This is a genomic window from Ruegeria sp. E5 (assembly GCF_056534105.1).
On record NZ_JBQFPA010000005.1, the window covers coordinates 168192 to 225406 of the forward strand.

The 57215-nt window shown below is 54.8% G+C and carries 55 protein-coding genes and 1 pseudogene (1 of these 56 only partly in view); 22 read left to right on the plus strand and 34 right to left on the minus strand.

Annotation, left to right across the window (positions count from 1 at the left end; genetic code table 11):
- Positions 1 to 790 carry the 3' portion of an alpha/beta hydrolase gene (locus tag ACR0BI_RS17980; protein ID WP_170818985.1) on the plus strand. The gene continues 191 nt to the left of window position 1, outside the view, so 790 of the gene's 981 nt are visible here — the last part of the coding sequence; the start codon falls outside the window, past its left edge; the stop codon is at positions 788 to 790.
- A gap of 107 nt (positions 791 to 897) precedes the next feature.
- The gene (locus ACR0BI_RS17985) at positions 898 to 1776 is read left to right on the plus strand and encodes a hypothetical protein (RefSeq protein ID WP_170392840.1); all 879 of its coding nucleotides are present in this window, start codon (positions 898 to 900) and stop codon (positions 1774 to 1776) included.
- Positions 1777 to 2035: 259 nt separating this feature from the next.
- Here the strand turns inward: ACR0BI_RS17985 and ACR0BI_RS17990 are convergent, their stop codons facing one another.
- Positions 2036 to 2629: a TetR family transcriptional regulator C-terminal domain-containing protein gene (locus ACR0BI_RS17990; protein ID WP_170392839.1), complete on the minus strand. Its 594-nt coding sequence runs from the start codon at positions 2627 to 2629 to the stop codon at positions 2036 to 2038.
- Between the two features lie 118 nt (positions 2630 to 2747).
- Between ACR0BI_RS17990 and ACR0BI_RS17995 the strand changes: the two genes are divergently transcribed.
- From ACR0BI_RS17995 to ACR0BI_RS18020, 6 genes are all read left to right on the plus strand, one after another.
- Positions 2748 to 3125: a hypothetical protein gene (locus ACR0BI_RS17995; RefSeq protein WP_480562595.1), complete on the plus strand. Its 378-nt coding sequence runs from the start codon at positions 2748 to 2750 to the stop codon at positions 3123 to 3125.
- Between the two features lie 9 nt (positions 3126 to 3134).
- Complete coding sequence (locus ACR0BI_RS18000; protein ID WP_480562594.1) at positions 3135 to 3560, plus strand: GFA family protein; 426 nt, start codon at positions 3135 to 3137, stop codon at positions 3558 to 3560.
- On the plus strand, positions 3557 to 4447 hold the full coding sequence (locus tag ACR0BI_RS18005) for a haloalkane dehalogenase (RefSeq protein WP_480562593.1): 891 nt from the start codon (positions 3557 to 3559) through the stop codon (positions 4445 to 4447). The genes ACR0BI_RS18000 and ACR0BI_RS18005 overlap by 4 nt, the downstream gene beginning before the upstream one ends.
- A 113-nt stretch (positions 4448 to 4560) precedes the next feature.
- Positions 4561 to 5520, plus strand: a complete 960-nt coding sequence (locus ACR0BI_RS18010; RefSeq protein WP_480503697.1) for an HlyD family secretion protein — start codon at positions 4561 to 4563, stop codon at positions 5518 to 5520.
- The gene (locus tag ACR0BI_RS18015) at positions 5517 to 6443 is read left to right on the plus strand and encodes an ABC transporter ATP-binding protein (RefSeq protein ID WP_170567369.1); all 927 of its coding nucleotides are present in this window, start codon (positions 5517 to 5519) and stop codon (positions 6441 to 6443) included. Before ACR0BI_RS18010 ends, ACR0BI_RS18015 begins: the two co-directional genes overlap by 4 nt.
- Positions 6440 to 7585 carry an ABC transporter permease gene (locus ACR0BI_RS18020; protein ID WP_170567367.1) on the plus strand — a complete coding sequence of 382 codons (1146 nt, stop codon included), beginning with the start codon at positions 6440 to 6442 and terminating at the stop codon, positions 7583 to 7585. Before ACR0BI_RS18015 ends, ACR0BI_RS18020 begins: the two co-directional genes overlap by 4 nt.
- Positions 7586 to 7700: 115 nt before the next feature.
- Here ACR0BI_RS18020 and ACR0BI_RS18025 read toward each other — a convergent pair whose 3' ends face one another.
- From ACR0BI_RS18025 to ACR0BI_RS18040, 4 genes are read right to left on the minus strand one after another with little or no spacing between them, the layout of a single operon-like run.
- Complete coding sequence (locus tag ACR0BI_RS18025; RefSeq protein WP_480562592.1) at positions 7701 to 8381, minus strand: NAD-dependent epimerase/dehydratase family protein; 681 nt, start codon at positions 8379 to 8381, stop codon at positions 7701 to 7703.
- Entirely contained in the window at positions 8365 to 8844 is a 480-nt protein-coding gene (locus ACR0BI_RS18030; RefSeq protein ID WP_480562591.1) for an SRPBCC domain-containing protein, read from the minus strand. Before ACR0BI_RS18030 ends, ACR0BI_RS18025 begins: the two co-directional genes overlap by 17 nt.
- A gap of 21 nt (positions 8845 to 8865) precedes the next feature.
- On the minus strand, positions 8866 to 9321 hold the full coding sequence (locus tag ACR0BI_RS18035; RefSeq protein ID WP_480562590.1) for a hypothetical protein: 456 nt from the start codon (positions 9319 to 9321) through the stop codon (positions 8866 to 8868).
- A gap of 9 nt (positions 9322 to 9330) precedes the next feature.
- A complete protein-coding gene (locus ACR0BI_RS18040) occupies positions 9331 to 10212 on the minus strand; it encodes an oxidoreductase (protein WP_480562589.1) in 882 nt (293 codons plus the stop codon).
- A gap of 78 nt (positions 10213 to 10290) precedes the next feature.
- Between ACR0BI_RS18040 and ACR0BI_RS18045 the strand changes: the two genes are divergently transcribed.
- Complete coding sequence (locus ACR0BI_RS18045) at positions 10291 to 10854, plus strand: TetR/AcrR family transcriptional regulator (protein WP_170818978.1); 564 nt, start codon at positions 10291 to 10293, stop codon at positions 10852 to 10854.
- A gap of 108 nt (positions 10855 to 10962) precedes the next feature.
- On the opposite strand, the pseudogene ACR0BI_RS18050 reads toward ACR0BI_RS18045, so the two are convergent.
- A pseudogene (locus tag ACR0BI_RS18050) lies at positions 10963 to 11757 on the minus strand (aldo/keto reductase); the annotation flags it as partial.
- 12 nt (positions 11758 to 11769) lie between these two features.
- Positions 11770 to 11949: a hypothetical protein gene (locus tag ACR0BI_RS18055; RefSeq protein ID WP_480562588.1), complete on the minus strand. Its 180-nt coding sequence runs from the start codon at positions 11947 to 11949 to the stop codon at positions 11770 to 11772.
- Between the two features lie 81 nt (positions 11950 to 12030).
- On the opposite strand from ACR0BI_RS18055, the gene ACR0BI_RS18060 reads away from it, so the two are divergent.
- Positions 12031 to 12858 (plus strand): LysR family transcriptional regulator, encoded by an 828-nt coding sequence (locus ACR0BI_RS18060; RefSeq protein WP_480562587.1) that lies wholly within the window; start codon positions 12031 to 12033, stop codon positions 12856 to 12858.
- Positions 12859 to 12878: 20 nt separating this feature from the next.
- Here the strand turns inward: ACR0BI_RS18060 and ACR0BI_RS18065 are convergent, their stop codons facing one another.
- From ACR0BI_RS18065 to ACR0BI_RS18120, 12 genes are all read right to left on the minus strand, one after another.
- A complete protein-coding gene (locus ACR0BI_RS18065) occupies positions 12879 to 14246 on the minus strand; it encodes a dipeptidase (protein ID WP_170392826.1) in 1368 nt (455 codons plus the stop codon).
- Between the two features lie 370 nt (positions 14247 to 14616).
- Positions 14617 to 15654, minus strand: a complete 1038-nt coding sequence (locus ACR0BI_RS18070) for a glutathione S-transferase C-terminal domain-containing protein (protein ID WP_170392825.1) — start codon at positions 15652 to 15654, stop codon at positions 14617 to 14619.
- A 10-nt stretch (positions 15655 to 15664) separates the two neighbouring features.
- A complete protein-coding gene (locus ACR0BI_RS18075) occupies positions 15665 to 16231 on the minus strand; it encodes a hemerythrin domain-containing protein (RefSeq protein ID WP_170392824.1) in 567 nt (188 codons plus the stop codon).
- A 913-nt stretch (positions 16232 to 17144) separates the two neighbouring features.
- The gene (locus ACR0BI_RS18080; RefSeq protein WP_480562586.1) at positions 17145 to 19805 is read right to left on the minus strand and encodes a molybdopterin-dependent oxidoreductase; all 2661 of its coding nucleotides are present in this window, start codon (positions 19803 to 19805) and stop codon (positions 17145 to 17147) included.
- Positions 19805 to 20137, minus strand: coding sequence for a nitrite reductase small subunit NirD (gene nirD / locus ACR0BI_RS18085; protein ID WP_170392822.1), 333 nt, complete (start codon positions 20135 to 20137; stop codon positions 19805 to 19807). The genes ACR0BI_RS18080 and nirD overlap by 1 nt, the downstream gene beginning before the upstream one ends.
- Positions 20134 to 22569 carry a nitrite reductase large subunit NirB gene (gene nirB / locus ACR0BI_RS18090; protein ID WP_480562585.1) on the minus strand — a complete coding sequence of 812 codons (2436 nt, stop codon included), beginning with the start codon at positions 22567 to 22569 and terminating at the stop codon, positions 20134 to 20136. The genes nirD and nirB overlap by 4 nt, the downstream gene beginning before the upstream one ends.
- Before the next feature lie 4 nt (positions 22570 to 22573).
- Positions 22574 to 24253 carry an ABC transporter ATP-binding protein gene (locus tag ACR0BI_RS18095; RefSeq protein ID WP_480562584.1) on the minus strand — a complete coding sequence of 560 codons (1680 nt, stop codon included), beginning with the start codon at positions 24251 to 24253 and terminating at the stop codon, positions 22574 to 22576.
- Positions 24254 to 24258: 5 nt separating this feature from the next.
- Positions 24259 to 25341 (minus strand): ABC transporter permease, encoded by a 1083-nt coding sequence (locus tag ACR0BI_RS18100; RefSeq protein WP_170424685.1) that lies wholly within the window; start codon positions 25339 to 25341, stop codon positions 24259 to 24261.
- Between the two features lie 73 nt (positions 25342 to 25414).
- Positions 25415 to 26779 carry a CmpA/NrtA family ABC transporter substrate-binding protein gene (locus ACR0BI_RS18105; protein WP_480562583.1) on the minus strand — a complete coding sequence of 455 codons (1365 nt, stop codon included), beginning with the start codon at positions 26777 to 26779 and terminating at the stop codon, positions 25415 to 25417.
- Between the two features lie 271 nt (positions 26780 to 27050).
- The gene (locus ACR0BI_RS18110; RefSeq protein WP_480562582.1) at positions 27051 to 28220 is read right to left on the minus strand and encodes an ABC transporter substrate-binding protein; all 1170 of its coding nucleotides are present in this window, start codon (positions 28218 to 28220) and stop codon (positions 27051 to 27053) included.
- Complete coding sequence (locus ACR0BI_RS18115) at positions 28217 to 28801, minus strand: ANTAR domain-containing response regulator (RefSeq protein WP_480562683.1); 585 nt, start codon at positions 28799 to 28801, stop codon at positions 28217 to 28219. Before ACR0BI_RS18115 ends, ACR0BI_RS18110 begins: the two co-directional genes overlap by 4 nt.
- Before the next feature lie 877 nt (positions 28802 to 29678).
- Positions 29679 to 30629 carry a LysR family transcriptional regulator gene (locus tag ACR0BI_RS18120; RefSeq protein WP_480562581.1) on the minus strand — a complete coding sequence of 317 codons (951 nt, stop codon included), beginning with the start codon at positions 30627 to 30629 and terminating at the stop codon, positions 29679 to 29681.
- A gap of 111 nt (positions 30630 to 30740) precedes the next feature.
- On the opposite strand from ACR0BI_RS18120, the gene ACR0BI_RS18125 reads away from it, so the two are divergent.
- The 4 genes from ACR0BI_RS18125 (at position 30741) to ACR0BI_RS18140 (ending at position 33029) form a co-directional block, all read left to right on the plus strand.
- Positions 30741 to 31664, plus strand: coding sequence for an SDR family NAD(P)-dependent oxidoreductase (locus tag ACR0BI_RS18125; protein WP_170392814.1), 924 nt, complete (start codon positions 30741 to 30743; stop codon positions 31662 to 31664).
- Positions 31665 to 31681: 17 nt separating this feature from the next.
- Positions 31682 to 32056 (plus strand): DUF4345 family protein, encoded by a 375-nt coding sequence (locus ACR0BI_RS18130; RefSeq protein WP_170392813.1) that lies wholly within the window; start codon positions 31682 to 31684, stop codon positions 32054 to 32056.
- A gap of 272 nt (positions 32057 to 32328) precedes the next feature.
- Positions 32329 to 32643, plus strand: a complete 315-nt coding sequence (locus ACR0BI_RS18135) for a winged helix-turn-helix domain-containing protein (protein WP_170567335.1) — start codon at positions 32329 to 32331, stop codon at positions 32641 to 32643.
- Positions 32640 to 33029 (plus strand): VOC family protein, encoded by a 390-nt coding sequence (locus ACR0BI_RS18140; protein WP_480562580.1) that lies wholly within the window; start codon positions 32640 to 32642, stop codon positions 33027 to 33029. The genes ACR0BI_RS18135 and ACR0BI_RS18140 overlap by 4 nt, the downstream gene beginning before the upstream one ends.
- Before the next feature lie 103 nt (positions 33030 to 33132).
- Here ACR0BI_RS18140 and ACR0BI_RS18145 read toward each other — a convergent pair whose 3' ends face one another.
- Positions 33133 to 34086 carry an SDR family oxidoreductase gene (locus ACR0BI_RS18145; RefSeq protein WP_480562579.1) on the minus strand — a complete coding sequence of 318 codons (954 nt, stop codon included), beginning with the start codon at positions 34084 to 34086 and terminating at the stop codon, positions 33133 to 33135.
- A gap of 168 nt (positions 34087 to 34254) precedes the next feature.
- Here ACR0BI_RS18145 and ACR0BI_RS18150 point away from each other — a divergent pair, with 168 nt between their 5' ends.
- Positions 34255 to 35154: an AraC family transcriptional regulator gene (locus tag ACR0BI_RS18150; RefSeq protein ID WP_480562578.1), complete on the plus strand. Its 900-nt coding sequence runs from the start codon at positions 34255 to 34257 to the stop codon at positions 35152 to 35154.
- A gap of 242 nt (positions 35155 to 35396) precedes the next feature.
- Here ACR0BI_RS18150 and ACR0BI_RS18155 read toward each other — a convergent pair whose 3' ends face one another.
- From ACR0BI_RS18155 to ACR0BI_RS18170, 4 genes are all read right to left on the minus strand, one after another.
- Positions 35397 to 36407 carry a DUF2955 domain-containing protein gene (locus ACR0BI_RS18155; protein ID WP_170424669.1) on the minus strand — a complete coding sequence of 337 codons (1011 nt, stop codon included), beginning with the start codon at positions 36405 to 36407 and terminating at the stop codon, positions 35397 to 35399.
- Entirely contained in the window at positions 36397 to 37461 is a 1065-nt protein-coding gene (locus ACR0BI_RS18160; RefSeq protein ID WP_170597638.1) for an HlyD family secretion protein, read from the minus strand. The genes ACR0BI_RS18155 and ACR0BI_RS18160 overlap by 11 nt, the downstream gene beginning before the upstream one ends.
- Positions 37458 to 38537 carry an AI-2E family transporter gene (locus ACR0BI_RS18165; RefSeq protein WP_170597636.1) on the minus strand — a complete coding sequence of 360 codons (1080 nt, stop codon included), beginning with the start codon at positions 38535 to 38537 and terminating at the stop codon, positions 37458 to 37460. The genes ACR0BI_RS18160 and ACR0BI_RS18165 overlap by 4 nt, the downstream gene beginning before the upstream one ends.
- 180 nt (positions 38538 to 38717) lie before the next feature.
- Entirely contained in the window at positions 38718 to 38987 is a 270-nt protein-coding gene (locus ACR0BI_RS18170) for a potassium channel family protein (RefSeq protein ID WP_480439390.1), read from the minus strand.
- A 423-nt stretch (positions 38988 to 39410) separates the two neighbouring features.
- On the opposite strand from ACR0BI_RS18170, the gene ACR0BI_RS18175 reads away from it, so the two are divergent.
- Both ACR0BI_RS18175 and ACR0BI_RS18180 read left to right on the plus strand, forming a co-directional pair.
- Positions 39411 to 42059 carry an AsmA family protein gene (locus ACR0BI_RS18175; RefSeq protein WP_480562577.1) on the plus strand — a complete coding sequence of 883 codons (2649 nt, stop codon included), beginning with the start codon at positions 39411 to 39413 and terminating at the stop codon, positions 42057 to 42059.
- 545 nt (positions 42060 to 42604) lie between these two features.
- Positions 42605 to 43567 carry a cytochrome-c peroxidase gene (locus ACR0BI_RS18180; RefSeq protein WP_480888641.1) on the plus strand — a complete coding sequence of 321 codons (963 nt, stop codon included), beginning with the start codon at positions 42605 to 42607 and terminating at the stop codon, positions 43565 to 43567.
- A gap of 70 nt (positions 43568 to 43637) precedes the next feature.
- Here the strand turns inward: ACR0BI_RS18180 and ureG are convergent, their stop codons facing one another.
- The 9 genes from ureG to ACR0BI_RS18225 form a co-directional block, all read right to left on the minus strand.
- Positions 43638 to 44267 (minus strand): urease accessory protein UreG, encoded by a 630-nt coding sequence (gene ureG / locus ACR0BI_RS18185; RefSeq protein ID WP_170636300.1) that lies wholly within the window; start codon positions 44265 to 44267, stop codon positions 43638 to 43640.
- Positions 44264 to 44917: an urease accessory protein UreF gene (locus ACR0BI_RS18190; RefSeq protein ID WP_480562576.1), complete on the minus strand. Its 654-nt coding sequence runs from the start codon at positions 44915 to 44917 to the stop codon at positions 44264 to 44266. The genes ureG and ACR0BI_RS18190 overlap by 4 nt, the downstream gene beginning before the upstream one ends.
- The gene (gene ureE, locus ACR0BI_RS18195) at positions 44901 to 45353 is read right to left on the minus strand and encodes an urease accessory protein UreE (RefSeq protein ID WP_170424891.1); all 453 of its coding nucleotides are present in this window, start codon (positions 45351 to 45353) and stop codon (positions 44901 to 44903) included. The genes ACR0BI_RS18190 and ureE overlap by 17 nt, the downstream gene beginning before the upstream one ends.
- A gap of 28 nt (positions 45354 to 45381) precedes the next feature.
- Complete coding sequence (locus ACR0BI_RS18200) at positions 45382 to 45606, minus strand: DUF1127 domain-containing protein (RefSeq protein ID WP_170392788.1); 225 nt, start codon at positions 45604 to 45606, stop codon at positions 45382 to 45384.
- Positions 45607 to 45727: 121 nt separating this feature from the next.
- Positions 45728 to 47437, minus strand: coding sequence for an urease subunit alpha (gene ureC, locus ACR0BI_RS18205; protein WP_480562575.1), 1710 nt, complete (start codon positions 47435 to 47437; stop codon positions 45728 to 45730).
- Positions 47437 to 47742 (minus strand): urease subunit beta, encoded by a 306-nt coding sequence (locus ACR0BI_RS18210; protein ID WP_223117017.1) that lies wholly within the window; start codon positions 47740 to 47742, stop codon positions 47437 to 47439. Before ACR0BI_RS18210 ends, ureC begins: the two co-directional genes overlap by 1 nt.
- The gene (locus ACR0BI_RS18215) at positions 47739 to 47900 is read right to left on the minus strand and encodes a peptidase M23 (RefSeq protein ID WP_170392785.1); all 162 of its coding nucleotides are present in this window, start codon (positions 47898 to 47900) and stop codon (positions 47739 to 47741) included. The genes ACR0BI_RS18210 and ACR0BI_RS18215 overlap by 4 nt, the downstream gene beginning before the upstream one ends.
- A gap of 13 nt (positions 47901 to 47913) precedes the next feature.
- Entirely contained in the window at positions 47914 to 48216 is a 303-nt protein-coding gene (locus ACR0BI_RS18220; RefSeq protein WP_223117016.1) for an urease subunit gamma, read from the minus strand.
- Between the two features lies 1 nt (position 48217).
- Positions 48218 to 49027 carry an urease accessory protein UreD gene (locus ACR0BI_RS18225; protein WP_480878969.1) on the minus strand — a complete coding sequence of 270 codons (810 nt, stop codon included), beginning with the start codon at positions 49025 to 49027 and terminating at the stop codon, positions 48218 to 48220.
- A 401-nt stretch (positions 49028 to 49428) separates the two neighbouring features.
- On the opposite strand from ACR0BI_RS18225, the gene urtA reads away from it, so the two are divergent.
- From urtA to urtE, 5 genes are all read left to right on the plus strand, one after another.
- Positions 49429 to 50709, plus strand: a complete 1281-nt coding sequence (gene urtA / locus ACR0BI_RS18230) for an urea ABC transporter substrate-binding protein (RefSeq protein WP_170392782.1) — start codon at positions 49429 to 49431, stop codon at positions 50707 to 50709.
- A 62-nt stretch (positions 50710 to 50771) separates the two neighbouring features.
- Positions 50772 to 52724 (plus strand): urea ABC transporter permease subunit UrtB, encoded by a 1953-nt coding sequence (gene urtB / locus ACR0BI_RS18235; protein WP_480562573.1) that lies wholly within the window; start codon positions 50772 to 50774, stop codon positions 52722 to 52724.
- A 3-nt stretch (positions 52725 to 52727) separates the two neighbouring features.
- Positions 52728 to 53957, plus strand: a complete 1230-nt coding sequence (gene urtC, locus ACR0BI_RS18240) for an urea ABC transporter permease subunit UrtC (RefSeq protein WP_170424908.1) — start codon at positions 52728 to 52730, stop codon at positions 53955 to 53957.
- Positions 53954 to 54694, plus strand: coding sequence for an urea ABC transporter ATP-binding protein UrtD (gene urtD, locus ACR0BI_RS18245; RefSeq protein ID WP_170392779.1), 741 nt, complete (start codon positions 53954 to 53956; stop codon positions 54692 to 54694). Before urtC ends, urtD begins: the two co-directional genes overlap by 4 nt.
- A 3-nt stretch (positions 54695 to 54697) precedes the next feature.
- Positions 54698 to 55393 carry an urea ABC transporter ATP-binding subunit UrtE gene (gene urtE, locus ACR0BI_RS18250; RefSeq protein WP_170392778.1) on the plus strand — a complete coding sequence of 232 codons (696 nt, stop codon included), beginning with the start codon at positions 54698 to 54700 and terminating at the stop codon, positions 55391 to 55393.
- Between the two features lie 834 nt (positions 55394 to 56227).
- Here the strand turns inward: urtE and ACR0BI_RS18255 are convergent.
- Positions 56228 to 57181 carry a prephenate dehydrogenase/arogenate dehydrogenase family protein gene (locus ACR0BI_RS18255; RefSeq protein WP_480537050.1) on the minus strand — a complete coding sequence of 318 codons (954 nt, stop codon included), beginning with the start codon at positions 57179 to 57181 and terminating at the stop codon, positions 56228 to 56230.
- Between the last annotated feature and the right edge of the window lie 34 nt (positions 57182 to 57215).

A 57215-nucleotide genomic window follows, 5' to 3' on the forward strand; every position in this document is an offset into this window, starting at 1 on the left:
CGTCAAGGAACAGTCACCGGTGCAATATGCAACCCGCCTGGCATCGCGCGGGCTGGCCGTTCTGATATTCGATCCACGCTATCACGGAGAAAGCTCGGGCACACCCCGACGCTACGAGTCTGGTGAAGCCAAGGTTGAAGACTGCCAAGCCGCCCTTGGTTTTCTCGCAAACCAAGAAGGCATCGACGCAAACCGGCTTCATCTTCTCGGGATTTGTCAGGGCGTCAACTGGGCGATTGAAACAGCGGTGACAGACGGTCGCGTGGCCTCTCTCGGGGTTGTCGCGGGCCACTATCTAACTGAGGAAACTGCCAGAATGTACCTTGGCAGTGATGCCGAGGTTGAAGCACGCATAGATCGCGCGGCCAAAGCAGCCACCGAATTCGAAAAAACGGGGGAAGCAAGCTACATCCCGATCGTCGGCTCTGAGGATGCCCTTCTGACCGCAACTGCCATCGCAGACTGGTACCTACCATGGGATAACAGGGCCCCTTGGCTGACTTTCAAAGGGGGTTGGGAAAACCGCATCACCGCGATGAGCGAAGCTGGCATTTGGGGCTGGCGGATCGACGAAACAGCCCCTCAACTGAACCTGCCTGTATTGATGATCCATGGCGACAGAGCTGCAAGCGGTCAGGTCATTCCCCGCCGCATTTTTGAAGAAATCGCGTCAGAAAAGAAGACGCTGTATTGGATCGACGGCGCCAACCAGCTTCAGTTTTACGAAGACCCGTTGATCATTGATGCCGCCGTCAATGCTCTGGCTCCGCACTTTCTTGCCTCCAATTGAACCCTTTGATGCAAACCGCTCGGTTCATTGACGCCGCCCCGGAACAATCATTGCCGGAAAAACGGGCGGCAACATCAAAGCATAGATACACCGGAGAATTATTTGAGATGAAAGTTCTTTCGTTATTGGTCACTTGCACCACGGCCTTCCCTGTTGTCGCCGAACAGGAGCTGCCGCCCTTTACCGAAGCCGTTTTGCCGATGGGAAATGATGTCTATGCCGTATCGATTGGACCGGGTGGGCCAGATGAAGAGTTCAGCTCAGACGCCACTAACGGCGGGCTCTACAAGCTCACTCCTGATGGCGTGTCCGAAGAAATCAAACTCTCAGATGGGCAAGGTCTTCGTAACCCAACAGGAATGGTGCGTTCCGGCAACCAGATTGTCATTGTGGATGGCAATGAGGTCATTTCTACCGCTTCGGATGGCACGGTAAACTGGCGTCAGGCTCTCGATGACGATGGTGTTTTTCTCTACGATATCGAAGCCCTCGACGACGACACCCTTCTTGTGAGTGATTTTGGGCGCGGCGCATTCCTATCGGTCGCAGCCCAAACCGGACAAATTCAACCTCACCTCGGCGATTTGCGCATCAGTGGTCTCGCCCGCTTTGCAATCGCAGAGACAGGTATTTACGCTGTGTCCTGGGGTAGCGACGACGCCTGGGACAGCGCTTTGTATTGGGTTCCGCATTCAGGCAACGGAGATACTGCGGTAGCTGTTTCAACCGGCTTTGGTAGCTTGGAATCCGTTGAAGTCGTGCACGGCACAGTTGTTGTCGGGGGTTACCGAGGCCACGAGAAATACCCGAATGCGAGGCTCTTGCGCGTTGAAACTGATGGGTCCGTAGATCCACTGAGCGTCGGGTCTCATTCGCGTGGGATTTCCGATATACTCTTCGATGGGTGGTCGATTTGGCTGAGCTATTTCTATGACGCATCCTATGCGGAGTTGCCGTCTCAGACGGTGAAAAGTCTCGACCAATAGACGCACGCACTCCGGTTTTCATGGCGCCTGGCTTCCGCAGTAGCATATGGTCGGGGAGCTAACTAGCGGTCCAAAGCGGCCACTGGACATGCTGCAATGGCAGCGCACTTCCAGACATTCGCTACAGACGCGTAATGCTCACGCTGCAGGTGGTCACGTTAATTGTTTCCCATTGCGTGCTTTAGATATCACGTTCGTTCGAGTGTTAGTCTTTTGATGTCAGATTATGGCAGCCGATCACGCCTGCATATTTCATCGCTTACAAATTTCTCCACCCATTGATCAACCCAACCGCCGCGTCTGCATAGCTCCTTGGGAACTGGTCGGATGTCCGGGCTTTCATGATCGTATGAAGTCCCAGCAACAGGCCGATCAGCAGCTTTGCCGCCTCATCCGGGTCAACATCGATGTGCACGGTCCCTTCAATTTTGGCGCGGCTGAGGATCGCAGCAAACCTTCTTTCCAAGGCGGTGAGGTATCTCTCGATTCGGGCATTCACCTCGGGGTCAGTGCGGTGAAACGAACTGATCGAATTGAAGGCAAGGCACCCCGCATCCTCGATCTTCGGCATACGTTCTGCCGAGGCGATACCCTGGAACCAATCGCTGAGGTCATTCAGCGAATAGGTGTCGGGGTCGGGGAAGTGCCGAGCCTCGGCATTGTCCAGATAAGTATCAAGTGTCTTTAGGAAGAACTTCTCTTTTCCGCCATAGGTGGTTTGCAGTGTGAACCGAGTTAGCCCGGTCTCCTGCTCCAGTTCCCGCGTGCTGGCACCATGGTATCCCCGCCGCCAAAACAGGTCCAAAGCGCCTGCCACAGCACTGTCGTGATCCGTCTTGCGTTTGCGCGCCACAGATTTCTCCTTGCTTTTTCTATCCGCATGGATAGTAATAAATTCCTATCCACTTGGATAGCATTGCGGGCGCGCGGCTGCAAATGCCGCGTGGCCCCACGTCAAACGGAGACCTGACATGATCGCCATCGACCCGACAACCGGGGCCTCAAAGCCCGTAACACTGCGCGCCATCTTCATTCTGAACGCGCTGAAAATCCTGCTGGCCCTTGGCTTCTTCGCCGCGTTCAAATTCTACGGGCTGCAGGTCGGAGAACTGGCAGGCCCCCAAGCCGCCAACCTGAGGCTCTATACGATGCTGGGATATATGGTGACTTTGGCCTGCATCATCGCATCCATCCTCAGGCGCAGCCTGGTCGGTATCCGCGCAGCGATTGCCGTTGATTTTCTGGTCTCGATCCCGGCAACGGCGGTCATCGGCTTTATCATCGCGATCATCAGCATGGGCCTGACGTTTACGGCCTCTGTCCGCTCCTATTTCGCCTATCGCGGCTGAGGTGTTCAGATGAGTCACCCAAACACGATCGACGGCCAATGTATCTGTGGCGCGGTGCGCTATCGGGTGCGGGACAACATGGCCGCCTTCAAACTCTGCTATTGCAGCTTCTGCCAAAAGGCCTCGGGCTCGGCCCATGTTGCGAATGCGTTCACCACGCCCGATCAGATCGAATGGCTGGAAGGCAAAAACATGCTGACCACCTTCGACGTGCCCAATTCCCAAGTACGCCGGGTGTTCTGCCGGAACTGCGGGACGACGCTGCCATTCGAGACTCAAAACGGCAAGATTCTGATTGTCCCCGTTGGCAGCTTGTCCTGCCCGCCGTCCCAACCCGTCAAAGCGATCGTTGGCTGGTCGTCCCGACCTGCGTGGTATGGTGAGGCGCTGGGCCTGATCGAAGAGACTTGCAATGCAGAAAGAGTGGCTCATTGAGTACCGAACAAGAGATCTCACCAGACTTCCCGTTTGACTCGAAATATGTCGAGGTGAATGGGCAGCGCATTCACTATGTCGAGGAAGGAGACGGCTCGCCGGTTCTGTTTCTGCACGGCAATCCCACCTCGTCTTATCTGTGGCGCAACATCATTCCCTATGCCGCCGGGCAGGGCCGCGCTATCGCGATGGATCTGATCGGTATGGGCAAATCGGATAAGCCGGATATTCCCTACCGCTTTGTCGACCATGTTCCCTACGTTGACGGATTCATCGAGGCGCTGGGGTTAAAGGACCTAACGCTCGTCATTCATGACTGGGGCTCGGCATTGGGGTTTCACTATGCGCACCGACATCCCGAGAACATCCGCGGCATCGTGTTCATGGAGGGCGTGGTCCGCCCGATGAGTTGGGCGGGATTTCCGCCCGATTTCCGCACCGGGTTTCGCTTGATGCGGACGCCGGGTCTGGGATGGATGATGATCTCGGGCCTGAATATGTTCGTCGAGAAAATCCTGCAAAGCGCCATAGTACGTGATCTGGCACCGCAAGAAATGTCGCAGTACCGTGCGCCCTTTCCCACAGCACGAAGTCGCAAGCCGGTTCGTGTGTGGCCTTGCGAGATTCCGATCGATGGCACGCCTTCTGACGTTCATGAGATCGTCAGCGCCTACAGCCGTTGGTTGGGAGAAACGCAAACCCCGATGCTGATGTTCCACGCCACGCCCGGAGGCACCATCGGGACAAAAGAGGTCGCCTGGTGCCATCAGACCATCCAGAACCTCGAAGCGGTGGATATCGGCAAAGGCATTCATTTCCTACAGGAAGATAACCCCCATCTGATCGGAGAAAAGCTGGAGGAGTGGTTGGCGCGATTGCCCGCATGACCCCGTGCTGCCACGTGTAGCGGCTGAGCCGTATACATAAATCAGATTTCCTGATTTTATGCTTTAACTATCACCCAATACGTTCAAAGGCCAAACACCGGAGGGAAACCCTGTTGAATCTGACGACCCCCATCCCTTTGATTCTGGCGGCTGTACTGCCCGCCTTTCTGGACCGGTGCTCCGGGTCTGATACCAGCGTCGCTTTGGGCGTATTGGCGCGCGACCGGGTGGCCTTGACCGCGACAGCCAGTGAAATCGTCGTCGATTTGCCTATTGCCGAAGGTGCCGTGGTCAAGGCAGGCGACACGCTGGTTCAGCTTGATCCAACATTGCAAAGCTCAAAACTGGCACTGGCGCAGGCTGAACTGGAAAAGGCGCAGGCCACGCTTCTGAAGCTGCAGGTGGGGCCGCGAGAGGAGGAGATTGCGATAGCCGAGGCCAAAGTCGCGGGCGCTGTTGCACGCCTTGCCGATGCCGAAGCCATCTATGACCGAAACGCCAGACTGGTCGAAAACTCGGTCGTGACCGAAGCGCAGGTAGCAAATGATCTGGCCCTGCGCGATTCCGCGCGAGCTGAACTGGCCAGCGCTCAGGAATCGCTTAAAGAGTTGCAGAACGGGACCAGACCCGAAGACCTGGCGGTTGCCGAAGCCAACGTACGGGCCGCCGAAGCGTTGGTTTCCGCCGAGCAAACAGTTCTAGACGACTTGACGGTTACGGCCACCCGCGACGGCGTGCTGGATTCCCTGCCGTGGAATTTGGGCGAGCGGGTAACATCCGGCAGCCCGGTTGCCGTGATGGTTACGGGCCAGACGCCTTACGCGCGCGTCTATGTGCCCGAGCCGCATCGCGTCAATCTGAAACCCGGCGACACGCTGGAAGTTCGCATTGACGGGCTGGCCGATCCGCTGGACGGCGTGATCCGCTGGATCAGCGACGACGCGTCCTTCACCCCCTATTACGGATTGAACAAGGACGACCGCACGCGCCTTGTCTATTTGGCCGAGATTGACTTGCCCACTGCAACACCCGACCTGCCCGCCGGAGTGCCAGTGCAGGTCCCCATGCCATGAGTGATATCGTCGTCTCGACGCAGGGTCTGACCCGTCGGTTTGGGGAAAACACCGCAGTCAACAATCTGGACCTCGAAATCCGAACGGGCCAGATATACGGGTTTCTCGGCCCCAACGGCTGCGGCAAGACAACTACCATGCGCATGCTGACCGGCCTACTGACCCCCAGCAGCGGGGCAATTTCGGTTTTGGGCCGATCAATGCCCGAAGCGGCTGAGCCGTTAAAAAATGAGATCGGGTACATGACCCAGATCTTCTCGTATTACCGCGACCTGACAGTGCTGGAGAACCTTCGGTTCGCGGCAGAAGTTTATGGCATTCCAGTGAAGTCGGCCAAGGACCGAATTGAAGAACTGCTGCACACCTATGACCTGACAACCAACATTGATCAGCTCAGCGGCAGCATGAGCGGCGGGCAAAGACAAAAACTCGCCCTTGCAGCGACCGTCATGCACCGACCAAAACTGTTGTTTCTGGATGAACCGACCTCGGCCGTTGACCCAGAAACCCGACGCACTTTCTGGGAACAGCTGTTCGATCTGGTCGATCAGGGCGCGACGATGATCGTCTCGACCCATTTCATGGACGAGGCCGAACGCTGCCACCGGTTGGCGATCTTGCAACACGGGGTGAAGAAGGCGGACGGCTCTCCGCGTGAGTTGATGGATGATCTGCAGGCCGATGTTGTCGAAGTTGAAGGCCCGGACCTGCGCAAGGTCAAACACGCGTTGGACGTCCAGCCCATGATCCTGTCGACCGCGCAAGTCGGATCGCGGCTGCGTGTGCTGGTGGACAAATCCGAACCTCAGCCGGTGGACATGTTGCGCGGCCAACTTGCTGCGTTTCCCGACCTGTCCCTGACCCCGCAGCGACCAAATCTGGAAGACGTGTTCGTCAGCGCCACACGGGGGCCAAAACAGTGATCTCGCCACGCCGCATCGCTGCTGTATTGAAGAAAGAGCTGCTACAACTTCGGCGGGATCGGATGACCTTTGCCATGGTGATTATGATCCCCCTGATCCAACTGCTGCTGTTTGGCTATGCGATCAACACCAACCTGCGCCATGTGCCTGTCGCACTGGTGGACAAGTCCGGAACCGAGTTGTCCCGAACATTGGCGCAGATCGTTCAGGCCACGCAGGTCGTAACCATCACCGAACATCTAACAACCCCACAAGAAGCCGAGCGCGCGATCACTGAATCCCGCGTGCGCGCCGCGCTTATCATCCCATCAGACGTCAGCCAACGCCTTGCCCGAAGCCCGTCTGTCGGGCTGGGCCTGCCCAACGCAACGGACAAGACCAGCAGCCGACCGGTTGCCCATTGGATCGTCGATGGCTCGGACACGATGGTGGCCAGCGCAATCAAATCCCTGCGCACGATGCCTTTGACAGAACTGCTGAAACAACCACCAAACCGGCAGGTGCCTACCTTCGAGGTGACGCTTTACTTCAACCCTGAACAGCGATCAGCAGTCAATATCGTGCCAGGTCTTGTCGGCGTGATCCTGACCATGACGATGATCCTGTTCACTTCAGCCGCCATCGTCCGCGAACGCGAACGGGGCAATATGGAGATGCTGATCAACACCCCGATCAAATCGATCGAACTGATGATCGGGAAGATCATCCCCTATATCTTTCTGGGCCTGATACAGGTCGCAATCATCCTCGGCCTCGGGCATGTCCTTTTCGATGTCCCGATAAACGGCGGATTGGGCACTTTGCTTGTGGTGACTTTGTTGTTCATCATCGCCAGCCTGTCGCTTGGGCTGGTGATTTCCACGCTTGCGCAGAACCAATTGCAATCAATGCAGATGACTATCTTTGTTCTGCTGCCATCGATCCTGATGTCGGGCTTTATGTTCCCCTTCGACGGCATGCCGCGACCAGTCCAGATGATTGCTCAGGTTCTGCCCGCCACTCATTTTATGGACATGATCCGCGGCGTGGTCCTGCGTGACGCGTCGCTATACGAGTTGCGCTGGGGAATTCTCTGGATGATTGGATTTGCGGCATTCGGATTGTTGGCGGCCACTTTAAGGTTCAAGAAACGGTTGGGTTGAAGGCGGCCCAGAGCCGCCGTCCGTGCGGGATTTGAATGCTGCATTGAGGCTTCCCAGAATCGGGAATTGAAAGACCTCTGTTGAAAACTAAACAACTCGAGGCGCAACCGCAGCCTCATCCGAGCAACGTACGCATCTCACCGTTTTCAAGAACAGCAGTACGACGAGGATCGTGCATCGCAGTTTGAAGCATGGCATGAGCCAATTCATCGGAAGTTACACCGATGGACGGCATCAGCCTTTGGAGCGGTTTGAGAAGATAATCACCCTTCTTCCACGTGTTCCTCGGCCCCGACGGCGCAATATAGCCTGGACGAAAGGCGAATTTCCTTTCGAGGTCAGATGCAAATAGCTTGCTCTCCGCTTCGCCCTTAATCTTCAAAGCAAAGGACATGCCGCCGCCAACAGACCCAGCGCCTTGAGCGGAAAACAAGCAGAACGTCGCATTGGGCGCTGACCTCTCGCAAGCCGCCAGCAAAGCGCGCAACCAATCGACTGTGATCTCCTCATATTCCACTCGGCTGACTCGCGCGGAATAGGTGGCAAGGCAATGGAAAACAGTGTTGATACCATCGAGGTGGGGCTCAATGGATTGAGTTTCGTCGAATGCTACAAACTTCACATCGATCAGCATTGGGTGATCTAAACCGGACGGCCTGCGCCCAAGCGACACGACCTCACACACAGTTTCTTCGCTCAGCAATGCCGCAAGTACCGATGAACCCACCATCCCCGTCGCACCGGTCAGCAGGACACGTCCAAGTGGTCGAGATGTCTTGTCAGGCAGACTGGGCACGGCGCTCTGCCTCGGCTTTCAAGCCGCGATTGAAAGCTTGGTAACCTTCGACATACATTTTTGCCAAGCGCCCGCCCATCAGGAATGTGATGCCCCCCATGATTTCATCGGATTGTACGAAGCGGGTTTTGCCACCCTCCAACGGCTCAACACAAAAGTGGTGGTTATCGCGAATGCCACCCGGCCCCTTTTCAGCCCAGAAAAACTCCGTCCCCTCCACGACTGAAATCGTGTGATCCAAGGTGGTCAGTTTCTCCTTTGATGAATCAAGCTGAAAGTCGACAGTAATTGTCGATCCATCCTTGATTTCTCCCTTGATACCCACAAGGAACACAGCCCAGTCCTTGTAGTTTGCCGTGTCGGTCAGAACCGACCAGACCAAGTCCGCCGACGCATCGATCAAAATGTCTGTGTGGATTTTGTGATGTGAGAGGTTCACTTTTTCCGATGATCCGGTTTCCATGACTGTCCTTCCGTTGCGGTCTCAAGCGTTCTGTGGCGAGACGCGATCCCCGCCCTGAATTGTGATCCGCCCAAAACGATCCCGCATGCGCTTGGATCGAAAAAGGTAGGTCGAGATGATGATGTAATTGACGCATTCCTGGGCGAAGTTCCGGTAGCGATCCGGATTTTCCAGCATGTCGAAGGTTTGCACAGCACACATCGTGGCAAGCGCGGTGAACATGACCAGCATGGCAATCGGAGTGACGCTCCAGCGCAGGACGTATCCTGCCAGAAACGTGGCACCCGATGCGGTGACCAGTATCCAATGGAGAGTTTGCATGCCCGGCGGAAAGGTCGCGTTTTGCAAAGGCATGAGCGGCGCCAGCCCGGTGAAGTATTCAAGAAACCCGAGCAGTCCCCAGCCCAACATGATAGCCGAGGCGAGCACGATCAGATACTCGAACCCCTGCGAGAGACGCTCTATGAACCGGTTCATCCCCGTCCCTCAGATCGCGAATGTCTGGTCGGTCATCTCTTCCGAGAGACGCCACAGACGTTTGGCCAAATCGGGGTCTTCGCAAATCGGATTGCGGGTCGCGACCCCGGTCTTGCCACTCATCTCTTCGGGGCCTGTCGGGCCGTAGTATTCGCCACCTTTAACATGATCCGACAAAGCGGCGAACAGAGACGGCTTCGCGGCGTCTTCATTGGAGTGCAGAAGCTGTTCGACTTGTGCCTTCATGTTAGCGCGCGATTCTTCGTCCAATTCGTTGAACAGACCGGAGTCCGACCCGCCCGGATGTACAGTCAGCGATTTCAGCGAATTTCCCGAAGCCTTGAGGCGGCGGTTCAGTTCGTCACCGAAGAGCAGACAGGCAAGCTTGGATTGACCGTAAGCAACGCCGCCATCCTGGCCGCATGTCAGATCGTCAAAGTGAATGTTCGCATTCTTGTGGGCGATACTGGAGAGTGAGACGATCCGCGATGCAGGGTTGTCAGGGAACATGTCGATCAGACGCGCAGTCAGCAGGAAATGTCCTAGGTGGTTGGTTGCAAACTGCAGCTCTACGCTAACTGCATTCGTTTGAGCGGAGTACAGCAAGATACCCGCGTTGTTTATCAGCACATCCAGCGTGGAGTACCGGGCTCGGAAAACCTCAGCGAACGCGCGAACCGAGGTAAAATCGCTGAGGTTCAGCACTAGAATCTCAAGTGATGCGGACGGGATCCGCGCAAGAACGTTTGCTTTGGCGGCTTCGGCTTTTTCGAGGCTGCGGCACGCCATGACGACGTGAAAATCTGCTTCGGCCATACCGACTGTTGTTTCAAATCCTATGCCATTGTTCGCACCGGTGACGATTGCGACTTTTCCAGATTGTCTAGACATCTCGCATCCTGACAAGTTGACATATTGTGAGTGACTGTCAACATTGACACTAAGCGCTCATTTGTCAATATGTAAATCATGGAAGATCGCCACGACTATATCCTCGAAGCCGCGAAACGACTTTTTCTTCGCTACGGCGTGAAGCGAACGGGTATGAGCGACATCGCCCAAGAGGCGGGTATCTCGCGTCAAACTCTTTACAAGGCATTCGCGAACAAAGACGAGGTGTTGCGGGCCACGATCCGGTCGCTGGCAGACAGAGTCGTTCTGGATATCGAGGCCGGTCTTAAAAAAGCTGACGGACTTGGAGCACAACTTGATATCGTCTTCAAATATGCCGTCATTGAGCACTATGATTTCTTGCAGTCTTCGCCCAATGCCGAGGACATCATCGCTGGCGTAACTTCGACAAGTCAGAATGAGCTGGAGGCCGGCGCAAAGCGAAACACCGAGATCATCGCGCGTGTCCTGGAGCCGTATTCGAGTGCGATTGAAAGCTGTGACCTGACTGTTGATCAGTACGCGGATTTTATCCAGCGCTCTTCAACAGCGGCCAAGTACAGCGCAAAGAACAAGAAACACTTGATCGGATTGCTGTCCGCTTTGCGAATGTCGGCGTTGAAAGTCACCAGCAGCGTTTAGACGGGTTAGGCCCATAGCAGACCTTGAACAGAAAATTGAAATGCTGCGTTGGCAGCCCGCGTTGCCGACATTGGCGGCAAGCGCACAGTATCGATACAGTTCTGAAAGCTACCTAGGGCGGTCTGGGGCGTGGGGGTTACGCGTTATCAAGCTTTCTATTTCGTTTATTGCTGCAACCGGCAAGGCACCGAAGGTCAATGCCGCTGAAATACCCTCAATTTGTTCTTCTGTCCGAGCGCCTGGAATCGGTATGTATGTTTCAGATTGGCCCCAAATCCACCCGAGAGCCCCCTGCACAAGCGTTCGGCCATTTGTAGTCAGTAAATCGCGAACCGCATCGAGTTGTCGCATGAAGTCTGGATTTGCCCTGCCATCCGTATAGTACTCCATCCAGCTTTCGCCGGATGCGCGCACATCATCCGATGCGATAACGGTATTCTGATGGTACTTCCCTGAAAGCAGCCCCATCGCAAGTGGTGAGCGGATAAGGGACAACAGTCCTTCCTCTTGGACAACCTGTTGCATGCGAGGCGCATCGAAAAAGACGTTCATCACGTATTCGACCGCCTTGAAACCATCCCTGGACGAGGCCGTCCTGGCGTTTTGGGAATAGTCAGTGCTCCAATCATAGGCGCGCAACTTCCCCGCCTCTTTTAAACGGTCCAGTTCGTCAAACACGGCCTCGGCCTGGTCTATTGGCATATCGTTCACATGCAACAGCAAGAGATCAATCCGATCCCGTTCCAGCCGCGACAGACACCCATCTAGGGCAGGGCCAACCTGAGCTGGGGTGAAGGGGTCAAATGAAATCTGCCTGCTCGCTTCATCGATCCCAACCCCAATCTTTGTGACAATCAGGGTGTCGGGTCGATGCTTGAGCGCTTTGCCTAACAAACGTTCCGAATGCCCCGCGCCTTAGGCGGCAGCGGTGTCAAAAAGTGTGATTCCACCATCCAATGCGGCGTGGATTGTACGAATGGAGACACCGTCGTCCGATCGGGTGTAACCCAACGACTGCTCGCCACAATACATTTTGCCACCAATCGGCCAGCACCCCATGCCAAGGGGTGAGATTTCGGTTTCGAGAAAGTTCATGTGTGAGTCTCCTGACTGATACTTCAGAAGAAACGCCATCACAGTCTTTTCATCAACAATATAAAATGTAAGTTTCATTTCATGTATGAAAGCTACTTTGACTGGGACAACCTGCGGCTTTTTCTTGCGGTTGCCAGAGAGGGCGGGCTTGGGCCAGCAGCTGAACAGACCGGCAAGAGCGCACCCACACTGGGTCGGCGCATGATCGAGTTGGAACGCAATCTGGGAACTGAGTTGTTTCACCGTAAACCGCGTGGGTACGATCTGACTGAGGACGGACAAGCGCTGTTGAAAAAAGTCGAACGCATCGAAGCGCGTGTCCTACCTGTCACGGAAAGCGGCCTTGCCACCTCACCACCGTTGGTTAAAATTTCGGCCGGGACCTGGGTGACAAGGATTTTGATCAGCGCTGTCGGAAGACTTACGGGATCAATGTCAGTTCGGCTGCGTTTCATCTCGTCAGAAGACCTACTGAACATCGGGCACAGGGAAGCCGCGATTGGTATTCGAAATCACCGGCCAGAAGAGATAGGCTTGGCCGGTCGCAAGATCGGGCGAGTTCGGTTTGGAGTCTATGCTGCGGATGAAAGCATTTCGACCTGGGTTCGCGTGATGTCCAAAACACCCTCGGCCAGATGGGTGAGAGAGCATTCGCAAGAGGACGACGCCATCGAAGTTACGGCGCCACAAAATGCGCTTGAGCTTGCAAATGCAGGTCTTGCCCGAGCGGTTCTGCCAACTTTCATTGGAAACACGCAGCCGGGCCTGATACCAGTGTCACCTTTGATTGACGATCTGGAACATGATCAATGGCTCGTCACGCATCATGAAGATCGGTTTCTTGCTGAGGTGCGGCATGTCATAGATCGCGCTCATGCAGTGATGTCGGAAGCTTGTGAAAACGGTTGAACCGATGTTGACTGTTAGCACTATTCGCCCAACAGTTCCATCAACCGCGCGTAAGCTGTTTGGCCGCGTCTGAAGGTTGGCAGACGGAAAAACTCGTCCGGTGCATGTTGGTTTTCATCCTCATGTCCAAAGGCAAACATGACAGCGTGCAAACCCAGTTCGTCCAGTAAGGTCGACATCACAGGGATCGAGCCACCAACGCGGGTTTTATAAGCGGGTTTGCCGTAAACCTCTTCGAGAACCTGACCCGCGATGGCAGTTGCGTTGTGGCCAGCAGGTACAAGAAATGGGTCCGCGCGCCCAGGGTTGCGCGATACCTGAGCGGTGACACCCGGCGGGCATTCGGCCTCGACATGGGCGGAGATCAGATCAAAGATCTTTTCAGGACTCTGATTAGCGACCAAGCGACACGTGATCTTAGCCGAAGCAACCGCGGGCAAAACGGTCTTTGTGCCTTCCCCTTGCCAACCGCTGGTCAGCCCATTGACCTCAAGCGTCGGACGTGCCCACAGATTTTCACGTGTGGAATATCCTGGCTCGCCCAAGGTCTCTGGTGCTCCAGTCTGGGCAAGATAGGCCGCTTCATCCCAAGGCACCCGCGCAATTGCCGTGCGATCTTCATCGGTCAGCTCGATGACATCGTCGTAGAAGCCATTCACCGTGATCCGACCATTGGTCGATTTCATACTGGCCAGCAACTGGGCAAGCGCCATCGCGGGATTTGCGACGCCGCCGCCATGCATGCCAGAATGCAGATCGGATTTCGCGCTCTGAACCGAGATCTCAAGTGAGGTGAGCCCTTTCAGACCCAGAACCAGTTGCGGCGTCTCGGTATCCCACTGACTTCCATCGGCTGAAAAGATCATATCGGCCTGAAGTCGGTCGAGATTCGCCTCGATAAAGGGCGGAAGGTCGGGCGATCCGATCTCTTCTTGGCCCTCAAAGAAAAACCGCACGTTCACAGGCAGCTTCCCAGTCTTCGCCAGCAATGCCTCAGCCGCGAGGATCGGTATTAACATTGCACCCTTGTCGTCGGTCGCCCCACGCCCGTAAATCCGATCGCCGCGGATCGTCGGCTCGAACGGAGGCGAGGACCAGAGCTCAAATGGTTCGGCTGGTTGCACGTCAAAATGGCCATAGATCAGGATTGTAGGCGCATCCGGCCCGGCATGCAGCCAATCGGCACAGACCACCGGATGACCTGCTGTCTCCATCATCTGAACGTTTTCCATTCCCGCCATAACCAACCGATCAACCACCCACTGCCCGGCCTTTCGAACATCGCCCGCGTTTTCGGGTTTGGCTGATACCGATGGAATACGAATGAAGTCGCACAGCTCTTCAACAAAGCGCGATTGGTGTGTGTCGAGATATTCGGTCCAGCTCATTCCATACCCTCTCTGATGCTGGCGCTCAACTTACGAAACTGGCCGTAGCCCGCAAGCCTGCGGAAGATAAATTGGGGTCAGGATCATAGCCAGCGCTCTTGCTCAACACCCGTTTGATATCAACCCGAGGCTTGCCGTGCGACTTAGTGGAGAAGGGGGCGAGCTTCGCCATCTACTCGTCGGTTAGCTGATAGAGGTCTCTTATGTCACCGCACCGCTTTAGGAGCCGTGAACCATACAGCAAGCGAAAATCAAGGCATCCTGACCCTAAAATAGTAACATTTGAAGACGGTCGCGCTTCGTCTGCGTTTGCAAAACAAGTCTGCTGCATTTGCAGCAATGTCAGTTTCAAGGTCGAGATTATGAAAAACTAAACTGACGATGCCTTCAGCACTGCGAGATCAGGGCGTAGATAGGCCTCAGGGTAAGACATTGGTTTAGATGGCCCTCGGGGAACAACGCCATTCCAACTGCGCCCGAAATATCCCTGGCGGCAATGCACAAGGGATCCGGAGTTTGCAACGCCAGGCAGTGCATACACACGGCATAGCCAACGCCATAAGTATGGGTAGTCCAATATCCGCGCTCCGTTAAGCTTCATCCGCACATAGTAGACGGGATCATGGCGATAAAGCGTAGGGAACAGGCGCAGATCGGCCTCTGTGAAGTGAATGCCGGTTAAAAAAGGCCTGCCATCAGAAAGGAGCTGCTCCAATTGTTCAAGTGCCTCGAAATAGGCGTCAAATGCTGCCGTATAGATCGTTTGATCGGACGAAAATCCGGCCTTGTAGGCGCCGTTGTTGATCGCAGTGTAGATCAAGTCATTCAAGTTATGGATGTGTTGGCGCAGTGCTTCGTCGTCCGGGTAAAGCCTCACGCGCCTCTTTGCTGGGATGGTGCCGCCAAGGGACTCTGCAGAGGCATCCAACATGCGGATAATTTCGGCGCTTTCGTTGCTCACGATTTGGCCTGATTTCTTATCATAAAGGATCGGCAGGGATTGTTCTTCGGAGCCTTCGGCACGGTAAATATCTTTGGCAAGGCGCAGTCCTCTGCCAGTTCCGGTCTCTCCGGTGCACTCTGGCAAGGTCTCGCTTGTGAGCGAAGCAATGCGGTTGGGTGCGAACTCCCACAGGTTCGGTCCTTCTGGATCGTCTTTGCCAGTGCGGTTGGGAAATGCCACATCCATCGTGACGCCGTCCTGCAACCCCAGAACACTGCGCGCCAAGGTCACGCGATGACACCACGGGCAATTCAGCGCCACAAACAGGTGATATCGGTTGGGTTCTGCAGGAAAATCCGGATCGCCAACGGAGTGGCGAAAGCCGCTGACGCCGCGCACAAATTCACCCCGTGCGCGGCGCTCAGTGATGGCAGTCTGGTCTTCTTCAGTAGATGTGTCGGTCATGACGTCAGCATCATCCTCTGAGTCTGTGATGCAAGATAATTGGTACGGCCAATTCTTCTTCATCACTCAAGTGGCGTTCCAGAAACGCTTTGATCGCTTCGCTTGTCGCATGGAGCTGCCCGGTCTCATCATAGGCTTGGGCCTCATCCAGAGCAGACAGTTTGATCACACGGTTCGCTGCGCGGGTGAAATCATCCAACACCTTGTTCAGATCGGCGTGATCCTGTTCCAGAAGCTCAAGCCCCGCATCAAATCGCGGGTCTGCAGTCGACAATTCAGGGAAATAGCTACGATCTTCCCAGCCGTGATGACCATGCAGGCTCCCGACCAGGTTGCCGCCATAGTGGGACAGCCGCCCAGCATAATCGTCCAACCCCAAATCGTTGTTCAACACATTTTCCGTGTCCAATCGAATACGTTCCGCCAAGTGGTGGAACATCAGGTGTGCGCCGAGCCAATGCTTGGTTTTTTCTTTGAACCCAGGGTGCGCATCCCAGCTGTCGCGCGGGTATTTTTCCAAGAGAAACCGCATCTCTTTCGGCATATCGTCTTGGCGGATAGTGTATTTATCGAGCATCGGTCGTCTCCTTTCGTGACATAGGTGGGAAATCGGATCAGTCTCACCAGTAGCGCAAAACGCACAGTGACTATGCGTCAGCGAACCCCCGCAAAGTGCATGCCGCCTTGATCAGCGATCGCGTATTTAAGTTGGTGATGTCACGTTGCGTGAAGTCAGACAGGCTGTCTTGGCCGCAAACGCCAGCGTAGCACTGCATAAATTGAGCGGTTATACCAGAGTTTCGCGCGAACCGTTCCGCACCGACCTTCAATTCAAACACTGGGTTGTAATGCACGCTCTAGTGCGCGCTTCTCCGTTGGCCATTCAGATTAGAAGTGCGGGGCAAAAAAAACGCACCCCGCACCAGCTTCTAACGACCGCCCGCTTTCCCGGGCATGTTCATCCTCTTGGCCGTTCGTCGTGGCATTTTCATGCGCAGGTCACGCGGCGGTTTGGCTTTGGTCTTCACACGATTCGCAGATTTCGATGTGTCCTCCGCAGCAGGAAGGGTTCGCACAAGGGCGATTTTTGGTGGCTTAAAGGGCATATTGCACCTCATGACAAAAAGAAGGTTAAGTCGCGCAGATGCACGACTACGAATGCCCACAAGGGGCTAGCGTCGTGTGTCCATTGTCAGAGTCCTCCGCAGGAGTGTTTCGGTGCGCATTCTGCCATTTAGGTCAGCGCGCGGCGGGATCAGAAAGTATGCTGGTCCATTGTCAGAATATCCTTTGCGAGTGTTGGGAGCGTCTCAGACAACCGAGTATCTGTCAAACCTGTTCAACGAACAGCGACATTTGTCGCCTCGCTTCCGAGCGCGGCCCTGAACTGCGGTTGGTCGATCGGTATCATTGCAATTGCGCGTGGCGTCAGAGAAGAAAATTTCTGCTCAACCAAAACAGACTGCAGTCCTGCATCAAGAACCTTGAGACTACCCCAATTGTTCATGCGGGCATTTCTTAGGCTTATTGCTGATCAATTTCGAATGCTCGGCGATCAAGTCAGCCAACTCTGGCCGGCATGAACCGCAGTTCGTTCCCGCATTAAGGGCGTCTCCGATATCGTCCATATTGATCAAACGCTTGTCGTGAATGGCGCGGATAAGGGTTTTTAATCCGACCTCGAAACACGAACAGACGATTGGCCCGCAGTCCTCAGAACCAACAGATGACTGGCCAGACAGAATCTGCAGAGGCGTTACCTCAGGCAAAGTTGCCAAATAGTCTCGCATCAGGGTGATAGGTCGGCGCGAGACGAAGAGCACTGCCAGAATGCGCTGACCGTCTGACAGCGCAATTCTATAAGAGCCGCGTTTGGGATCTTCTACCGAAGTCGCCATCGCATCCGGTAGACCAAACCAAACGCGAGCAGTCCTTTCCCAGTCTTCAATAATCTGGTTCCCTGCCAACTCCATCCTATAGCCGTTGTTTGTTCTGGCTGTCGCCGAATATTCTGCTTCAGGGAACGCTGCATCGGCTGAAACGGCGAAACCGTACCATGCTGCTCTCATACGTCGAACAGATACCGCTGTTGATTTGCTTTCCGGCTGACCAGAAATCGGGTCAGTTACACTAGGAATTATCTCGTTTACACGGGCCGACGGTGCCGTTTCTCCGGTCCAATGAATGGGCGCAAACACATTGCCACGCGCAATAGATTCCGTAATGCGAAGCCGAAATATGCCGCTGCCGACTGAACTGCTAACTTCGACCAAATCGGCAGGACCAAGCCCCAGTTGATCAACGTCCTTCGGGTTCATTTCCAAATAGGGCTCGGCAAGGTGGGCCGATAAACGAGGCGACAATCCGGATCGGGTCATGGTGTGCCACTGATCCCGATTTCTCCCTGTGTTCAACAGGAAAGGGTAGCGTTCTGATGGCTCTGCCTTGGGCGCTCGAAGGGTGACCGGCACAAACCGCGCCTTGCCATCGGGATGAAAAAACTGCCCGTCTCCGAAGAAACGACCGTCAGTTTTCCGCGATGCCGTGGGCCATCGTGTCGGGCACATCGCATCATAATCTTCGTCGTTGATGTCCGAAAAGCCAGCAATCTCAAAGTCTTTGCCAAATGAGACGGCAAGCGAGGACATGTTCGCATATTCCCTAAAAATCTGCGCCGCAGACTCATAGCTGAAGGCCTCGGCCCAACCCATGCGGCGGCCAACCTCGGCCAAGATATCCCAATCCGCGCGTGCCTGTCCCGGAGGGGTCAGAACGGCGCGTTGCCTGCTGATCATGCGGTCGGAATTGGTTATTGTGCCGCTTTTTTCGCCCCATCCTGCTGCTGGAAGCAATACGTCTGCGAGACGCGCGGTGTCTGTTTGGGCAGTCAGGTCGCTTACAACGGTGAATGGGCAGTTTTTGATCGCCGTCTTGACTCGATCGGCGTCCGGCATCGTGGCCGCTGGATTGGTGTGGATGATCCAAAGTGCTTTGATCTGTCCATCTTTAACGGCGCGAAACATGTCGACAGCTTTGAGCCCCTGCTTTTCTGGCAGGATGGGCGCTTTCCAAAAGTCCCGGACGGCTGCTCTGTGGGCCTCGTTTTCGATATCCAGGTGACACGCAAGCATGTTGGCCAGACCGCCGACCTCTCGACCACCCATGGCGTTTGGTTGACCGGTAACCGAGAACGGGCCCATCCCTGCGCGTCCGATGCGCCCCGTAGCCAGATGGCAGTTCAGGATCGCGTTGACTTTGTCTGTTCCGCTGGAGGATTGGTTTACGCCTTGACTGAAAATCGTAACAACCCGCTCGGTTCCAATCCACAGATCGCAAAACGCTTCGATTTCACCTGGGGTAAGTCCGGTCTCATCCGGATCATCAAGCTGTGCGAGTTCGAGGGCTTCAGTGTACCCTACGCTGCGATCCAGAAAATCCGGTGCCACATGCCCCGATTGGTGAATTCTGGTCAGCAGACGATTGAACAGCGCCACGTCGCTGCCGGGTTGCAACGCCAGGTGAAGATCTGCTTGATCGCAGCTTGCTGTTCGACGTGGATCGACAACCACAATCTTCGTACCGCGCGCCTGACGCGCAGCTATGACGCGTTGATAGAGAACGGGATGGCACCATGCGAGGTTTGAGCCAACCAAGACAACCAAATCAGCCTCATCCAGATCCTCATAAGTCCCAGGCACGGTATCTGTGCCAAAGGCGCGTTTGTGTCCCGCCACAGTTGACGCCATACACAGTCGAGAATTGGTGTCGATGTTGGCCGACCCCATAAAACCCTTCATCAGCTTGTTGGCGACGTAATAATCCTCTGTCAGCAACTGCCCCGAGACGTAAAATGCCACGCTGTCCGGTCCATGGTTCTTGATTGCGGCAGAAAACCGATCTGCGACCAGTTGCAGCGCGTTGTCCCAGTTTGTGTCTCGGCCGAAGGCGCGAGGAGCCAGCAAGCGATGTTCCAGCCCAACTGTTTCGCCCAAAGCAAATCCTTTCGAGCACAAACGCCCAAAATTCGCTGGATGATCCGGATCGCCGCGAACGGTCAAGCCTCCGGCCCCATCGGGCCGCAAAAGCACACCGCAGCCGACCCCGCAATAGGCGCAAGTCGAGCGAACTTCAGGCAGACCACTTCCGTCCATCAGGCGGCGCTCCGCCGGGTAACTGCGCTGTCGTCTAACAGGATACGGTCGTCTTCAATACGCACGGGATAGATGGTGATGCGGCCATCATCCGCGCCTTGCGCCTCGCCCGTATTCAGGTCAAATACCCAATTGTGCAAAGGACAGGTCACCGACTGCCCGTGCACGATACCCTCAGACAAAGGACCGCCCTTGTGCGGACAGCTGTTGGTCGCGGCATAGACCTCCACCTCGGCAGTACGGAAGACAGCGATGCAGCCGATATGCGTCTTGACCAGACGCGCCCCACGCAAGGGAACCTCGTCGATATGTCCGATGTCGATCCAGCTCATTCTGCGGCCTCCAGTGTGAAATCTGCAATTGGCGCGTAGGTTTGCGCTTTTTCTTTGACATGTTCGGCCCACGGGTCTTTGCGGTAGATGTTTTGCGACAGTTCAAACCGCGCGACGAGGGCCGCGCGATTTTCAAGGTCGTCCACGACCTGCACCTTGACCCAGTCCATGCCCACCTTACCCAGCCATTTATATAAACGGTCCAGATACTTGCCGCCTTCTCGATAGGCCTGCGTGACGGCCATCACGATCTCGATCGCTTCTTCTTCGGTAGGAATCTGACAGAGTAGCTCGGTCTCTTTGACATCCATCCCTGCGGCCCCACCGATGCTGATCTGATAGCCAGATTCGACGCAGACTACGCCGATGTCCTTGCAGGTCGCCTCGGCACAGTTTCGAGGGCAGCCAGATACGGCCAGCTTCAGCTTGTGCGGCGTCCACGACCCCCACAGGATTCTTTCAAGCTTTATGCCAAGCCCGGTGCTGTCCTGAGTACCAAACCGGCAATGATCGGTGCCGACGCAGGTTTTGACCGTGCGCAAACCTTTGGAATAGGCGTGGCCAGAGACCAGCCCGGCTTTGTTCAGGTCTGACCACATGGCGGGCAGATCTTCGCCTTTGACGCCCAGCAGATCGATCCGCTGACCGCCCGTGACCTTGACGGTGGGAACATCGTATTTATCCGCCGCATCTGCAATGGCGCGCAGTTCGTCGGGCGTGGTGATCCCACCCCACATACGCGGTACAACGCTGAACGTGCCATCCTTCTGGATGTTGGCGTGTTTGCGTTCATTGACGAAACGGCTTTGTGGGTCGTCTTGGTATTCCAGCGGCCAGTCGGCCAGCAGGTAGTAGTTGATCGCGGGCCGACAGACATGGCAGCCATTGGGCGTCGTCCAACCCAGTTCCTGCCAGACGGCAGCCTGACTTTTTAACTCCTGCCCTTTGATCAGGCGTCGCACATCCTCATGAGTCAGGTCGGTGCATCCGCAGACCGACTGCGCGGCAGGCATCTGGAACGCGTCGCCCAGAGTGACCCGCAACACTTGCTCAACCAATCCTGTGCAAGTTCCGCAGGATGCACTAGCCTTGGTGGTCGTGCGCACCGCGCCCAGATCACCCGCCCCCGCATTGATCGCCTCGACGATGTCACCTTTGCATACGCCGTTGCAGCCGCAAATCTCCGCCTCATGCGGCAATGCTGCAACGGCTGAGAGAGGGTCCGCAGTGTCGCCCCCCTGATATGCGGGTCCGAAGATCAGCGTCTCGCGCATTTCTTCTACGCTGGTGCCGTCTTTGATGAGGCCAAAGAACCAGCTGCCATCAGTAGTGTCACCATACATGACCGCGCCGACCAGCCGATCCTCTTCAATCACAAGCCGTTTGTAGACCCCGCGCGAGGGGTCGCGGAACACGATATCCTCACGCCCCGGCCCATCCGCAAAATCCCCCGCACTGAACAGATCGCAGCCGGTGACCTTCAACTTGGTCGAGAGGGTTTTCTGAGCAAACGCAGCCTCTTCACCCAACAAAGCCTGCGCAGCCACTTTCGCCTGATCGTAAAGCGGCGCGACAAGACCGAAGACCGCCCCGTCATGTTCGACGCATTCACCTACCGCAAAGACATCCGGATCCGAAGTCAGCATCTGGTCATCCACATGGATACCGCGCCCGGTGGCCAGCCCAGCCTCTTGCGCCAGAGCTGTGTTGGGGCGGATACCCACGGCCATGACAAGCAGATCACAGGGCAATTCGGTCCCGTCGTCCAGAAGCAGCGCGCGGACCTTTCCGTCCTGTCCGAGGATTTCTTTAGAGTTCGCCTGCAGGCAAATCCTGATGCCTTTGTCTTCCAGCGATTTCTTCAGCAGGTAGCCTGCGGCCTCATCTAGCTGTCGCTCCATCAGGTGGCCCATGATATGCACCACCGTCACGTCAACGCCATGGGCAGCCATACCCGCGGCGGCCTCGAGCCCCAGCAAGCCGCCGCCGATCACGACCACCTTGTTGTCAGGGCCCATGCCTATCATCTGCTCGGTGTCTTCCAGATCGCGGTAGGCAATCACACCCTCAAGATCATGCCCTGGCAGAGGGATCATGAACGGGTTAGATCCGGTCGCAATCACCAGCTTGTCATAGGGAACGTGGCCGTTCTGACCTTCGACCACCTTCATCTCGCGGTCGATCTTCGCGACCTTTTCACCAAAGCGGCAGGCAATGCCCCGCGCGGCATACCACGCGTCGTCATGGGTGACGATCTCGTCATAGGTTTTCTCGCCCGACAGTACCGGGCTGAGCATGATGCGGTTGTAGTTCCCGCGCGGCTCGGCGTTGAACAGGGTGATTTCGAACGTATCCGGCGCGGCGTCGGTCAGGTGTTCCAACACCCGGCCTGAGGCCATACCCGCGCCTATGACAACAAGTCTTTGCTTCATGATTTCACTCCGCTGCAATCGCCTTGGGGGCGGGTGTTTTTGGCTTGGCGCCATGTTCATATTCTTCGAGGAAATCGAGGACTTCCTGCCGGTAAGCATAGTAATCCGGGTGCTCCAGCAGCGCTTTGCGCATGCGCGGACGCGGCAGCTCAACCTTGGTGATCTTGCCGATTGTTGCCTGCGGACCGTTGGTCATCATCACCACGCGATCAGCCAGTAAGATCGCCTCATCCACGTCGTGGGTAACGCAGATCGCAGTGACCTTGGTGCGGGACCAGACCTCCATCAGGACTTCCTGTAATTCCCATCGGGTCAGGCTGTCGAGCATCCCAAAGGGCTCATCCAGCAACAGCAGCTTGGGGGACAGGGCAAAGGCGCGGGCGATGCCGACGCGTTGCTTCATGCCGTTCGACAAGTCGGAGGCGGATTTGTCCATAGCATCGGCCAGTCCGACCCGTTCCAGATAGTATTCGACCACATCCTGACGCTCGGCCATGCTGGCCTTTGGATAGACCTTGTCCACCCCAATCGCGACGTTCTCCTTGGCGGTTAACCATGGGAACAGGTTGGGGGATTGGAACACCACCGCGCGTTCGGGATCGGCCCCTTCGACGTGACGGCCATCCAGCTTGATCGCACCCTTCGAGATGTCGTTCAGCCCCGCCGCCATGGTCAAAACCGTGGACTTGCCACAACCCGAATGGCCGATCAGCGAGATGAACTCGCCCTTGTCGATCTTCAGTTCGAAATCCTCGACCACGGTCAGAGGGCCTTTGGGCGTCGGATACACCTTGTGAAGCTGCGAGAAGTCGAGGAAGCGGTTCTCGATCAGCCCCTTTTGCGCCTCGGCCACCGCCGTTGGAACACCGTGGATTGGGGTGACATCCGGGAGGATACGCGAGCCTTCGACCTTGGCCTCGATCCCCACATCCATCAGGTATTTGGTGACGTCCGCGCGCAGGCGTTTGAAAGTCTCGTCATTGTTCATGGCTCCACGATCCCGAGGGCGCGGGATTGAGACAGGGAATTCCTGCCCCAGCGTGCCATCCGGGTTCAGGGCAATGATACGGTCGGCCAGAATGATCGCCTCATCAACGTCATTGGTGATGAGGACACAAGTTTTCTTGTCAGCTTCCCAAATATGTTCGATCTCATCGGCCAGATTGGCGCGGGTCAGCGCGTCGAGCGCCGACAGAGGCTCATCCAGCAACAAAACTTCGGGGTTCATCGACAACGCACGCGCCACATTGACCCGCTGGCGCATCCCACCCGACAGCTCTGCCGGGCGGCGGGTCGCGGCGTGACTGAGGCCGACCATCTTGACGTAATGCGCGACTTTTTCGGCCTTCTCGGTCTTGCTGAGACCCGGAAATACCGTATCCACCGCCAACCCCACATTGCCACTGACCGTCAGCCAGGGCATCAGCGAGTAGTTCTGGAAGATCACGCCACGCTCAGGGCCCGGCCCTTTGATCGGAGTGCCTTTGAAGGTGACCTCTCCGCCGGTTGGGGTGTCCAGCCCGGCCATTAGATTGATAAGGGTGGTTTTGCCGGTGCCGGAAAAACCGAGGATCACCAGAAACTCACCCTCTTGCACGTTCAGATCGATGCCTTTCAACACATCCGTGCGCGCGGTGCCTTCACCGAAGGATTTCGAGGCGTTCTTGAAACTTAGGATGCTCATCGCACTCACCGGTTGTTTGTGAAGGTAAACAGGGATTGCAGCGCGTACATCACCCGGTCCAGCAGGAAGCCGATGATACCGATGGTGAAGACCGCAACCATGATCTTGGCGAGCGAACTGGAGGAACCGTTCTGGAACTCATCCCAGACAAATTTGCCCAGACCGGGGTTCTGCGCTAGCATTTCCGCCGCAATCAGAACCATCCAGCCGACGCCCAGTGACAGACGCAGGCCGGTGAAGATCAGAGGCAGGGCAGAGGGCAGCACCAGTTTGGTGATCTTGGTATAGGTGTTCATTTTCAGGACTTTGGAGACATTCACCAGGTCCTTATCGATGGAGGCTACACCCAAAGATGTATTGATCAATGTGGGCCATAGCGAACACAGGGTCACGGTAATGGCCGAGATCAGGAAGGATTTCGCGAACCAGCCGTCATTGGTGACGTAAACGGCCGAGACGATCATCGTGACGATCGGCAACCAGGCCAGAGGCGAGACCGGTTTGAAGATCTGGATTAGCGGGTTTAGGGCTGCATTTGCAGTCGGAGACAGGCCGGCCGCGATACCAAGTGGGACCGCGATGACGGTGGCGATCAGAAACCCAAAAAACACTGTTTTGATCGAAGTCCAGATTTGCTGGTAATAGGTCGGAGCACCCGTGAAGGCGACCTCTTTCACTTTCTCCGGCTGGCCAGCGTCAATGAATTTCTGATTGCGCTTCTCGACCATGGCCTCGAACTTCGCGCGTTTGGCCGCTTTGGCCTTGGCATCCTGGTTCAGGCTGACCATCTCTTCCCAAACCTGCGCCGGCCCCGGAACCGCGCCGAGAGAGGTCTGCACCTTGGGGGCCAGCGTTCCCCACAGCAACAAGAAGGCGCAGATCGACAACAGAGGCACGATCAGCAACCGCCAGATCTCGGTCATCTGTGCGCGCGGGTTGTCCCCGGCGGCGGCTTTCAGAACCGGGGTAGCCCAGCTGAGACCCAGAACCTGGAACCATTTGTCGGCTGCATTGATGCGGGTGAAAAGGCGGGCGCGACGTTCCTCTCGGGCAGCGTCTGCGTTGAATTCGGGATCGACCGTTGTCATCTGATGTGTCCTTGCGATGGCGGGGCACTTTGGGGGCTGCGCCCGGCGCGGGCCGGGCGCGGGGTTTGGGGAATTAGCCTTGCACGTCCGAGCCGATGATCTTCTGCTCGCCCTTCAGGCCTATGGACAGGCTTTCGAGATAGGCGTTGGGTGTGCGTCCGTCGTAAGCGATGCCGTCAATGATATCCTCGGCCGGGGTCGGCGCTTTGTAACCATCGCTGTCCCAGGGGAAGTCGGCTTCTTTCGCCAGACCTTCGTCGACCAGCAAGCGGGCGGCTTCCAAATAGATCTCTGGTTTGTAGACGGACTTGGCGACCTCGTCATACCAGCTGTCGGGCTTGGACTCGGCAATCTGCCCCCAGCGGCGCATCTGCGTCAGGTACCAAACGGCGTCCGAGTAGAACGGATAGGTCGCGTTGTAGCGGAAAAACACGTTGAAATCGGGGACCTCACGCTTGTCGCCCTTCTCATACTCAAACGTGCCGGTCATCGAGTTGGCGATAACCTCATAATCCGCGCCCACATATTCAGCCCGGCTCAGAATCTCGACTGCTTCAGGGCGGTTGGCATTTTCGTTCTCGTCCAGCCACACCGCCGCACGTATCAGGGCCTTGGTCACGGCCAGAGTGGTGTTGGGGTACTGTTCTGCGAACTCGGCATTGAGACCAAAGACCTTTTCGGGGTTGTTCTTCCACAGCTCGTAGTCGGTAATAACCGGAACGCCGATACCCTTGAACACAGCCTGCTGATTCCACGGCTCGCCCACGCAATAGCCATAGATCGTGCCGGCCTCCAACGTGGCAGGCATCTGCGGTGGAGGGGTCACCGACAGGAACACATCCGCACCAATCTGACCGGTCACGTTTTCAGGGCTGTAGTAACCCGGATGCAGACCACCGGCGGCCAGCCAATAGCGCAGCTCGTAGTTATGGGTCGAAACCGGGAAGACCATGCCCATGTTGAAGGGCTTGCCTTCTGATTTATACTTCTCGACGACCGGGGCCAGAGCCTCGGCGCTGATCGGATGCTGGGGACGGCCGTCGTCCATCAACGGGATGTTCGGCTTCATCTCTTCCCAAATCTCGTTGGAGACGGTGATGCCGTTGCCGTTCAGGTCCATTGAGAATGGCGTGATGATATGGGCTTCGGTCCCATACCCGATGGTTGCGGCCAATGGTTGTCCAGCCAGCATATGTGCGCCGTCAAGCTGTCCGTCAATCACGCCATCCAACAGCACCTTCCAGTTTGCTTGTGCTTCCAGCGTCACGAACAGGCCTTCGTCCAGAAAGTACCCATTCTCGTAGGCGACAGCCAGCGGCGCCATGTCGGTCAGTTTGATAAAGCCAAAGGTCAGCTCGTCTTTTTCCAGTTCCAATTCGGCCAGTGCTGGAGACACAAGCGCCGTCGTCGCGGCGAGGCCTAAAAGAAGCTTTTTCATCTCGATCCCTTTCGGTTCAGCCCAACCCCATGGGCAAACAAAAAAAGCCGCCGACACAGTCCGCCGGGAGGAGGTGGCGGATGGTCGAGCGGCTTTGCTCTTCTAAGGTGCCCTGGATTGTGGGCGAATTCCGTCGGTGGGCGTCGTTGCCTTCCGATGTCCCGATTAAGTCAGACGCGCAGTGCGACGTCATCATTTTTTGACATCTTCACTTCGAGAATTCTGCAGCGCAGCAAAAAGAGATGCTGCGCTGCAAAAAAATTGTGCAATCTTACCCTGCGGGCTCGAAAATGCGCCGGTCGAAGAAGACGTTCCGAGACAGAATCAGGCTGCCATTGGCTGAGGCAACTGCCGTCGACTCAGACAAAGCTCCTTCAAGTTTCTCGGATGCGCCGGGTGTTTCCACACCAAGCCCTTGCAACTCCCGACGATAGAGATCACTTCGAAAGACCTTGGCTGCTTGTCGTTCCGCTGTCCCGACGTCCAGCCCGTTTCTTAGCGCCAATTGATGCGCGACCCATTTTGCCTGACTACGCCACGGGAAGGTGGCAGCACCGTCAAAAAACTCGACAAACCCTTCCACACTGCGTTGCTCGCCGCGTGCAGATATGGCGAACTCACCCATTAACGCTCGGTCGATCAGCTCGGGTGAGACATTGAGGTAGGTTTTGCGTGACAGCATCTCGGACGCGGTTGTTCGGATGTCCGTGTTTGACAGCCAGCGTCCCGCACGCCATACGGTCCGCATGAGACTTCCCAGCAAATGCGGTTCCGTCTCGGCCCAGTCGTTTCTGACTGCCAACACCTTTTCAGGTGCACAAGTCCAGATCGCCTTTCCGGGCAACAGCAGTGCGCCAACACTGTCGTCCACTGCGAAGGAGCCCCAAGGCTCGCCCACGCAAAAGGCATCGATCTCGCCTCCCGCAAGCGCCTGCGCCATGAGTGGCGGCGGGACGGTACGGATTTCGACCTGTTTTGAGGCCAGTTTGGTTCCCGCAATCCAATAGCGCAGCAGCTCGACATGCATTGAAAATGGGAAAGGCACGCCAAACACCAAGACTTCATCGGCAGCTTTTGCCAGTGCAGCCCCAGCTGCAGCGGCATCAGTGAAATCAAAACCATAGCCCTGGTCGATCAATCGCTCGGCCAATTGCGTTCCAACACCGATAACATTGCCATTCAAAGACAGGACAGATACCGCGGATAGCGGTGTCGCGATTCCACCAAGACCCAAAGCCATCGCAACGGGGACAGGCGATAGTAGATGCGCCGCGTCCACATGCCCAAAGGCCAGCATATCGCGCAAAGAGGACCACGATGGTGCCGGACGCAGGTCCAGCGAGATGCCTTCAGCATGGTCGAACCCCATTTCGCGCGCAACGATCAACGGGGCCGCGTCGACAAGCGGCATATACGCGACGGGCAGTGTTACGGTTCTCATGACAACAACCCCGAAGCAGTGACCAAGGCTTCTGCCACCTCGGCGACACGGCGGTTTTGGTTCATCGCGGTATTTCGGAGTAGCGCATAGGCTTCGTCTTCCGAAATGCCCTTGGCTTTCATCAGCAAACCTTTTGCGCGGTCGATCACTTTACGCTCTTCAAGCGCACGGCGGGTTTCTGCAAGTTCAGTCCGCATCTGGCGCAACACCTGAAACCGAGCGATGGCGGTATCGATAACAGGTTTAATTCGCTCAGCTTGCAATCCATCGACAACATAGGCCGACACACCGGCCTCAACAGCAGCTTTTGCCAATCCGCCTGCGGCGCCTGAGACGAACATAGCCACGGGTCGTTCCAATGGGCCCGAAGCAACGGTAAGTTCTTCCAACATATCTCGAGAGGGGTTGTCGATATCGATCAGGACAATGTCTGGGCTTTGCATTGCAATTTTACGTGCTAACCCAGAGACGTTGCCGATTACAGAAACGTCTACGTCTCCGGCCTCTTTAAGAGCATCTACAATCGCAAAGGCTCGTTCTTGGTTCTGCTCGACTACAACGACAGTTAGATGTTGGTTCATAGGGTCACAAGTGAGGCCAAGGCGCATTGGTAGCAATTCCAGCGCCATTTAATGCTTCATCAGGCTGCCGTTCGCCCAATTTTTCAGCTTGATTTCACACTTAGCGGAATAGCTGCACAGTTTTTCTACATGCCATCAAAGAAATCCGTGATAGCACATCGCATCATTTTTTGGTTTTTCAGTTGCGCTACCAGTTTGCTTGAGGCACCAGATTCCACTTCCATTTGCAGATCAAAACCGAAGGTCCGCTTTGACAACTAATACAATGTGTTCCCGCGCCTGCAGCAAATGACTGCTTTCCGCCGATTCTTTAGAAAAGCAACGTGTTCTGGAGCAGAAGTAACGGCACAGCCAACTCAGCCGCACTTGTTTTTGGGGCTAGTAGGATTTGGACAAGCCAAACGCCTCTGGCGATCAGGGGTAAGACGCTGCCTTCCCCCTCGGGCAACCCTATTAGACAAATCCGTGTCTTCGGCTGCGCTTGCGGGCCGCACCACTATTGTCGAATAACATTGCGTCGCCCCCAAGCGCGTTCGCCACGTGGCAGAGCAGCAGGAACAGGCGCCTCCGGCGTCTGATCTGCAAATCAGCCCTGGTTTTCTCGAAAGGAAGTCAGGATCAACTAAATCGGTCCGGGTTCTGGATGAAGGAAGGGACGCGAAAACGGCAAGGCTCTGTCGCTGCTGGCAGAACTATGTGTCGCCTTACAACAAGGAAATGTGGAACTTCACTGATCGTGGACTCAATCGACAACCAAAACCTCAACAAAGCGGTCGATCACGTCATTCAATTCTGACCCAAACGTCAAGCATTTCTGACCCAATACTAGTAACCGCCATTCAACGACGCTGCTGTTAGTGTCTCAAAAGAGTACAGTTTACCGTCCATCTTTCCGAATAGAATAACCGCAATCCCGCTTTGAGGTTCCCGAAACCCAGAACTCGTTTCGCCTAGACCTGACCCGCTCGGACATAAAATCGACGAAGAGCCGGACACGCGTGGTGTTTCTAAGATCACGATGCAGCAATAGCCAAATGTTTCGGTACGGTATCGGCTTTTGGAAGGGCGCACGGATCAGATCGGGATGGCGGTCGCCAAGATTGCACGCAAGATAGGCCATGCCAAGACCGGACGCCGCCAATGTGATCAAGGGCACAAGTTCTGAAACACGATGCTTAAGCCGGGCTTTCGGATAGTAACTGTCTTTGATCCATTTGGCTGTAATGGCCTCTTCTGGCTCATGCCAACCGATGAAATGCAACCCCTCGCCGCCATTGTCGCAGATCCGTTCGGCGTAGTCTCGCGTGCAATAGGCTGCTTGAGACATCTGGACCAACTTTCGCCCGACCACATCGTCCGTCACCTCATCCGCGATACGCAGGGAGATGTCAGCCTCTCGTCGCATCAGGTCTCGGATGTCGTTGGTGAAGTTCAAGCTCAGGATGATGTCTGGGTAAAAATCTGCGAAGGCGGCAAAATCATCCATCAACGATGTCATTGCCAATCCATGGGGAAGAGTAACGTAGACCGTGCCCGAGGGTTGCGCATCTCTGCCAACAATGACGCGAGACGCAGCGGTCATTTCAGCTTCTACCCGTTCGGCGTGAGGCATCAGATCTTCGCCGAGCTGAGTCAGGGCGAGGCCGGTTTTTGAGCGATCAAACAACCGGCTGCCGACGCGTTCTTCCATGACTGAAATCCTGCGCGTCAGCGTGGTGTGGTTCACCTGAATACTGTCAGCTGCCCCCCGAAGAGTTCCGGTTCGGGCAACCGCCAGAAAGTACTTCAGATCGTCCCAGTTCAGGGAATGGCTTTCCTTGATCGACATACATCTTGTGTTTCATTTTTGAAGCACTGTGTCCAGAAATACCTATCTACAGATCATTTATTGGCCATCCTACCTTGGGCGCATCAATCGCAAACCCAAGGACCATACCCCATGAACCAAATACAATCTGTATTGATCACAGGCGCAAATGCCGGACTGGGCCGCGAGGCGGCCCGACAGCTTGCACTGCAAAAGGGCATATCCAAAGTTTATCTGGCTTGCCGCAACCCAACGAAGGCGGAAGCCGCAATTGCAGCGTTGGAACGTGAGACCAGGCGCAAAATCTTTGAAATCGTCCTGATGGACGTGACCGATCCGGCTTCGGTTCGCGCCGCTGTAGCCGAACTTTCCACCCCAATCGACGCCGTAATCCTGAATGCAGGCGGTACGGGTGGACGGCATCCGAACAGCCTCACCAGCGATGGCGTGACCAACATCTTCGCCACCAATGTTCTCGGCCACGTGGTGTTGGTAGACGCATTATTGGAGCGTCAGTTGGTAACGTCCACAATTCTGTATGCCGGATCCGAAGCCGCACGCGGCATTCCCAAAATGGGTATGCGCCGCCCGGACTTGTCCGATAGAACAGTCGACGAATTCAAATCAATCGCTGATGGCAGCAAGTTCGGCCCCGAGGGCGATCCGATGCAGACCTACGGCTACGCCAAGCTCACCGCGACCCTGTGGATGGGAGCGATGGCACGTCAGCACCCCCATATTCGCTTTGTCACAATGAGCCCGGGTGGTACCGCAGGTACCGCTGGCTTTGACGACCTGCCGTTTATAAAACGTATTGTCTTCAAACATATTGGCGGCGTTCTGATGCCCATATTCGGGATGATGCACGGCGTTGAGGCTGGGGCAAAACGGTATCTGGACGGTTTGCTGAACCCGGAATTCAAGACTGGCCACTTCTACGCCAGTCAAACCGGCTATCCCACCGGAGCAGTCGTGGATCAAGCTAGCATCGACGGGGCTCTGTCAGACGTCACCACTCAGGATAACGCGAACCAGGCACTACGTCAGTTCGCCTGAAGCAAAGGAGAAATGAAATGGAAACCATACTGAACATCTTGGTCATCCTTGCAACTCTTATGCTGTCTAGTCTCGGCCTCATGTCAATGTTTGCACCCCGGCGCATGATAGCCAACTTTGCTATCGAGCCGGTCGGCACCACTGGACTCAGCACGATCCGTTCGGTGATCGGCGGGCTGTTTCTGGCCTCAGTGGCTTTGCTGGTGATCGGTCTGACCACTGGGCAGACACTGGGATATGTGGCTGTTGCAATCCTGATGGCGGTTGTTGCTGTCGGACGTATTGTGGGAATTCTTGCGGATGGGTTTGACAAGGCAGTTCTGCCACCGTTGGTCGTTGAACTTGTGATCATCGCGGTTTTGCTGTCAGCCTACTACCAGCTCTCCTACTAATCGCCTTCGAAATAGATGGATGGTGGCGAGAGTGAAGTGGCCGCCGTCCAATCAGCCCATCATTATTCGCACCAGCTAGCATTCGAACAGTTTCCGCTTTGTCCCGTATAGCGACCGGATCAGATCACGGGACCGAACATTCCGGATATCCAAATCTGTCATTCGTGAGGGGCACAAAGAATGTCAGCGACGAGCGCTAAGAAATGAATGCCGTGAACTGCTCGAACTGATAGTTCGATTTGACATGCAACATTATTGTTGCATGATGAAGCATGAGCGTTCATTTTGATCCGCAACTAAGCATTCTTTTCAACGCCCTTGGCGACACCACGCGGTTGTTGATCCTTGAAGAGCTGAGAAAGCGTCACGACCAGACGCTTTTCGAACTTTGTGCTCGTTTGTTGGAAGAGCATTCAGTCACAATTTCCAGACAAGGCATAACTCGACATCTGAATACGCTTGAGCAGGCAGGTCTGATCACCACGACTTGGCGGGGGCGCACAAAAATTCACACCCTGGTGGCCGCGCCGATCGCGGGTGCGATCAATCCCTGGGTGGACCTATATTCCCAAGGAGACGCACTATGAAAATGTACATGACGAGTATTTCTGTGGACGATCAATCTAAGGCTCTGGATTTTTACACCAACAGACTTGGGTTTGTAGTGAAGCACGATTTTCCACTCGGCCAGCACCGCTGGTTGACACTGGTATCAGCGGAGGAAGCCGAAGGAGTGGAGTTAGGCTTAGAACCGAATGTGCATCCGGCGAGCCGTACCTATCAGGAAGCACTTGTGGCTGATGGCATTCCCGTTTCGGCATTCAGTGTTGACGACATTGACGCTGAGGTTGGCAAGTTCGAGGCGGCAGGGGTGGAATTTATTCAACCCCCAGTGAAGGCAAGTGGCGCAACAATGGCAGTGTTCGACGACACCTGTGGAAACCTTATTCAGCTAGTTGAGTTGCATGTCTGACCGTCAAGAATGGCAATCCCGTCAGTTAGACGACGTGGGTATGCAAGACATCGATGTCAGCTTTAGTGATGGAACACTGGGGCACGTCACACAACCCATCAACTCAGACCTCCCAGCTGAAACCAGTCGCCTTTTCGGATACGTTCCATAGCTGAACCATCACATCCTTCTCATATGCATATGGGTTCAATGTACCCTTGCCGACCGGGCCAACAGCTTCTAAGCGGCCTGTTGGTCCGTAGAGTGCGCGTTGTTCGGTCAAAGTCTCTTCGATGGCGCACATGACTTCGGGATAGGACCCTTGCTCGGCTGTTTGAACCATAGGTGTCTTGGTCGTCAGCCACCAGATGAACCGCATCGTCCGGCTGCCGCTCGTACTGATCAGTGACGTTGCCGACGAGCCGGGGTGGCAGACATAGACCTCGACCTCGGTGCGCCCGGCGGCGGCAAGCCTGTCCTGTAGTTCATAGGCGAACATCATTTGCGCCAGCTTGCTTTGCGAGTAGGCGGTATTCGGCCCGTAACCCTCTTCCCAGTTCATGTCGTCGAACTTGATCGTCTTCAAACCCATGTTGTAGCCGAGACTGGCGACAACAACGATCCTACCTTTCGAGGCTTCGATCCGCTCAAACAGAAGACCACAGAGCAGGAAGTGACCGTAATGGTTGGTACCGAGCTGACTCTCGAACCCATCCTCTGTCAGCTTGCGGGTTGGCACCTGCGCGATGGCAGCATTGCAGATGAGCGCATCAATCCGGGGAACAGAATTCAGAACTTCTTCCGCAGCTTCGCGTACGCTTGCCAGCGAGGCCAGATCCATGCGAATGAAGCTCACTTCCGCCTCGCTGCCGAACTCAGTTTTCAGGTCCTCAACAGCTGCCTGAGACTTCTCAACCGAGCGGTTCAACATCACGACCTTGGCGTTCTTTTTTAGGAGCGTCCGCGCGGCCTGGAACCCGGCACCGGCGTTAGCACCCGTGATGAGGTAGGTCTTGCCGGAGAGGTCGCCGAGGCGCTCAGGCATCCAGCCTTTGGGTCCAAAGGTGGTATCGGGCATCTTTTGTCTCCTAACTGCGTCAGCGCAGGGATCGAGTGAAGAGTGTGTTAACTTGGAAATGCATATAACTCTCACCAAAGCACAGAAACAGGCGAGATCATCGCGAATACTTGCCCGATTACATCAAGGTAGTTGCCAGCATCGATCTGGAGCCATTACATCTCTGTTATGAGCAAGGATCAGATTAAACAAATCATCGCTAACCGAACCGAAACAGACGGCCTGACCGAGACAGGAATCACGGGCGTGCGGCTATTTCGCGCCACGCAATCAATCCCCTGTGTTCCAGCCGTTTACGAGCCCTGCATCGTGGCCATTGTGAGTGGTGTGAAGGAAGCCGTTCTGGATGGCCGAAGATACGAATATGACAACAGTCAATACCTCTGCTGCCCAATGTCGATGCCGGTCAAGGCAGGGACGCCTTTGGCCTCGCATGACAACCCTCTCTACGGGGTTATGATCTTTCTTGAGCAACGCGCCATGGCCGAGTTGGCAATGGAGATGGAAAATGCCGGGGGCGTTCTGCCTTCGGTCAAAGGAGATCTGCGGGAGCCAGGAATTAGGTTTGCACGATGGGACGGTGGATTCACTGAAGCTCTGCTGCGGCTACTGCAGCTCGGAAACAGCGAGACGGATACAGCAGTTCTTGGCGAGGCGCGATTACGTGAGGTGCTCTATGCGATCCTGAGGGGAGAAGCTGGCACCTTCGCCCGGCAGGCATTCGGTGCTGGCAACGCCATCGCACGTTCAATTGCGCATGTGTCGTCACACTTGGATGCGCCGGTCTCGATTGACGATATGGCAAGCCGAGCGGGCATGAGCCGGGCCGTCTTCCATCGTAAATTCAAGCAAGTCACGACGATGGCACCAATCCAATTCGTTAAGTCGATGCGCCTCAACAACGCCGCCATGAAGATCGCGGGCGGGATGCCTGTGAACGAAGCCGCAATGGACGTTGGTTACGTCAGCCCGTCCCAGTTCAGTCGCGAGTTCAGGCGCATGTATGGGCAATCGCCGAGGCAATGGGGTAACGCACAGAAACTTCCGGTCAGTGTTGCTCAACGCTGACTTTCGAAGGGAAGGCAGACGTTGGCGCAGCTTCGGCGAAAGCTTCATTCGTCCCGCGAGGAGGCAGCCTTTCGTACTTGTTCCACCGAACGGCCATCACTCAACCAGAGATCGCTCGACATAAAACCGCTTCAGCGATGTTCGCGGTTTGCCATGGCGCTGCAATTAATGCGCTGGTTGCAAAAAATCGGTCAAACTGGCAACTCTGCTGGTTTCAGCGCCAAGCTTTATCGCAACTAACTTCATGGAGTCGCCTGGCGCTCTTTTTCTGGCCAGAATTCATCCACCACGACATATGCGATAATTACAAAGAAAGCGGCGCTGGCGACTTGCAATACACGAGTGATGCTCTTGACGTCAGCTTCGTCTGAAAACGGCGCAACCGAACCGCCATATACAATCAGAGCTGTTGTAATAGCGGAACCGGCGGCGGCGGCGAGCGGGACTTTTGACTTTCCAAGTGCTCCGAGTGTTAGGCAAAAGAAAAAACACAGCAGAATGGGGGTTAGAATAACCGGAGCTATTACGTTTATTTCATAGCATATGATGGAGACTGCCGCCCCAAGTAGATTTGCCGTCAGCATTGCTTTTGCAACTGCTTTGCCTGCAGCAGGCATTGCCGCAAGTTGCTGGCTCAGCAGGGCGACAAAAAACAGAACCAACAAAGCAGAAGCGCCGGAAATAAAGAACGCCATAGCAAAGGGCACTGTGACAAGAGACATCCTGACTATTCGGCGATGTGAGTCGAAGTCCGGCGATGCTGCAGCTTTCTTTTGAGGTGCCGTTTGAGGTGCAGCGGGTATCAACACGAACATCAGCGTCGATACGAAGCCAGCAAACAGCAGGTTCAACGGGATCCAATACACAAGCACCAAAGCCAGATCCTGTGATTGCAGCACCAAATTCGGAATCATCAACGCCCCCATGAGAGCGATGACACCCGGCAATACTCCGGCACCGGAAACTGACCAAATGAAAGACAGGATTATTCCAATGGCCACCAGAATGAGAAACACAAGAGGATAAGGTGAGAAGATTGACGACAAAAGGAATGAAATGAACATCAATCCAATCGAGAAGACAAACAGCTTACCAAATGCTGCCAAAGGTAGTGCTGCAGGTGCTTGAAGGAAAAGGGCAGTAAACACCGCCCCAACAACGGCAAGGGGCCATCCAAGAAATAGGCCCAATGCAAAGACACCCGTAACACCCAGCGCAAGCCGGGTGACAGAGCTTTGATCCTCAGTACGCATAGGAGAAGATTGAAACTACGCGGATGTAGGCGCGGCCCACGAGGTTCAGCAACGAGTTGTCGCTTAGATACATGATCACATCGGCCTGCCCGTTCAGTTGAAAGCGAAGATCGTCTTCGGCACTTCCAGCTTCATAGCCGGGTAAAACAATCCTGACCGGAAACCTTTCAGGCTCCCGCAAAAATCCCTTGGTGCTTGGCGGGCTCGCCAATTGCCCCGGCTCATCACCGCCACTCAAAGAAACAGCAGCACTAAAGCTCTCAATGACGCCCGGAACAATCTTACCTGGATGCATATCCAACACCACATCAACCGGAGACCCTATTGAAGCTCTTCCCAGATTGTTTTCGGTAAAATACGCCTCGATCCAGACGTCGGTTGCATCCAGAAACGTCAAAAGATCCTGGCCGGATCGCGCATACGTTCCGGGGGCAATCAGCAGATTAGAAATGACACCTGTCGCCGGAGCACGCAGTTCGGTCCATTCAAGGTTCAGTTCCGCATCCGCCAAGGCCGCCAGTGCGCGCTGGATTTTCGGGTTTTCAATCCCATCGTCACCAAGCCTTTGCTTCGCTTTTTCCAGATCAGCTTTTGCGTTCTCAAAGTTTGCCTCAGATTCTGCCAGTTGTCCTCGTGCATCATCGGCCTTTGAGACGGCAATCAAACCTTTCTTTTCGAGCGCAAATACACGTTCCGTCTGAATGCGCATCGTATCCAGATCGCTCTGCGCCCTTGCGAGTTTGGCTTGTGCCGCACTTACCTCTGCCGAAGACGCACCCACTTCTTGGGTCGCCGCTTCAAGATCAGCTTCCGCCTTTGAACGCTCGATTTCGTAGGGTCTGGAATCTATTCGAACCAGAACATCACCTGCCGAAACGACTTGGCCGTTTTCTACCAAAACTTCCGTTACCGTTCCGGTCACCTGAGGCACGATTTGGGTGGCCACAGCTTTTACTCTGGCGTTCCCGGTAAATGGCGTTTTTCGATCAGCGACCAAGTACCAAACAAGAAAAAACAGAATGACAGCGAGGGTTGTCCATATTGTCTTTCTCATTTCAACGCACCTTCAGCAGCGTCATCGGCTTCGGGCGACGCATCAATCCAAACCTTGAACAGCTCATAGAAGACAGCAAAGAGAACCGGCCCCATAAAGACGCCGATCAAACCGTAGGCCATCATACCTCCGAGAACACCGATGAGGATGACCAACATGGGAGTCTCAAGGCCTTTTGAGATGAACACAGGTCTTAGGAAACTGTCCATTATCATGACTGGAACGGCCAGTATGGTGAAGATCAAAGCAGTTCCGCCAGACATGGAGCTCCATGCGTAGATAATTACCGGTATAAGAACCAATCCGGGCCCGATTTGGATAATTGAGAGTATGAGGCAGACAAATGCCAGTGTGGCGGCCGAAGAAATCCCAAACAAAGCCAGCAGTATCCAAACGAAAACAGCCTGAATGGCTGCTACGCCAATCACGCCTTTTGTAACGTTCCGGATCGTTGCGCCTGCCAGTGTCACGAATTCACCGCCGCGTGGTGCAAAGACACGGTTGGCAAAGCGCTGAAGACCCTGGACCAAATTTGGCCCCGGGCTGAACAATGCCCCCATAATCAATACAGACAGAGCTAAGCCCAGAAGCCCGATACCAATGCCCAACACCTTTCCGAAGAGCGATTTGGTGATCTCAAGGATTTGCGCGCCGTATTTTGCAAGCGCGCCGTCCAGATTGCGCTCAAACATTCCCCAGACATCGGAGATTTTATTTCCAACCAACGGCAACTCTTTGAGGCCCTCGGGCGCAGGGGGGATTTTCAATTCACCCTTGTCTGCTTGTTCCGCGAATTCAGACCCTAGTTCTGCAGCACCAGACACCGCAGTTGCGACTGGCCCCAGGGTCAGAACAAGGCCCAACAGAACGATAATTGTTGTGGCAAGCTTCTTACGTCCTCCCAGCTTGGATTGCAGCCAATCAAATGCCGGGTAGAGCGCGACGCAGAGTATCGTTGCCCAGATGACTATGCTTGCAAGCGGAGCCACCATGACCAGGGCGCTGTAGAGGAATAATCCGAGAAAGAGCAATCGTATCGCGAGGTCGACAATCTTCGCGTCCTGGGTCTTTTCCATTCCATCCCTCCACTATCTGTTTTCCAAACAATACACTCAAAAAACGTAATATGTATATTTTTTGAGTTTTCGGCGATCATCTATCAGTTTGAAGGTACGAGTGAATCCGAGGCACGGCTTCAGATGCGCGGTCGCACTGATACCTGCGCATGAACTCAAATTGCCTTAATTTGGGATAATCTATTTGTCCGTTTTTTCGTCGTCTTGGGACAAGATTGTATCTGCCACTGTGGTCGCCGCAGTCACGAAAACACCCAAGCCTACAATGATATACACCATTGTGAAGATTTTCCCCGCCGCAGTTTCAGGTGAGAAGTCACCGAACCCTACGGTCGAAATTGTCACTACGGAAAAGTAGATCGAGTCTAGCCAACTCCAACCTTCGACAAAGTGGTAGAAGACTGAGGCCCATAAAATCATTCCGACTGTGAAGGCAAGAAGGCCTTTCACTCTACCGTCCTTGAAAGCGACGCCTATCCCACGTGTTATTCTAGTTAGCGAATTCATTGTGTCCCCGTCGTTTGAAGAATTCACATATAACAGTAATTAGATGGATGTGGGAAATTGAAGCATTTTAACCGCGTCTAGTTTAATTGGGGCGTCCAGGCGCAGTCGTCAAAGCTAATGCAATGTGCTCGTTTATGAAACGTTAAACGCGTTTCAAGCCAGCTATTTTGAAACTGGATCAGCAGCACATCCTAAATTTAGTCCTTTAACCGTTTCTTGGCCGCCCGACCAATTCCGCAAGAGAAGTCGGCTAAATGGTCAAGGTCATTTAGGGTTCAGCAAAATAAGAAGCCACATATTCCATTAACATGATGCTTTAATGGTCTAGTCTGCCCAAGAAAGGAATCAGAACCTTAGGAGAAAAGCGTGCGGTTCATCACAAGAGGTGTAATGGTTTGTTGCGCTGTCGCGTTCGTCGCGGTTGTTGTGGCATGGCTTTTCCTGTCCTCTGCGTTGTTTTCTTCTTTCAGAACCACTTTTGTTGAAAACCTGATCTCGAAGAAACTTGGTCAGGACGTGTTAATAGAAGATGAAGTGCGTCTAGGCTTTGGTCGGCAACTGCAGGTATCCGCAGCGGGATTAGTACTACCCGGCGCGATCAAGACCGAAGCGAACCTGGCAGCAATCGACAAACTTGAGTTCAAAATTTCCGCCCGCGACCTTTGGAACAGCAAATTGTCGCTGAGTAAGCTTTCTATCTCGGGTGTTCACCTCAACTTGATCACGGACAAAGACGGTGTCGGAAACTGGCAGTCCACTTCCCAAACGGGCACTAAAGCCGGGGATCCGGCCAAACCTGCAAACCTGTCTGTGGCTGGAATTCTAACGGACCACGAAATTGACCTGACCGATGTCACCGTTCTTTACCAGAACGATCTAAACGGGCTTGGTCTGGATCTGCAGCTTCCTGAGCTGAATTTAAAGCGTGATACAGAAACCGACGTTGTGACCGCGGTTGGGGCTGGTTCACTAAATGGAGAGAAGTTTGATCTGAACGCGAGCATTCCCGCGGACGACCCGTTTCAGGTCGCGGTGAACTTCGAACAGATTGCGATTGCCGCCGAAGAAGTCCCTCAAGAGAACGGGCTACAAGTGAATACGACCATAGAGGTTGCCGGACTTGGTCAGCTTCTTGATATCCTGAAGCTCAACCGCGTTCTGGAGGGTTCAGGAAGCATTAGTGCAACATTCAAATCAATCGACGGCGTAGCCCGGATTGATGACCTAGCTGTATTGACTGAATTGGATGGTGGGCAAAGCCTTTCGCTGACGGGACAAATCGGAGAGTTGGGAAACCCAGAAGACGTATCCCTGACAACCCGCATTCGGTTGTACCCTGAAGATGCTGAACCCGCCCCAGCCGCGTCGCGGTATGATCTAAAACTAATAGCAGTTGACATGGTTATCGATAGCGTACCCGGGCAGGTCCCGCAGCGGCAAATGGTCATTGAAACCAACGGGTTCACATTGGATACCTCTGGTGAAGGGCCGCCCCCGATTAAGTTTTCCGAGCTTTCCAGAAAGCCCGAAGGCGCCTTGAGTGTTGGAAACATCAATTTGAGAATTGGGAACCCTGCTGATCCATTTATCATTTTGGACGGTTCGGTCGAAGACGCGTTGCAATTACAAGGCATATCGGCCGACGGGTTAATGGATATACCCGCAAGCAGCTTGATCTCACCAGAGCTTCTGGGACCGGATGATCAACTTGGTCGATTTTCTGGTAACTTTCATTTGAACGGCGACATCAATCAGCTTTCGCTGACAAATTTGGATGGCCAGACAAGCGAAACGGAACTTTGGAACCTTGAGGTGCATGGCTCTGTCAAAAATGTGCTCAAATTCGAGAACCTGGACTTGGCAATTCAAGTAGAAGTCCCCTCCGGAGCGGACTTGTTAGAAGCCCTATCGCTTGAACGGGTGGAAACTGGACAGGCTATCTTTGAAATTGGCCTTGCCAGCGAAGGAACCGATTGGGATGCGAATGCCAAAGTCAAGGTTGCCGACTCTGTCCTGCAAATTATGGCCGATCTTGATGATGCAACGAGTGATCCTGTACTGCAGGGTTCCATAGAGAGTGACTTGATAAAGATAGATCAGATCCGAACCATCGTTCAGGCCGCTGCACAATTGAGGAAAATTGGCGGTCCAGACCCCGACGAGGAAGACGTCATTGAGGAATCCGGCGACACTAGCCCTCTAAGAGATGTAACGCTTAAACCTATTGGGCGTTCAATTCTCTTGTCCGGTATGGATATGGATGTCGACGTTGATCTTCGGCACATAGAGGGCGCCAAAGGCATCAGCAGTTTGCAGAGTGAACTGACGCTCAACGAAAATGAACTCAAGGCCGGACCTTTGAATTTTGAATACGGAGGTGCTCATTTCGATGTCAGCGGACAAATGGATCTATCGAACGACGCGCATCTGCTCACGCTGACCGGCACAGCAGGCGGCTGGCAGCTGGATGAAATTCTTCACAACCTGAACTTCAAAAAGGGTGCAAGCGGTACCATCTATGCAGATTTTTCGGTGACCGGCGGAACCGATTCACCTAAGCATTTTGCCAACAGCATGAACGGCAATGCCACGGTCTCAATGCGTGATGGCTCGATCGAGACCCAGCTTTTGGATCTTGCAGGGCTAGGGGTGCTACCTTGGGTATTTACCAAAGAGAAACAAAAGGTTGCTCCGATCGTATGTTTGCGTGCACCGATTAGTATTTCAAATGGAAGTATTTCGACGAAACAAACCACATTGGAAACAGATCATGTCCAAGTCGTCGTCTTTGGCGGTGTTAATGTGGCGGGGAAGGTTTTGGACCTAAATCTGCAGCCCCGGAAGATTGGCGAACCGCTTTCGAAGAGTCCCTGGCCCGTGACCTTGAAGGGCCCACTAGCAAAGCCGAAGATCAAGGTAAAAGACGGTCCCAAGCGACTGAAACGATCGGATGGTGCGGACAAAATGCCGGCAAAAAGAAAACTTTGCGTTCCGGATATTTTACAACTGCAGTAGTGGCGAAGGCAGTCGACAAAAGAACACAAATAAAGTTCAAGAGCTTAGTTAAGCGTGACCGACACATAGTTCTGCCACCAGTGACAAAACTTTGCCATTTTCGCCTCACTTCTTTCATCTGGTATCCAATTCAACTTCATCTTTTGGGATTACTTCGGGCGGAATGCGGAAATTCGCAGCAGGTGAGAGGGATATCCGGCGAACTTAAGTAGCAAGCATTCAGGCTTAGGTGACTGTGCAGGCTGTACTCTGACGAGCCGACCACTCAACCAGAGAACGCCTCACATAACTCCCACAGGACGCTCGTGTTTCGACGTTTTTAGTAAACAACCAATGGTCTTGTATCCCTCCAATGAAGGCTTCTTTTAGCGATGATGTCGTTTTTCCCAAGCCTTGTAGCCAAGCGTTCCTTTCGACTTATCTGATCATGGAAGATAGATTACTGGAGCTTAAAATGAATCGGCACCGGTAGACTGAGGGTTGGGCCGTGGCCACCATCCTTCCAGCCGGATCCAAGCAATAGATTTTCCAAAGACGCCACGGCAATCAAGCTCGGACAGGCTTTATTCAACGATCCGGTGTTGTCGGTCGATGGTGCATTTTCCTGTGCAAGTTGTCATGATCCTGAACAGGCATTTACGACGCCGGAGGCGCGGGCACTCGGTCGTGATTTGTTAAATCGAAACACACCATCACTGCGAAACCTTGCCGGGCTGCGCTGGTATGGTTGGGGCGGCAAAAGCGATAATCTTTGGGCAGCCAGCCTGCATCCGATCATCGAAGAACAAGAGATGGCGCATAGTGCCGAAAGCCTAAAGATAGTTATCTCTGAAAGTACCTACATTGATGATTTTGAAGCCATATTTGGTCACCTCCAGGATCAAAGCCCTGAACTTTTTCTGGTGAATACTGCAAAAGCTCTTTCTGCTTACTTAGAGACCTTAGCCACCGACCGGACGATATTTGACGATTTTCGCGATGCTTTGGAGCGCCGAGATATTGCTGCGGCTAAGGAATACCCCGAAGCAGCTCAGCGAGGTCTTCAGCTCTTTTTAGGGCGCGGGAAATGCGTATTTTGCCACAACGGTCCGAGGTTTTCCAACAACGAGTTCCATGACGCTGGTGTGCCATATTTTCTGAATGAAACCGAGGTTGACCAAGGTCGGTTCGGAGGATTGAACATTTTACTCTCAAGCCCCTACACATTGGACGGCGACTGGAACGACGATCCAGAAAAGAAAGGTGCCTGGGCCGTTCGAAATGTACGCAGGAGCCATTCTGATTTTGGGACCTTTCGGACGCCCAGCCTGCGGGGAGTGGTTGAAACCGCTCCTTACATGCATGACGGCAGCTTAGGTGATCTGAAATCTGTGATACGGCATTACAGCAAAATTGATACTGAAAGGCTGCACGCCGATGGTGAAGCCATTCTTTCGGAATTGAATTTGTCTGAGCAGGAGATTGCAGACTTAGTTGCGTTTTTGGTCACGCTCTCCAAGGATTCTTAATAAAGCACTGGTGTTAAGGGCTTGGGAATGGGCTAATTGGCGAGCTATCTTAGCCTCTTCGTCTCGGGGATTAATTCGCTTCCGAAACTCTTAAACCTCCGCCTTTCACAAGCAGATCCACAATTGCGTCGACCCCGCTTCTGTGACGAAGTGACGAAAACAAGAAGGGCCTTCCTTTACGCATCATTTTCGCATCACGTTCCATAACTTGCAGCGAAGCGCCAACATGCGGTGCAAGGTCGGTCTTGTTGATTACGAGGATGTCTGATTTCGTAATCGCCGGCCCGCCTTTCCTGGGTATTTCTTCGCCTGCAGCGACATCGATCACGTAGATGGTCAGATCCGCCAGTTCCGGGCTGAATGTGGCTGATAGATTGTCGCCTCCGCTTTCAATCAAAACAATATCGAGATCCGGATGACGTGTCTGCATCTCGGCGACGGCGGCCAAATTGATCGAGGCGTCTTCGCGAATTGCTGTATGCGGGCAACCGCCAGTTTCGACGCCGATGATCCTGTCCCGCGGCAGGACCTGCATGCGCATCAGCGCTTCGGCATCTTCCTGCGTATATATGTCGTTAGTAATAACTCCCACCGAACAGACATCGCGCAGCGCTTCAGACAAGGCGGCGGTCAAAGTGGTTTTTCCGGCTCCTACTGGGCCTCCAATACCTACGCGAAGCGGGCCGTTCATACTGGTCATGTGCGGAAAATCCTCGAATATTGTGTTTCGTGCCTCATGGCCGCAATGTCCCCCAAGAACGCGGTAGAGCTTAACTCGTCCAAGCTCGCCTTTTTTGCCCTTTCAGCAATCTGGGCGCACAACGGTGTCAGCTGGCGGATCAACCGCTGCGCATCGGTCTGTCCCAGTGGTACAAGGCGCGTCGCACAGGCGACAAGGTTGCTTGCGAATGCTTGCAGAAACATCTTGGTCGTCAGCTGCAAGGGAAGGTTTTGAAGTCTTGCAGCCCGTCCAATCGAGACGGGGTAGGTGAATTGCCCAAGGTCCAATTCCCAGACACCTTTAGTGACGTTTCCGAAGGCCTGTCCCAGCAACTCGGTTTCCATGAGCCTTTCGGATGTCGCACAAAAGGCGCGCGCCGCGATATCGACGTTGATCAGTTCTTCTTTGTCATGAGCGTTGAAGGCCGCCACAACGAACACAGCATCATTCCACCCAGAGCCATGTTCAAGCACATCTGAAATCCAGGCTTCAGTATCCCGAGAATTCGCGACAGTTCCCCCGTCAATCGCAGCTTCAAGCCCGTGAGAGTAGGCAAACCCCCCAACAGGATAGGCAGGGGACAACCATTGTGTCAGCGTCAGGATGTCGGCGTCAGTGGGTGTGGCCATGGGTCCTGCCGTGGCCATAGGCCCCGCCTTCGGGGGTGAATGGTTCATTCACCTCTCGCACTTTTGCTCCGATTTTAAGAAGCATATCACGGATGACGTGATCGACTTGGATCAACAGGCGGGTCTTTTCGATCTGACAAGGCGTGTGCCGATTGCCGATATGCCAGGCGATACGTGTCAGGTCCGGTGCTTTTACCTCCAGCAACACTTCCGGTGCTGCCTGTATTTCCACTTCGCGACCGTCGTCCAAAACCAACGCGCCACCGTGGTTCAGTGAGGTCGTTTGCGCGAGATCGATGAGAATCTGTTCACCGCTTTCGCAGGTAAGAACCTTACGCCGCAAAAAACGGTCGTCGTAGGTCAACGAGAGACAGTCTGCCGGATCGCCATGCGTGTGATCCGAATACTGGCGCGCAGTGCAGAGCAGGGCGGTCATACCATCACCTCCTCTGCAGCGGGAATAGTCAGAGCCAGATTGAATCCGAGAACACTCGGTGCACGATCCGTTCGCGCGTCAGACCGCGGTTTTTCAGCTCTTCGTCGCTGAGCGATTGCAGGAATTCGACTTGTCGGACGCGAGATTGAGCTTCGGCTACGCTGATCAGGGCCGAGTAAATTGACGACCCGATGGATACGATTAAACCGGCCAGCGAAAAGCGCGTGTTTGTATGTGTTGCTGAGTGTGCCATTTGGACCCTCGTAAACGTTGGTCCTCCCATGGGTTTTTATATCTGTCATATTGGCCTCACTTAGAAGTGCGTATTTGGTCATTGCTGCCTTGCACGCGCCGCAACGCAGCACATTTTTTGATCAGAATAAAAAATATCGTTGCGCCATCGGCAGCGTTTCGGCGGGTTGGCAAGTCAGCAATTCACCATCCGCACGCACCTCGTAGGTTTCCGGGTCGACCTCGACATGCGGTGTCGCGTTGTTCAACAGAAGATCCTGCTTGCCAATTTCTCGTGTGTTTTGGACGGCGACGGTTTGCTTTGCCAATCCCAGTGTATCACCGATCCCATCTGCATGGGCCGCCTGCGAGACAAATGTGATCGCCGAGTTTTCCACCGACCGTCCGTAAGCGCCAAACATTGGGCGACTATAAACCGGCTGCGGTGTAGGGATCGACGCGTTGGGATCGCCCATTTGTGCGCAGGCTATGGTACCGCCTAGCAGAACCATCTCGGGCTTCACGCCGAAAAAGGCCGGGTTCCAAAGGACGAGGTCAGCGCGTTTGCCTTCCTCGATGCTCCCGATCTCGTGGCTGAGCCCATGGGCAATAGCAGGGTTGATCGTGTATTTGGCGATATAGCGGCGGACGCGAAAGTTGTCGTTCTCACCGGTTTCTTCGGGCAGGCGCCCGCGCTGTTTCTTCATCTTGTCAGCGGTTTGCCACGTGCGGATCAAAACCTCACCGACCCGACCCATGGCCTGACTGTCAGACGCAATGATGCTGAATGCGCCCATGTCGTGCAGTATATCCTCGGCTGCGATTGTCTCACGCCGGATGCGGCTTTCGGCAAAGGCCACGTCCTCGGGGATGGATTTGTCGAGGTGGTGACAGACCATCAGCATATCCAAATGTTCCTCAACCGTGTTCACGGTGAAGGGCCGCGTGGGATTGGTCGAGGACGGCAGAACGTGGTTCTCGCCGCAGATCTTGATGATATCCGGAGCATGGCCTCCGCCTGCGCCTTCGGTGTGGAAAGCGTGAATAGTGCGACCCTTCATGGCCGCCACGGTATTTTCAACAAAGCCTGATTCATTGAGCGTGTCGGTGTGAATCATCACCTGCACGTCCATCGCATCGGCCACCGACAGGCAGCAATCAATGGCGGCCGGGGTGGTTCCCCAGTCCTCGTGCAGTTTCAGGGCACAGGCTCCGGCTTTGACCTGTTCTTCGAGCGCGGCAGGCAGCGAAGCGTTGCCCTTACCCGCAAAGGCTAGATTCATCGAGAAAGCATCCGCCGCCTGCAACATCCGCCCGATATGCCATGGACCGGGGGTGCAAGTGGTGGCCAATGTCCCATGCGCAGGACCTGTGCCCCCGCCCAGCATGGTTGTCAGGCCGGAATGCAGCGCGTCTTCGATCTGTTGCGGGCAGATGAAGTGGATATGACTGTCGAACCCACCTGCCGTCAGGATACGACCCTCGCCAGCAATGGCCTCGGTTCCGGGTCCTATGATGATGTCGACACCAGTTTGTGTATCGGGGTTTCCCGCCTTGCCGATCTTGGCGATCCGCCCGTCTTTCAGGCCAACGTCGGCCTTGTAGATGCCCGAGTGATCAACGATCAGAGCATTGGTGATGACCGTATCCACAGCGCCTTTGGCGCGCGTGGTCTGAGATTGCCCCATCCCGTCGCGGATTACCTTTCCGCCACCAAACTTGACCTCTTCGCCATAGCTGGTCAGATCATGTTCGACCTCGATCACAAGATCGGTGTCGGCCAGCCGCAGCTTGTCCCCTGCGGTCGGGCCGAACATCGCGGCGTAGTCTGAGCGCTTGATTTTTGCTGGCATCAGAGTGCCCCCATGACCTTTTGATTGAAGCCGTAGACCCTGCGCGCACCACTGATCGGGATCAGCAAAACTTCGCGGGCCTGCCCCGGTTCGAACCGCACAGCGGTGCCTGGCGCAATGTCCAGGCGCAGGCCACGCGCGGCAGTTCGGTCAAAGTCGAGCGCCGGGTTGGTTTCGGCGAAATGGTAGTGTGAGCCGACCTGAACCGGGCGGTCGCCGGTATTGGCGACCATCAAAGTGATCGCATCAGTGTCGGGGTTCAGGGTAATTTCACCATCAGCCGGGAACAGCTCCCCGGGGATCATTTGTTCAGCTTTGTGATCAGCGCGACAGCAGCCAGCGCAACAACCGCCAGCCCAACGCCCATCGCCGCATAATCGGTGCCGTGGGCGTGGATATGCGTTCCGTTATGGGCGGCTGCCGGGCCAGCGAAGATCAGGGCGGGGAAAAGCATGCGTGTCATATTGGTTTCCTTTTCAGCGAATGGGGTTGTGGACGGTCACCAGCTTGGTGCCATCTGGAAAGGTGGCTTCGACCTGAACTTCGTGGATCATTTCGGGCACACCTTCCATGCATTGCTCTCGGGTGATCACCTCGGCCCCGACTTGCATCATGTCAGCAACTGAACGCCCATCGCGTGCACCTTCGACCACGGCATCGGTGATCAGGGCGATCGCCTCGGGGTGGTTCAGTTTGACGCCGCGGTCCAGCCGTTTGCGGGCGACTTCGGCGGCCATGGCGACCAACAGTTTGTCTTTTTCGCGAGGGGTCAGGTTCATGTCAAAGCATCCAGCATCGAGGTAGCGCGTCTTTGTTCAACCGTCGCAAGATAGGCATCAATGTGCGACGGAGGGCAAAGCTGTTTTCGGCAAGAACACGAGCAACCAACAGGTCATTGCGGATCATAGTTGCACCTGCGGTATCGGGCAGCATCTGACGAATGGCATTCAGATGACCTTCGGCTGACACCGATACGAAGACGATCAACGCCATCGCACCCGCGCCGTTTGCAATATGCGGTTTGGACAGATGTTTGTGCCAATCACCCGAGTACTGGATCGCGTCAAGGAACACCTTTTTTCCTTGGTACCGTATCTCGATCCGATCGTTTAGACGGATATCGGTCAGCGTCTCGCCCATCGCAATACGGCCGAAGACCAGCGGCTCTACCATCAGCATCTCGGCATCTGGCGCCATCTCGATTTTCAGGCGTCGCTCCAGAGCGCTGCCATTGAACAGAATAGTCTCTTGCGGCAACCAGTTCAGCCGGGCTTCAGTCTCAACAGTCAGATGATTGGTAATCTGGCCACATTCTTGCGGCTTGGCCTTGTAGGCGCGCTCGCACGCTTGTGTTGTCAAAGTCAGCGCCGTTCCTTTTGCTGCCTTACCGGAAAGTCGAAATGAGTCGCCTCCGGTTACGCCGCCTGCCGTGTTAAGAAGAACCGCGTCAAGATCAGGTGTGTTGGTTCTGGGGAACAGACATTTATAAGACCCGGACTGGCGAAACTTGTTCAGCACCGTTCTGTCACCCAATTGCTTGGTACTCAAACTGACGGCGCCTGCAGCGCGCGGTGGAATAGCACTGTGCATAGGCAATATGGCTGCAACGTGGGTAATAGGGCACCTTTGGAACTTTGATTGGTGCCACTTGTTTCTCTGTTGAAGGGGCGGAACACTAATCTACAGAGTCGAAATCTGCTTAATTCGACATCGCGCGGCTAAATTTTAGACAGCGACCTCGGTCTTGGATGAAAAAATAGGCGCATCGCGCCGATTTTTCGAATTGGGTTAAAGGTAAGTTGCCAAGCTTGCTGCGATGCAGAAACCGTATGGGTGCCACCGCGGAGATGACCCGGGGGTGTGTGACGGCTGCGCGAATTGGACCTCGAACACAACCGCCACACGGAACGCAACAACAGTTGCGGGGATCAGGTAGAAGAAGAGTGTGCCTTTGTGCAAGCCCTCTCTCCCGGCCCCGCCAGGAGGATCACATGAAATCGCTCAAATCCACACTCGCCGGATCGGCAGTATTTGCTGTCATGGCCACCGCCGCCTTGTCGACCGAAGACACGATCAAGGTTGGAGTGCTGCATTCGCTTTCCGGTACGATGGCGATCTCGGAAACGACGTTGAAAGACACCATGCTGATGCTGATTGACCAACAAAACGCCAAGGGCGGTCTGTTGGGTAAACAGCTTGAAGCTGTCGTGGTCGACCCGGCCTCTGACTGGCCTCTGTTTGCCGAAAAAGCGCGTGAGCTGCTAACCGTCCATGAGGTGGATGTAATCTTTGGCAATTGGACTTCGGTGAGCCGCAAGTCGGTTCTGCCAGTGATCGAGGAACTAAACGGTCTTCTGTTCTATCCGGTCCAGTATGAGGGCGAAGAAAGCTCTAAAAACGTCTTTTATACCGGTGCCGCTCCGAACCAACAGGCCATCCCCGCCACGGACTATTTCCTGGAGGAACTGGGGGTCGAGAAATTCGCTCTGCTCGGCACAGACTATGTCTACCCCAGGACCACCAACAATATCTTGGAAAGCTATTTGAAGCAAAAAGGTATCGCGGAAGCAGATATCTTCGTCAATTACACGCCTTTCGGCCATTCCGACTGGTCCAAGATCGTGGCGGACGTGGTCGCGCTGGGCGCGGATGGTAAAAAAGTCGGTGTGATCTCGACCATCAATGGTGACGCCAATATTGGTTTTTACAAGGAATTGGCAGCGGCTGGTGTTTCGGCAGATGACATTCCGGTCGTGGCCTTCTCGGTCGGTGAGGAAGAACTGTCCGGTTTGGACACCACCAACCTCGTCGGTCACCTCGCCGCTTGGAACTACTTCCAGTCGGCGGATACTGAGGCCAACGCGGAATTTGTGGACACCTGGAAAGCCACCATGGGTGATGAACGTGTGACCAATGACCCGATGGAGGCGCATTACATCGGCTTCAACATGTGGGTAAACGCCGCGACCGAGGCCGGTTCGACCGAGGTCGATGCCGTGCGCGCCGCGATGTATGGGCAGGAATTCCCGAACCTGACCGGAGGCACCGCTGTGATGCTGCCGAACCATCACCTCGCGAAACCGGTTCTGATCGGCGAGATTCAGGAAGACGGCCAGTTCGATATCATCAGTGAGACTGATGTCGTGCCGGGTGACGCCTGGACCGACTTCCTGCCGGAGTCGGCTGTGCTCGTCTCGGATTGGAAAGAGCTGGGTTGCGGTATGTACAACACCGAGACCAAGACCTGCGTTCAGACCCTGTCGAACTACTAACAGACCACGCAAGGCGGGTTTGTTTGCCCGCCTTGCCACAAAAGACATTCGGGTTTCACCACATGGTACGACTTTTCCTTGCGGGCCTCGCAATCCTGTGCGCCTGCCTGACTGCCAACGCTCAAGAGGTCGGTCTACAACCGATCCTGCAAGAGCATCAGGAGATCATCGCCAAAAGCTCGCGCAAGACGGTCAAACCGGCGATTGATGCGATTGCGTCAAGCGGCTTGCCCCAAGCGCAAGTGATGCTTGAGACATGGGCAGCCAAGAACATGTGGATGCGCAAGTCGGACGGTCTGTTCTTCGCTGGCCAGAAAGGAGAGGGGCGGTCGTATGAATTGACCGACTTCGATACCGGAGAAGTCGTCGGTACATTTGAGAAATCCGAGCTTAGGCAGCTGAAGCCCAACAGCGGTATCCGCGCGATGATCGGGACCGCTCTGGTCCGGTTCCAACTGACCGATCCGGATCGCGCAAAACGTCTGGCCGCATTGCAATCCATCCAACGTGATCCCGAAAGTGCACTCTTGGAGCCACTTCGCGCTTCGATAGGGGATGAACCCGAAGCAGAATTGAAGGCGCAAAAGCAGCGGCTGGAACGGTTGCTGACGATTGGTTTTGACGAAGATGCCGCAGCCCGCGTGGCCGCAATCGAAGAAATGTCCGGCGATCTGGGCGTAGACGTTCGTGCGGCTCTGAACCCGTTGGTCGTCACTGCCCGCCAAGCCGCTACCGAATTGCCCCAGGACCTGAACGTCGCCGTTATTCTTGAAGCGGGGTCAGACGCCTTAACGTCTGATGAAGCATATGACTTGCTCGTTGCAGGAAACCTGGCCGCACCGCGTGTTTCGGCGGAAGATATCAGATCGGCACTGGCGGCCAATATAGAAGGTGGTCGTGTAGGTGGTACTCCCGTCGCACAGCTGAATTCAGATGCAATGCGCGCGCGTGCGTATACCTCTCTGGCAGAGGCGGGGACTGTGCCAGCCTTGGTCACGAAGGCGGATGTCAACGCTGCAGTTAACACGCATGTATTCTTCGAAACCTACAGTGAGCCATCTGCCGAGGTCACAGAAGCAGCAGAGAAAGCCCTGCAACAGATCGAACTGAAGGTCGGCCTGAACCAAACACTCGACCTGACGCTGGACGCGATCTCACTGGCGTCGATCTATTTCCTCGCCGCCATCGGTCTGGCCATCACCTTCGGCGTGATGGGCGTGATCAACATGGCCCATGGCGAGTTCATCATGATGGGTGCTTATACCGGCTACGTGGTGCAGCAGATTATCCCTGATCATACGCTTTCGATCATGGTTGCTATTCCAATGGCTTTTGCTGTCACCTTCGCGATGGGCGTCGCTATGGAGCGGTTGGTGATCCGCTGGCTTTACGCTCGCCCATTGGAGACGTTGCTGGCGACGTTCGGCATCTCAATTGCCCTACAGCAGCTGGCCAAGAATATCTTTGGCACGCAGGCGCGCCCGCTGACTGCTCCCGGTTGGTTGGATGGTTCGTGGATGCTGAATGACGTGGTTTCAATCAGCTACATCCGCATTGCGATCTTCGTTCTGGCGCTGATTTTTCTGGGACTATTCCTCTACATCATCAAACGGACGAGGCTAGGGCTTGAGATGCGTGCAGTAACGCAGAACTCGCGCATGGCGGCGTCAATGGGGATTAATCCCGGGCGAGTGAATATGCTTACCTTTGGGCTTGGCTCCGGCATTGCCGGCATCGCCGGGGTCGCGATTGGCCTATTCGCCAAGGTCACGTCCGATCTGGGCAGCGACTATATCGTGCAAAGTTTCATGACAGTGGTTGTGGGTGGTGTTGGTAACATCTGGGGGGCGCTTGCAGGTGCGGGCATGATCGGCTTCTTGCAGAAGGGGATCGAGTGGTTGAACCCGTCGAACACCCTCGCGGCCCAAACCTACATGATCATCTTCATCATCATTTTCATCCAGTTTCGGCCGCGGGGCATTATCGCCCTCAAGGGTCGCGCGGCGGGGGATTGAGCCATGGAACGCAGCTTTATCGCCAAGAACCCATCCGTGCTGGTCTTTCTTGCCATCCTGTCCCTGTTCACCCTGAGCGTAACCATCCTGTCCGAGGGTTTCGGGATCGGTGTAATCTCGACCAGTTTCGTCAAAACGCTGGGCAAAACCCTGTGCCTTTGCCTGATCGCAGTGGCGATGGACCTGGTCTGGGGCTTCACCGGCATCCTGTCACTGGGTCACTTCGCCTTCTTCGGGCTGGGGGGCTACATGATCGGCATGTGGCTGATGTACGAACGCACGCGCCTGATCGTGGTCGACTCGCTGGCACAGGCCGAAATTCCACCGACGTCGTCCGAAGTGGTGGACGCGATTGGAACACAAGTCTTTGGCGTTGTCGGATCGTCGGAGTTTCCGTTGATCTGGGCGTTCTCCCACAGCCTGACCCTGCAACTGATCCTGGTTGTGCTGGTCCCGGGTCTGTTGGCGCTGGTCTTCGGATGGTTGGCTTTCCGGAGCCGTGTCACCGGTGTATACCTATCGATCCTGACACAGGCGATGACGTTGGCACTGGCCCTGTATCTGTTTCAGAACGACAGCGGGTTGCGTGGGAACAACGGCTTGTCCGGCCTGCAGAACCTGCCAGGTGTCACCGCCTCGCAGGACGTGGTGTCGATCTGGTTCCTCTGGGCCTCGGCGCTGGCCTTGGGTCTGGGCTATATGCTAGCAGCCTGGATCGTGTCAGGCAAGTTCGGCTCGGTCATCCGCGGCATTCGCGATAACGAGGCACGGGTGCGCTTCCTTGGCTATTCAGTCGAGGTATTCAAGCTGGCCGTCTTCACCCTGACTGCTTGTATCGCAGCCATTGCCGGCGCGCTTTATTACCCGCAAGCAGGCATCATCAATCCCGAGGAAATGGCCCCTATCGCCTCGATCTATTTGGCCGTCTGGGTCGCCATCGGTGGACGAGGCCGATTGTATGGCGCGGTAATTGGTGCAGCTTTTGTCAGTCTTCTGAGCACGTGGTTCACGGGCGGACAGGCCCCGGATATTCCGCTTGGATTTTACACGATCAAATGGGTCGACTGGTGGCAGGTGCTATTGGGCATAACTTTTGTGTTGGTTACGCTGTTCGCCCCGCAGGGTATCGGAGGATTGTTCGACTTGTGGACCGACAGCCGCCACCCGGACAGGCATGGGGCAAATCTGGGACCGGATGACGGCGCTCTGCGCGAGAAGGAGGCCATCGAATGAGCACTTTGCTTGAGGTTAGCGGCGTTTCGGTCACTTTCGATGGTTTCCGAGCTATCAACAACTTGTCGTTTCAGATCGGCGAGGCCGAGCTTCGCGCCGTGATCGGCCCAAACGGGGCAGGCAAGACCACGTTCATGGACATCATTACAGGTAAAACCCGGCCCGATGAAGGACGTGTCATCTGGGGGGAGAAATCGGTATCTTTGTTGGGGCTGTCCGAGGCAAAGATCGCGCAGGCTGGGATCGGAAGGAAGTTTCAGAAACCCACGGTTTTCGAAGACCAGACCGTGCAGGAAAACTTGCTGATGGCGCTTCAGAACAAACGTGGCTGGCTTCACGTGCTTTTCTATCGAACCTCCACTGACGATTTGCAGAAAGTTGAAGATCTGGCTGTCGAAATCGGCCTGTATCAGAATCTAAGCCGCAAAGCTGGTGAACTGAGCCACGGTCAAAAGCAGTGGCTGGAAATTGGCATGCTGCTGGCTCAGGAGCCACGACTTTTGCTCGTGGACGAACCTGCCGCTGGCATGACACCGCAGGAGCGCGAACACACAACCGACTTGCTAGTACAAGCCGCCAGAACCCGTGCCGTTGTTGTGGTGGAACACGATATGGAATTTGTCCGACGCCTGAATTGCAAAGTCACGGTTCTACACGAAGGGTCCGCCTTGGCTGAAGGCAGTCTTGATCACGTGACATCTAACCAGGACGTCATCGACGTATATCTAGGGCGCTAAACAATGCTGAAGCTAACAGATCTGACTTTGCATTATGGGCATTCGCAAATCCTCAACGGGATTTCCATGGAAGCCAGACAAGGTGAAGTGACTTGCGTCATGGGGACCAATGGTGTCGGGAAAACCAGCCTTATGAAAGCAATATCAGGTACGCATCCGCGATCGGGCGGCAGTCTGGAACTGGACGGGGAAATTCTGGGCGTCCTGCCTGCTCATCAAATGGCGTGGAAAGGTGTGGCCTATGTCCCACAAGGTCGTGAGATATTTCCTTTGCTCACAGTTCGCGAAAATCTTGAAACGGGGTATGCCTGTCTGCCTGCCAGCGAACATTTCATTCCAGGTGATATATTTGATATGTTCCCGGTCCTCAAACAGATGCAAAACCGTCGCGGAGGTGACCTTTCTGGCGGTCAGCAGCAACAGCTGGCGATTGCACGGGCATTGATAACACGACCACGCCTGCTTCTGTTGGACGAGCCGACCGAAGGTATTCAGCCCAACATCATCCAACAGATAGGCGAAGTCATCCGACACCTCAGAACCACGAGAGGAATAGCAATCATTCTAGTGGAGCAATACTTTGACTTTGCCTATGAACTTGCCGACAGATTTATCGCGTTGCGACGAGGAGAAGTCATAAGCAACGGCACCAGGGAAGACGTGACACGCGGTGAGTTGCTGCAGGCTGTAACAGTCTAGTGCTGATACTTGAAATTGGTTTCGGAATTGAAGGATGAAATCCAAAATTTGGCACAATCTAAGCTCGGGACATGGTTTGATGATCTGAACAGGTTCAATTGAAACTGTATTTTCTTCTGAAACCCCATCGCGTGGTGTCTTCTGGCTTGAAGAGTAAATATTTTTTGATCAGATGACGGACTTCATTTCGTCCTATGGCTCGACGTGGACGCTCCTCCAACTTGCACCGCAATTAACGTAGTGACGGCTTTCTAGACGCACCTTTGTTGTGGAAGGCTTTTGAGCCGCAAACGGCAAAACCTGTACGCCGAAGAATTACCGAATGACTAATAGTCAATGACTTAAGTGTCATTGGAGGGTAAAACTATGTATCGCACAACTTTCCTGTTGAATGTCACACAAACCTGATCCAACCGTCATAGTCAGACCAGAAAAGCAGGGTACTTTCGACATCGGAAGGCGCTGCCAACGTTGGGCATCAGTTGAATTTGACCTTTGCGTCCTAAGCTTTCCGCAATAGCGGGGGCGCTGCAGCCGGAGGGCGGCCCGGTTACGCGAATCTACTCCGTCCGAGGCAGGAGCAAAGCAGTGCATCTTGATGAACTGTAAGAAGCCGCATCGCGTTACAACAATCTAACCTTTGTCCTGCGCGAAACATCCAAAGTGGACCGCTTCGACGCATCGGCCTTTTTCGGTTTCGCGAGAGACATGGTAGAAAAACCGTTTTGCATTGCGGACCCGTCACCCTTCGGGATGCATTTTGGAAAGGCCTTAAAGAAAAAGGCCAGTTCGCCCGACGCTTTCACTATGCGTTGTTCGAGATCCGACAGGTATTCAACGTCCGTTTTTGTTGTTGGCGGTGTAATCAAATGCTGCCTCCAGCTCTACACTCAGACTTGCGGCCAAATCAAAAAACCGTCGTCGGACGGTCTCGGCGTAGGGATTGGCCTTCTCAATCGCTTCGAATACTTCTGGCGCATCGTGCTGAACCATGGAAATCGCCTCAGACAGCAAGTCAAAACTCTTCGTGGTCATGCGCGTTGGCAGCGGTCCCATTCGCAGAAGCACTTTGGCGATGAGGTGCGTGAGCCCTTGGACTACTGCCGCTTCTTGGTCGTGATCTTCTGGAGTTGTCATGATGACAGTCAGACCCAGTGTCTTGCGCAAAAACGCAGCAAGTCTGGCATGTTGCCTTCCCTGAATGGGGCAGACGGCAATTTTCAAACCCTTAATACCTGTCGCAGCACTCTGAGGACCAAACAAGGGGTGGGTCGCGATTATGTCTACATCGTTCGGTAGCCGCCGCCGCATGATTTCCGAGGGAACTACCTTTACTGAGCCTACATCAACAATCAGCGCGCTGGGCTTACAAGCAGCCGCGATCTCGCTGACAACTTGCTCAAATGAGGATACTGGTGCAGCAATGAGGACCACGTCAGCCTGCGATACTGAGTATAATGATGACAGACGTACTCCGAGTTGCTTTGCGGCCTTGGCAACGTCTGGGGACGGATCGTAAGCAGATATTTCGAAGTGCTGGCTAAGATGAAGGGCTGCAAGCTGTCCGAACGCACCAAACCCCACGATACCTAGTGAAGTGTTTTGATTTCTTCTGTTGTTGTTCATTTTTCGACCTTTAAATTTGCCGCCCGGCACAAGGTCGATTGTTTGTTGACCGCTGTCAGGGGCAGCGGAAACTAATGATGAAGCACCCGCAGCTATCGAAGCTGAGGATAATAGTCCTGGAGTGCAAAGAACGATTTCATCATGACAACAGCGATAAGACACCCGAGAGAGCAGAGTCAACGATATTGCTGCATAG

Excerpts from the sequence above, each read along its gene's own strand:
- ACR0BI_RS18135 (WP_170567335.1), top strand. The coding sequence starts at position 32,329 with ATGAGCGTTCATTTTGATCCGCAACTAAGCATTCTTTTCAACGCCCTT.
- ACR0BI_RS18100 (WP_170424685.1), bottom strand. The coding sequence starts at position 25,341 with ATGACAACGGTCGATCCCGAATTCAACGCAGACGCTGCCCGAGAGGAA.
- ACR0BI_RS18190 (WP_480562576.1), bottom strand. The coding sequence starts at position 44,917 with ATGGCCACACCCACTGACGCCGACATCCTGACGCTGACACAATGGTTG.
- ACR0BI_RS18130 (WP_170392813.1), top strand. The coding sequence starts at position 31,682 with ATGGAAACCATACTGAACATCTTGGTCATCCTTGCAACTCTTATGCTG.
- ACR0BI_RS18155 (WP_170424669.1), bottom strand. The coding sequence starts at position 36,407 with ATGCGTACTGAGGATCAAAGCTCTGTCACCCGGCTTGCGCTGGGTGTT.
- ACR0BI_RS18200 (WP_170392788.1), bottom strand. The coding sequence starts at position 45,606 with ATGGCACACTCAGCAACACATACAAACACGCGCTTTTCGCTGGCCGGT.
- ACR0BI_RS18225 (WP_480878969.1), bottom strand. The coding sequence starts at position 49,027 with ATGCACAGTGCTATTCCACCGCGCGCTGCAGGCGCCGTCAGTTTGAGT.
- urtA (WP_170392782.1), top strand. The coding sequence starts at position 49,429 with ATGAAATCGCTCAAATCCACACTCGCCGGATCGGCAGTATTTGCTGTC.
- ACR0BI_RS18220 (WP_223117016.1), bottom strand. The coding sequence starts at position 48,216 with ATGAACCTGACCCCTCGCGAAAAAGACAAACTGTTGGTCGCCATGGCC.
- ACR0BI_RS18060 (WP_480562587.1), top strand. The coding sequence starts at position 12,031 with ATGTATGAAAGCTACTTTGACTGGGACAACCTGCGGCTTTTTCTTGCG.
- ACR0BI_RS17995 (WP_480562595.1), top strand. The coding sequence starts at position 2,748 with ATGATCGCCATCGACCCGACAACCGGGGCCTCAAAGCCCGTAACACTG.
- ACR0BI_RS18115 (WP_480562683.1), bottom strand. The coding sequence starts at position 28,801 with ATGAACCAACATCTAACTGTCGTTGTAGTCGAGCAGAACCAAGAACGA.
- ACR0BI_RS18045 (WP_170818978.1), top strand. The coding sequence starts at position 10,291 with ATGGAAGATCGCCACGACTATATCCTCGAAGCCGCGAAACGACTTTTT.
- ACR0BI_RS18210 (WP_223117017.1), bottom strand. The coding sequence starts at position 47,742 with ATGATCCCCGGGGAGCTGTTCCCGGCTGATGGTGAAATTACCCTGAAC.
- urtB (WP_480562573.1), top strand. The coding sequence starts at position 50,772 with ATGGTACGACTTTTCCTTGCGGGCCTCGCAATCCTGTGCGCCTGCCTG.
- ACR0BI_RS18215 (WP_170392785.1), bottom strand. The coding sequence starts at position 47,900 with ATGACACGCATGCTTTTCCCCGCCCTGATCTTCGCTGGCCCGGCAGCC.
- ACR0BI_RS18015 (WP_170567369.1), top strand. The coding sequence starts at position 5,517 with ATGAGTGATATCGTCGTCTCGACGCAGGGTCTGACCCGTCGGTTTGGG.
- ACR0BI_RS18040 (WP_480562589.1), bottom strand. The coding sequence starts at position 10,212 with ATGTCTAGACAATCTGGAAAAGTCGCAATCGTCACCGGTGCGAACAAT.
- ACR0BI_RS18000 (WP_480562594.1), top strand. The coding sequence starts at position 3,135 with ATGAGTCACCCAAACACGATCGACGGCCAATGTATCTGTGGCGCGGTG.
- ACR0BI_RS18075 (WP_170392824.1), bottom strand. The coding sequence starts at position 16,231 with ATGCTCGATAAATACACTATCCGCCAAGACGATATGCCGAAAGAGATG.
- ACR0BI_RS18150 (WP_480562578.1), top strand. The coding sequence starts at position 34,255 with ATGAGCAAGGATCAGATTAAACAAATCATCGCTAACCGAACCGAAACA.
- ureG (WP_170636300.1), bottom strand. The coding sequence starts at position 44,267 with ATGACCAGTATGAACGGCCCGCTTCGCGTAGGTATTGGAGGCCCAGTA.
- ureC (WP_480562575.1), bottom strand. The coding sequence starts at position 47,437 with ATGCCAGCAAAAATCAAGCGCTCAGACTACGCCGCGATGTTCGGCCCG.
- ACR0BI_RS18145 (WP_480562579.1), bottom strand. The coding sequence starts at position 34,086 with ATGCCCGATACCACCTTTGGACCCAAAGGCTGGATGCCTGAGCGCCTC.
- ACR0BI_RS18035 (WP_480562590.1), bottom strand. The coding sequence starts at position 9,321 with ATGAACCGGTTCATAGAGCGTCTCTCGCAGGGGTTCGAGTATCTGATC.
- nirD (WP_170392822.1), bottom strand. The coding sequence starts at position 20,137 with ATGAGCTGGATCGACATCGGACATATCGACGAGGTTCCCTTGCGTGGG.
- ACR0BI_RS18055 (WP_480562588.1), bottom strand. The coding sequence starts at position 11,949 with ATGAACTTTCTCGAAACCGAAATCTCACCCCTTGGCATGGGGTGCTGG.
- ACR0BI_RS18105 (WP_480562583.1), bottom strand. The coding sequence starts at position 26,779 with ATGAAAAAGCTTCTTTTAGGCCTCGCCGCGACGACGGCGCTTGTGTCT.
- ACR0BI_RS18120 (WP_480562581.1), bottom strand. The coding sequence starts at position 30,629 with ATGTCGATCAAGGAAAGCCATTCCCTGAACTGGGACGATCTGAAGTAC.
- ureE (WP_170424891.1), bottom strand. The coding sequence starts at position 45,353 with ATGACCGCCCTGCTCTGCACTGCGCGCCAGTATTCGGATCACACGCAT.
- ACR0BI_RS18030 (WP_480562591.1), bottom strand. The coding sequence starts at position 8,844 with ATGGAAACCGGATCATCGGAAAAAGTGAACCTCTCACATCACAAAATC.
- ACR0BI_RS17985 (WP_170392840.1), top strand. The coding sequence starts at position 898 with ATGAAAGTTCTTTCGTTATTGGTCACTTGCACCACGGCCTTCCCTGTT.
- ACR0BI_RS18065 (WP_170392826.1), bottom strand. The coding sequence starts at position 14,246 with ATGAGCTGGACCGAATATCTCGACACACACCAATCGCGCTTTGTTGAA.
- ACR0BI_RS18095 (WP_480562584.1), bottom strand. The coding sequence starts at position 24,253 with ATGAGCATCCTAAGTTTCAAGAACGCCTCGAAATCCTTCGGTGAAGGC.
- urtC (WP_170424908.1), top strand. The coding sequence starts at position 52,728 with ATGGAACGCAGCTTTATCGCCAAGAACCCATCCGTGCTGGTCTTTCTT.
- ACR0BI_RS18080 (WP_480562586.1), bottom strand. The coding sequence starts at position 19,805 with ATGGACGGAAGTGGTCTGCCTGAAGTTCGCTCGACTTGCGCCTATTGC.
- urtE (WP_170392778.1), top strand. The coding sequence starts at position 54,698 with ATGCTGAAGCTAACAGATCTGACTTTGCATTATGGGCATTCGCAAATC.
- ACR0BI_RS18110 (WP_480562582.1), bottom strand. The coding sequence starts at position 28,220 with ATGAGAACCGTAACACTGCCCGTCGCGTATATGCCGCTTGTCGACGCG.
- ACR0BI_RS18140 (WP_480562580.1), top strand. The coding sequence starts at position 32,640 with ATGAAAATGTACATGACGAGTATTTCTGTGGACGATCAATCTAAGGCT.
- ACR0BI_RS18125 (WP_170392814.1), top strand. The coding sequence starts at position 30,741 with ATGAACCAAATACAATCTGTATTGATCACAGGCGCAAATGCCGGACTG.
- ACR0BI_RS18160 (WP_170597638.1), bottom strand. The coding sequence starts at position 37,461 with ATGAGAAAGACAATATGGACAACCCTCGCTGTCATTCTGTTTTTTCTT.
- ACR0BI_RS18070 (WP_170392825.1), bottom strand. The coding sequence starts at position 15,654 with ATGACCGACACATCTACTGAAGAAGACCAGACTGCCATCACTGAGCGC.
- ACR0BI_RS18165 (WP_170597636.1), bottom strand. The coding sequence starts at position 38,537 with ATGGAAAAGACCCAGGACGCGAAGATTGTCGACCTCGCGATACGATTG.
- urtD (WP_170392779.1), top strand. The coding sequence starts at position 53,954 with ATGAGCACTTTGCTTGAGGTTAGCGGCGTTTCGGTCACTTTCGATGGT.
- nirB (WP_480562585.1), bottom strand. The coding sequence starts at position 22,569 with ATGAAGCAAAGACTTGTTGTCATAGGCGCGGGTATGGCCTCAGGCCGG.